Genomic DNA, 57,671 nt, shown 5'->3' with positions numbered 1-57,671 from the left:
GAAGATCGCTACAGAATAGCTTGAAAAGGCGAAGAAGGGATCAACGCTGGCATCGTTTCTGACTACGATGAACATGCCGATGATGTGTGCGGCAATCAAAAATGAGAAAAACCAAATCGCCCATTTAAACTGTTCGTAAAAGAGGTCGAAAGCAACTTTTGGATACAATTTTAATTGTTTCATCTTAATGCGCCTCCTCTGTTAAGTGGATGAACAGGTCCTGCAGCGGCACTGGGCCGATTTCAAGGCCTTGTTCCCGTGCGGCGAGTTGGTTCTGTTCAGTCAGCGTACCGTAAACCATAACTGATTTCGTGCCGCCCAGCCTTTGTTCGTTCAAAACTTTCATGCCGGCGACAAAATCATCAACCTGATCGGCTGATCCTGTAATCGAAGCACCTTGAGCAGAAAGGGTTTCATATTCCTCGTTCAGCAAGAGGTTTCCTTGATCGATGATGACGACCTTATCGAAAAGGTAATCCATTTCCGACACCAGATGAGTGGAAAGAATGAAGGTCCGCGGATATTCTGCCTGGTCCGCTAGAATTTCCTCATAGAAGATTTGGCGTGCCGGTGCATCCATTCCCAGATAGGCTTCATCGAAAATTGTCACGGGCGTGCGGCTCGCAAGTCCGATGACCACATTCAACGCTGACTGCATGCCTTTGGATAATTTATGGGCAGGCTTGTCGAGCGGCAGTTTAAAGCGCTTCAGTAAATGGTTGGCGTAATCTTTGTCGTAGTTTGGGCGATACCTTTCCGGAAATTCAAGCAAAGCAGGAATCTTTTCGTATTCGTCTGCATAGTCCTTTTCATAAATGAACGAAATCTGCTGCATCTTCTCTGGATTTTCAAAGACTGGTTCACCATCAATCTCTATTTGGCCGGTTGTCGGTTCACGGAAAGCCGCGAGCAAAGACAGAAGGGAAGTCTTGCCAGCACCGTTGCGCCCGATGAGGCCGTGGATCTTGCCAACTTCCAGCGCCAGTGAAATGTCCTTTAATGCTTCAAATTTCCCGAATTTCAACGTGACATTTTTCATCTCTATTTTGGCAGCCATCATCCTTCACTCCCTTTCGTGTTTTTGATCAGGTCAATAATTTCTTGTTGGGAAATGCCAAGCTTCTTTGCTTCCTGAATGAGACTCCTGACGTAATTGTCGACAAATGCTTCTTTGCGCTGTCCGACCAATGTCTGTTTTGCTCCTTCTGCTACAAACATCCCAATCCCTCTCTTCTTAAATAAGATTCCTTCTTCCACCAGCTGGTTGATCCCTTTTGAGACAGTCGCATGATTGATCTTATAAAAATTGACGAGCTGATTGGTCGATGGTGCCTGATCTCCTTCTTTCAGCTGATCATTGACAATTTGGTCTTCAATCAATTCACGGACCTGCAAAAAAATTGGTTTACTCGAATCAAACGCATTGCTCACTGAAAACACCTCCTGAACCCTTCTGGCTGTATGGTTATATACTTATGTGTATAACCATATATCCGCTTGACTTATTTGTCAATTATTTTGTGTCATTTTTAAAACAATAGAACGAAATAAAAAGGTGTTGCACAAGCTGCTTTTCGCAGTTCAGGCAACACCTTTTGTTTACACTATTCCTGCATCTTAAAAATAACTAGTTATTTTCAGTTCTTCACAATCTGGTCGCCAAGCTTTTCCTTGCTCATCATAAACGCGACAATGAGCGCCAGAACAGCAGGGACGATCGCCCATAGGAATGTGCTCGCAATGGAAGAAGAAAGGGCATCCGTCAATTGGGCTGACAGTTCGGCAGGAATATTGGCACGTCCTTCAGCAGACAATAGGGCACGGGAGTCTCCAGTAAAGCTGGCAGCTCCGGCTCCAAAATTTTCGGTCATATTACGCGTGAACGCATGGCTTTGGATAATCCCGAAAATGGTGATGCCGATGGTCATCCCGAATGTACGCAGGAAGCTGACGGTGGAAGTTGCGGCACCGCGTTTGCGTACTGAAAACGGATGGATGGCGGCTGATGGCAGCACGGAGAAGGATGCGCCAATGCCAAGTCCGGCAAGAATCATAAAGAAGACCACCAGGAATCGTGATGTATCAATCGATAAAGTGGCAAGCAAAATCATGCCGACTGTCAGTAGAGCGAGTGTCGGAATCAAGAATGAGCGATAAGCGAACTTGGCCATCAAGGCGCCGCCGATCGAAGCACTGACAACCGAGCCGACCATCATCGGCAACAGAACGAGTCCGGAGTTCGTCGCATTCCCTCCTTGAACCCCTTGGATATAGAACGGGATGTAAACCGAAGCCGTGATGAAAGCAGCACCGCTGAAAATCGAAATGAGGCCACTTGTCGCAAAGAGGCGTTCTTTGAACATGCTGAAATCGATGACCGGTTCATCAGCGCGACGTTCTGCAATGATGAAGATGATGGCGAGTACAGCAAAGCCGGCGAATAAACCGAAGCTTTGAGGAGATACCCACGCAAATTCCTTGCCGCCCAGTTCCACTGCAAACATCAGGCAGACAACTGCGCCGACAAGTGTAGCAGCACCGAGCCAGTCGATTTTTTGTTCGGCATGTTCGAGTGACTCTTTATAGAAGAAAGCCACCATTATGAAAGCAATTAAGCCAAGTGGAATGTTGATATAGAAAATCCATGTCCAGTTGATATATTCCGTGATATAAGCACCCAGCAAAGGACCAAAGACGCTGGAAATCCCGAATACGGCACCGAACATGCCGCTCATTTTGCCGCGTTGTTTTAACGGCACAACGTCAAACATGATCGTGAATGCAATCGGCATGAGTGCTCCGCCGCCGATTCCTTGAATCGCACGGTAGATGATCAATTCATTGATGGTATCCGCTGTACCGCAAAGCACCGAACCGATCATGAAAACCAGTAACCCGAAAATGAAAAAACGTTTGCGTCCATACATATCGGAAAGTTTACCGAAAATCGGCATTCCCGCCATCTGTGCGACCAGATAAGCGGAAGTGACCCAGACGAATTTATCGACACCGCCCAGTTCCCCAACGATTGAAGGGAGCGCCGTCGTGACAATCGTGTTGTCCATGGATGCCACTAAAATCGCCAGCAGCAATCCCCCAATAACTACTTTAATATTGCTTTGCCCTTTATTGTTCATTTTTTCGCCTTCCATTTCTTTCAATTTAATTTTGGATGTTCATATCATAATCCTATAGAATAAAGAAAACCAAATTTGAAGGCTCGAATTTGTACCAAACTCGAAAGTTTTTTTGAGTTTTTATGATTAAGGCCTGCTTTGTATAAGTCCTTGGTTCTTTTGTTCTGTCTGCTTTTTATCTTTTAGAGCCAGCATATTCTGGTGATTGCGCAATTTATTGATTGTGGACCACTTTAACTCTGTAAAACGAAGCGCCTCTATCTTAAGAGGCGTTTTTATTTTGCTTAGGTGAGTTTAAAGAATGGTAAAATTTTAGTAGTGAAAAATAAGTGAAACGTTTTGAAGTGCCGCTGTCTCTAATTAATAAAGGGAGGATGAGGTGGATGCAGCACGATGAGGACATGATTGCAGCAGCAATTCGAGGCGATCGCTTAGCGCTTCAGAAATTATTGAAATTAGAAAAAGAGAAATTATACCGCATGGCCTATACATATGTGAAAAACGAAGATGAGGCGTTGGAAATTTTTCAGCAGACTGTTCTTCAGGCCATTGAGTCAATCCATCAATTAAAGAATCCGGCTTACTTCTCGACTTGGTTAACACGCATCTGTATCAACAAAGCTCTGACAGCTTTGAAGAAAAACAAAAAGCTCGTTGTAATGGATAAAGTGGAAGAACAAGTACTGGAGATGGATTCCTCTGCAGATATAGCTCAGCAATTGGATGTGGCAAATGCCTTGGGTTTATTGTCGGAGAAATACAAGACGGCGCTGATGCTGCGGTATTACCAGGATTTTTCTGTAAAACAAATAGCGGAAGTAATGAACTGTGCGGAAGGATCGGTAAAGACGCTTATTCACCGGGGGCTGGCATTGCTGAAAAAGAATTTGAAGGGAGTGTATGCAGATGAACGGCAAAGAGATTTCAATTAAGAAAGCGATGGAACAGATCGATGTGCCGGAAGATCGTTTGGATGCAATCATTGAACAGGCATTCTTTGAAACTTCTGCTGCTAAAAAGAAGAAACAGCGTAGATGGCTGGCGCCGGCTGTCGCAGCCTCAGTCCTTTTTATCGGCAGTTCTGCTGCAGTTCTGACAGCCTCACCAGTACTTGCCAACTACATGGCGCAGATCCCAGTCATCGGCAATGTGTTCGCCATCTTTTCAGAGGAAGAGAGAGGGTTGTTGGAATATGAGCGCTTCAGTGAAGATGTGGGGTTGTCGCAAACAAGCAATGGCATTACAATTTCCATTGAACAGGCGGTGTACGATGGAACAAAAGTGACGTTCACATATACAGTTGAATCAGATCAAAAACTGGATTCTTCAGCGCATTTAACGGGATCTCCAATCTTACTTGAAGCAGAAGGGCCCACTGGCGGCATGGAATGGGAGCCGGTGGAAGGCGGAATTGCGGGTATTGCAGAAATCCTCCATCTTGATGAGGAGGCAAAACAGGTCAATGTCCAGTGGGAGCCTGTAAGCCTCTATACTGAACATGGGGAAATTGTGGGAGACTGGAAATTTGAGTTCGCGGTGGCGCAGCTGAAAAACTTAGAGCCTCTTATTTTAGATCAGAAAGTGAGCAATAACGGCGTCTCTGTGCACTTCGATAAAGTGACTTTTACAGACATCTCAGTAAATATTGCCTACCAGCAATTAGTGGAACCATCATTACTGCAGGACTGGCAGTATGTAGAAGCTGAACTGCTTGCCCAGGACGATTTGGGAAATGTTTATCCCGTTCCCTATAATGGCGGAACTACGCCAGGAGGTTCGCGAACAGCAGAAGATTTGGAATGGACAGCCACCGTTCGAGGATTGTCGCCAGAAGCGAAAACGCTGACCTTTTATCCGTTTGCGCACATCAGCAGGGTGGCTGAAGGAGGAGAACCAGATGCGAAGCGCATTGAATTTGATGCAGTAGAGATAGATTTGGTTGAAAGAACCCACTCTCTAATCGAAAATCCGGTATTCCCTGAATTGGAAGAAAAACAGGAGTGAAATCAGAACGAAACCCGCATCTGCCTGATCCGTAAGAGCGGGATTTATTTCATTGAAGCGACTGATATCGGTGAAATACAAGTGATAGGATTAATATCCACGGCAAGGGGTAAACTATCATTAAAATCTTTATTATTGGAGGAATCAGCAATGGCTAGAAAAGGCACAGCGGGGAAAACACCAGAAAAACACGTAGGCGCACCTGAATCGGGAATCGATAAAGCCATCAATAAAACAAAAGAAGTTTTTGACGGTGAAAACGAAGCCACTGATTATGAAGAAGTCAAAGGGAAAGAAGAAATGAAAGACGCGAAAGAACATTCTAAAAAAGTAGCGAATAAGAAGAATGAAGATAGCGAGAGAAATATTTAATCGAAAAGTGAAAAGGCACTGCCCCTACCCATTCAGGTTAGCGGCAGTGCCTTTTTAATTGCGCGGGTGCCTGGCACTCACACAATTAATTTTATTTTTATATAAAGTATAGAACGTTGAATAGTAGTTATTCTCAAACGGTTTTCTCACAAGGTATACACGCGATTAGCCATTCAATTTGTTAAAGGAATAAAATGAATAAAATCAAAACCTATTCATTCAACTGTTTGGCGGAAAGGTGGAGATGAGTAATTGCTCGAAAACCTGGCAGAGCAACTGCAGAAAAGGGAAATCCTTTTTAAAGTGCTTAATGGGAAGGATATGAATAAGTATGAATAATAGCTGGGGATTCCTGTTATTTCTCTGGAGGAAGGTTTTTAAGAGTGCTGCCTGAAAAAATGAATAAAAATATGAATTATAGGAATATAGATTTGGCCGATTATTAACTGCTATGGATGGAACCTGGTTCGTAGATTGGTTTCCCGGAAGAAAGTAAATCGGGCCTGACCTTTTCTATCGAAAGAAAAAGGTCTTGTTTTTCAATAGACAGGGTAGAGTCAAAGAAAGGAGTGATAGGAATGCTGACTGCAGAATTGCTGAAGCGATTAGATGCCAAAGAACAGCGCATCATTGACATACGGAGACACCTCCACGAACATCCGGAGCTGTCGTTTGAAGAAGAGAAGACAGCTGCCTATATTGAGGATTTCTATAAAGTGGTGGCGGTTGATTCGGTGGAGACGAATGTCGGCGGCCACCGGGGCATTGTGGTAACCATAAAAGGCGAAAAATCTGGCAAAACCATTGCGGTCCGTGCAGATTTCGATGCCTTGCCGATTCAAGAGGAAACGGATTTGCCCTTCGCATCCAAAACAAAAGGTGTTATGCATGCTTGCGGACACGATGGGCATACGGCTTATATGTTGGTTCTTGCCGAAACACTGGCTGAAATGAAAAAGCAATTGGCGGGGACGATTAAGGTTATTCATCAGCCGGCTGAAGAAATGCCGCCGGGCGGAGCGATCGGCATGATTAGAGCTGGCGTGCTTGACGATGTGTCGGCCGTATTCGGCATCCATGTTATGTCGACGATGGAAGCCGGAAAAATTTTTTACAGAAGCGGCAATACCCAAACCGGGCGTGCACGCTTTAAGCTGCATATCCAGGGAAAAGGCGGCCATGGTTCTTCTCCGCACATGGCGAATGATGCCATTGTGGCAGCAAGTTCTTTTGTCATGAATTGCCAGACCATCATCAGCCGACGGATGGATCCGTTTGATACGGCAGTGGTGACAATCGGCTCATTCGACGGCAAAGGGCAATTTAATGTCATCAAGGATGCTGTCGCACTGGAAGGCGATGTCCGGACGATGTCCCAGGAATCCCGTGAGCTGGTTGAAGCGCAGGTGCGCCAGTTTGCGGAAGGGCTGGAAACTTCTTTCGGCGTTCAGGCGACACTGGAATATGCGAATGATTATCCGGTCCTCTATAACGATCCTGAAATTACCGGGCAAGTTCGCCAGGCGATTGAAGAAGCGAATATCCCGGAAGTAACAGCAGTTGAAGAAGTGGCGCCACAGCCCCCTTCTGAGGATTTTGCCTATTACCTGGAGGAAAAGCCGGGCTGTTTTTTCTATGTGGGTGCAAAACCCTTAGGAAAAGAAGCATATCCACACCATCATCCCAAGTTTGAAATTGACGAGAAAAGCTTGTTGATCAGCGCGAAGGCAATGGCTGCAGTGGCAGCGGATTTTTGTCGAGAAAAGAAAGATGATTGAGTTCTCTTTTTGAATAAAGATCTGAATAATCTTGCAACTTATTTACAAACCTCTAATACTGGTTTAAAGTGACAATAAGGCGCGCGGAAGCATCAACTGTTCTTGCCGGGCACTTAGCGTATGTATACCCATGAAAAGATATTGCCAAGTCTGCAGAAATTTCACGATGAAATTTTTACGCGTAGATAGAAGCCAGTTCATCCAGACAAGCAGTCTTGCTGTTGTCTTTTTGAGCTGGCTTTTTTTGAAGAGCAAGAAAATCGGGAGGGGCGATTCATGATGGATTTTTCATTCACAGAAGAACAGGGGATGCTGCGAAGCACAACGCGCAGTTTTGTCGACAAGGAAATCATGCCGTTTATCGAAGAATGGGACCGGGCGGGCAAGTCAGACCCTGCCATTTACGGTAAGCTTGCCAACCTTGGACTGATGGGCGTTTGTATTCCGGGAAAATACGGCGGGAGCGGCATGGATTATAATTCGTTGGCGATTGTCTGCGAAGAATTGGAGCGAGGCGATACGGCATTCCGTACGGCGGTATCTGTCCATACCGGATTGAACAGCCTGACCATTCTGCAATGGGGGACGGAAGAACAAAAGCAGCAATACTTGATCCCGCAGGCGAAAGGCGAGAAAATCGGCGCTTTTGGATTGACGGAGCCGAGTGCTGGATCAGATGTGGCGGCGATGAAGACGACTGCTGTGAAGCAAGGCGACCATTACGTGTTGAATGGGCAGAAGACCTGGATTTCTCTTTGCGATGTGGCAGACCATTTTCTGGTCTTTGCCTACACAGGTGAGCAGGAACAAAAGCATGGAGCGATTTCCGCTTTCATAGTAGAACGAACCTGGCAGGGTTTTTCTTCCAAGGCCATTAAAGGAAAACATGGCATCCGGGCGGGCAATACGGGTGAATTGTTTTTTGAGGATGTGAAAGTTCCGGCAGAAAATCTGCTGGGGCAAGAAGGCGAAGGGTTTAAGATAGCTATGTCGGCCCTTGATAACGGGCGCTTTACGGTGGCCGCCGGAGCTGTTGGACAAATCATGGCGTGCCTGGAAGCGAGCGTCAGCTATTGCCATGAACGCCAAACTTTCGGCAAAGAAATCGGCAGACATCAACTGGTCCAGCAGATGATCGCAAAAATGGAAGCCGGTTTTCAAATGAGCCGGCTGCTTGTTTACCGTGCGGGCGAATTGAAAAACCAAGGAAAGCGCAACACCCGGGAAACTTCATTGGCGAAATGGCAGGCTTGTGATTTCGCCAATCAGGCAGCGGACGACGCATTCCAAATCCACGGTGCTTATGGCTACTCGGATGAATACCCGGTCAGCCGCTATTTGCGAAATTCCAAAGCGCCGGTCATCTATGAAGGGACGCGTGAAATCCACACGATCATGCAGGCGGAATATGTGCTGGGCTATAAAGAAGACAAAGCTTTGTCCAAAACATTGCCAGCCTGGGAACAGCAAGCCGATTCAACGGCAAATCGCTGATGCGGTGAAGAAGAATAGCAAGGTCAAACAGATCTTGTCGGCTGGCACACCCACAGACGGGAAATTCGGAAGAGGATAGCATGCTTAATCTCTGCGGGTATAGGGTACTCTTTCATTAGGAAGAGAGACTGCCCGGCAGTCCAATAAACCACACAAAAAGGAGAATGATCATGGAAATTCTAAAAAGGTTCAAAGACATTATGACGAGCAATATTAATGCCCTGTTGGATAAAGCAGAGGATCCGGAAAAAATGATCGATCAGTATCTGCGTGATTTGAACAGTGACTTGGGGAAAGTGAAATCGGAGACGGCAGCGATCATGGCTGCGGAAAAACGGGAGCGCCGCGAGCTCGAGGAATTTGAGAAAGAAATCGGTGACATGCAGCGTTATGCGGTAAAAGCATTGGAAGCGGGCAATGAAGACGATGCACGCAAATTCCTGCAGCGCAAAGCAGAGCTTTCCGAGAAAGTGACGGATAAACAGACAGCTGTTGAACTTGCGGCTGCTAATACACAACAGATGCGGCAAATGCACGACAAGCTGGAAGCGGATATCGGCGAACTGGAATCCCGCCGCTCAGAGCTGAAAGGCAAAGCATCTGTGGCAAAGACACAAAAACGCATGAACGATTTTGCTTCATCTGTGGATGGAGCGGGAGAACGGATTTCCGCCTTCGACAAGATGGAACAGAAAATCAATCAGGAGCTTGATGAAGCAATTGCCATGTCAGAATTGAACAAAGGCTCCAGTACAGACATCAAGGACCTGGCTTCAAAATACGACAGCGACTCATCGGTTGATGAGGAGTTGGAGTCGCTGAAAGCAGGCATCAATGTAGATGATGAATTGGAATCATTGAAAAGCCAATTGGGCAAAAATGAATGAGAGCGGCTGTGCGGACAGTTTCCTTTGACCTGAAGGGAGGCAGACACAATGGTCATTCAGTATAAATGTCCAAACTGCGGATCGGACATGGCGTTCGACAGCGAATCCGGACACCTGTCCTGTCCGAGCTGCGGGCGGCAGGATAACATCGAAACCTTTCCGGAAACCAATATCCTACGGAAATTCGACCCGGAGGAAGCGAAGGAATATCATTGTGAAAATTGTGGAGCGGTCATATTGACTGAAGCGGAAACCACTGCAACCCATTGCAGCTTCTGCGGGGCGCCGGTGCTGTTGGCAGACCGGCTGACAGGCGATCTGGCCCCTGCCAAAGTGATTCCTTTCACCATCAGCAAAGACGAGGCCGTCGCCGCTTTTCGGAAATGGACGAAAAACGGCAGGCTGACACCACCGGGTTTTGCCAGTGGCGACCGGATCAAAAAGATGACTGGCATGTATGTGCCTTTCTGGTTGTATGACATTGATGGGAAGGCTGATGTGTCAGCACTTGCAACCCGGGTGCGCAGTTATACCAGAGGGGATACGATCTACACGGAGACTAATTTCTATGATGTGCGCCGCGAAATGGACCTCAGCTATTTGAAGGTGCCAGCAGATGCTTCGGAAAAAATGGACGACGAATTGATGGACAAGTTGGAACCCTATGATTATGGGGAACTCAAGGATTTTAAAATGCCTTACCTGGCGGGTTACCTTGCTGAGAAGTACGATTATGACGATGACGCGTTGTTTTCCCGGGTCGAATCGAAAATTGTGCCTTATATCGATTCGTACATAAGCAGCACCATTTCCGGCTACTCAACCGTCAGCTATACGAATAAACAAATTCTGGCCAATAAAAAGAATGTCTACTATACATTGTTTCCCGTATGGATGGTTTATTATGATTTCGATAACAAGGAACATACCTTTGCGATGAACGGGCAAACCGGCAAAGTGGTCGGCAAGCCGCCGATCAGTGCATTCAAGGTCGCTGCTTGGTTCATCGGCATTGCCGCCTCCACTTTCGCTGTGCTGAAAGCAATTTCGTTTGCGATAGGAGGTGTGCTTTGGTGAAACAGTTTCAATTGAAAGGGCTAATGATGTTTTGCCTGCTGCTGTTTTTTATTGGCATCGGCGGAACTGCAGCTTCAGCAGCTGTGGAGCAGCGCGTATACGATAACGCCAATTTGCTGACCGGTTCAGAAATAGCCGAATTGGAAGCAGTGGCCGCAGAGCACAGCCGGAAGCACGGAACAGACTTTCTGTTTTTGACGTCTGAAGAGCAAGCACCTTTTTTCATCGTGGATTACATGGGGGATTTCTTTGATACATGGGCAGTGGAAAATGGCCAGGAAAATGCCGTCTTGCTGACGATGAACATCGCTACACGCGACGTTTACCTGGCAGGTTTTGGAACTGCAGAAACGACATTGGATAATCAGCGTGTCAATATGGTGCTCGACCGGATCATTCCGGACATGCAGCGGGGCGATTACGCAGGAGCTTTCCGTGAAACTATAACCACTTCAAGCCGCTACATGGAATTTCGTCCTGGGGTCAACCCGGAAAATATTCTCTTCAAGACCTGGTTCCAGCTCGCTGTTGCTTTGCTGCTGGGCGGAATTGTTGTCGGCTCGATGCTCTACAATTCGGGTGGACGTGTGACGACCACAGCCGGTACTTATTTTGACGGCGACAATTCACGGGTGACAGGCAAGCTTGACCAGTTCCGCAACAAGACCGTATCGCGCCGCAGGGTTCCGAAGAAAAGCAGTGGAGGCGGTGGTGGATTTGGCGGTGGCGGCGTCACGGGTGGCGGCCGCTCCTTCAGCGGAGGCGGGCGCAAATTCTAAAATCAGTTTGAATTAAAGGAGGAGACCGTGAGAATGGGGTTTTTCAGCAACCAATTTTCAGATGTAGTGGAATGGGAAGAATTCAGAGACGATATGATCTTCTGGAAATGGAACAACAATGAAGTCAAAAAAGGCAGCCGGCTGATTATCCGTCCAGGACAGGATGCTATCTTCATCAATAATGGCAAAATTGAAGGGATCTTTGAGGAAGAAGGCGAGTACGACATCGAATCGGAAATCGTGCCGTTCCTATCGACTTTGAAAGGCTTTCGCTTCGGCTTTAACAGCGGCATGCGCGTGGAAGTGCTGTTTGTAAACACCAAGGAATTCACCGTTAAATGGGGTACGCAGAACCCAATCAATATTCCGGCGCCACAGCTGCCCGGCGGCATGCCGATCCGGGCGAACGGCACCTTCCAGTTCAAAGTCAGCGATTACGTCGGCTTAATCGATAAAATTGCAGGTGTCCGCGACAGTTATCTGGTGGACGATGTGAAAATTCGCATCACGGCAATTCTGGATCAGCTTTTGATGCGATGGATCACAAAAGAAGGCAAGGACATGTTCAACTTGCAGGCCAATGCACATGAAATCGGCCAAGGAATCCAAGATGACTTGAATATGCAGCTGATGGACGACGGTATGAAAGTCACCGGGTTCCAGGTTATGAGCTTTAATTATCCGAAGGAAATCCAGGACATGATCAATAAAAGCGCATCGCATGGCATGGTCGGGGATGTCGGGAAATACCAGCAGATCTCAGTGGCCGATGCCATGGGCAAGTCATCGGGATCCAATACAGCATCCGACATGGCCGGCATGATGATGGGCATGAACATCGCCAAAGAAATGATGGATGGCCAGAAAGAATCTGATTCCGGCAAGCAGCAGAAAACAGCCGATGCAGGCTCGAATGATTCAGACACGAGCGGGCAAGCAGCACCGAAATTCTGTCCGAACTGCGGCCAAAAAAATGAAGGCTCCAAGTTCTGTCCGAATTGTGGGCAGAAGCTGAGTTAATGAATAGCAAAAACCGCCACCTGGATAAAAAATCGGGATGGCGGTTTTTGTCTTTGAGTTTCTAGATCGTTAACTTATTTTCTTCTTTCAATCGGATGGCTTGAACTGTCAGTTTCTCGAGCAAGGCTGCAAACACGCAGACCGTTGATGATGCAACAATGCAGATCAGGCTCATCGTGAATATGCCTGCAATGTCGCCGCCGATAAAGACAATCAGAAACACCAATCCTGCTATAAAGCAAAGAGCGATTGCGAAAGCACAGTATTTGATTTTCTTTAATGCGCTCACCGAATCCATTGAAAATGCCTTGTTTCGGCTGATGAAACCCAGCAGTTTAAAGGCCTGGTAAAGGGCGATAAAAAACAGGCTGAACAATATATAGGCAGACAGCATAAAAGGGTACTGCAGGTAAGCAGTCTCCGGATGGGCAGCTGCGTCTCTACTGGCCATTTCAGGAATAACGAACAGACAAAAAGCAAGAGCGGGAAGGCAAAGCAGGGCCAATACAGTTCTCAGAAAAAGCAGGGAAGCTCTCATGAAGCACACCTCTTTTATCAAGTGTTGGCTGGAGCCCGGTTATGAAGAGGAATCATCCTCTTCCGGCCGGTATTCCAGCACATCGCCCGGCTGACAATCCAAAGCTTTACAGATTGCCTCCAAGGTCGATAATCGAACGGCTTTTGCCTTGCCATTTTTCAGGATGGACAAGTTGGCCATGGTAATGCCGACTTTCTCTGAAAGCTCGGTTACGCTCATTTTTCGTTTAGCAAGCATCACGTCAATGTTGATTATAATTGCCATATCATTTCACCTCAGACCGTCAGATCATTTTCTGATTTTATTTCAATCGCATTTTCCAATAGCTTTTGAAGAACTGCCGCAAAGACGGCAATTACAAGGGCGCCAAAGGTAATGACCATCCCAAGCCCACCAAGGCCAGGAGCGTCATCCACTTGAGCCATGTACAAAATAATCGGCAAACACAACAAGTACAGGCCTGCGATGGTAAGGGCGCAGTATTTGATGTTCTTCAACGCTTTCACGGATCGTTCCGAGAAAGCGATGTTGCGGTCAATATAGCTCAAGAGCTTCATGGACTGGTATAAAGCAATAAAATAAGCAACGGCTGTGCCATACAGGGCAATCAGAAAGACATATTGCAGAAATGCCCATTCCGGCAAGAGTTCTCCGACAAACTGAGACAGCGGCGGCACCACAAAAATGCAGACAGCGATTACCGGAAGAGCCATGAGAAATAGAACGATTTTCAAAAACAGGGTTTCCCGTTTCATTTTTTAAGCACCTCGATTGTATAAGATTAGATTCAGTATAAAACAATATTTATCGAATTACAATATATAAATATTGATATACGGAATTAATAATCCAAATAACGATAGAGAGTAAAGTAGAAAATAACTGTTCTTCTATAGGCTGTTGGAATAGAATACAGTTTAAAATTCATCCCCCAAAAATATTAGATAAAGGTACCGGAATTAGAGAAATTAAAGAAAAGGCTCTGCCGCTGACCTCGATGGGTGATGGCAAAGCCCTTTGTATGGACGATAGCTTTTCAGTTCATAAAACCTAATTCAAGTAGACTGAAAAATCAAATAAATTTAATTGTTTTTTGAAAAAAGAGGAGTATGATAAAGGTAAAAGGAGGAGGAGTTAAAATGGAAGCCACCTTTGGTCTTGTGCCGATGCTGGTTTTGTCAGCCATTGTGATTCTGCTTATCGTGTTTTATTTCTTCTTCCACCACTGGGCAAAATGAATATTCAACAAGAAAGCCGCATGTCAGCATGCGGCTTTTTGTGTTGAACTGATAGGTAGTATGCAAAGCCATAGAATAGAAAAGAACCTAGATGGTCATAAAATTCAGTACCAGTCACCGCATCTGTAGTGCTTTCTTGATCAAAGAAAGCTTAAAACAAGGGCCGCGACGAGAAGAACGGCTGCCACTTTTCGGTTTGGAATTTTAAAGCGCGGCAAACTGCCGTTAACCAATGCGACAATGGCAATAATGATGACAAAAATGACCAGTAGATCGACAATGCTGCCGATGCCGCCGCCAAAGAGTCCCAGTAATACAAGCAGAGCGACCAGCAAGTAAAGTGGTGCCACAAGAACTTTCTTCCATAAAGCGTTTGAGCGAAGACCTGGGAGATCCAGGATAAAACTAGTAAAGCTGAACCTTGGTCTTCGTCTTCGAAAACGATTGGGGTCATTCATTCGGATTCCTCCTTGAGCTTTCAAATTGTAACTTAAAGATATTCTCTTATTGTGACAGAAACTCTCTAACTTAGATATGGTTTCGGCTGAACAGAAAACGCATCCAATCATGAAAGAAATCCATGTATCATCTTCTATACCTCTAAAGTTTTATCTGGCGTTTGAAGGGACGCGTTGGCAATACAAAAACGTTGAATAAAAAACGCCACTTCCAGATTCGAGATGCTGGAAGTGACGTTTTTCTTATACGAACAAATGGCCGAACAACACAAGAATCGGCAATGTGATGATGGTACGCAAGATAAAGATGACAGCCAGTTCCCAGAATTTCACCGGGATATTCGACCGCAGGATCAAAATACCGATTTCAGACATATAGATGATTTGCGTCAATGAAACACCGGCTAGCACAAAGCGTGTCAATTCGCTTTCGATTCCACTGCCAAGGACGGCTGGCAGGAACATATCCGCGAATCCGACAAGGAAGGTAGGAGCGGCTTCGGCTGCTTCCGGCAATCCAAGCAAAGTCAGAACCGGAATCAGCGGATAGGAAATGATTTTGAAAAGCGGTGTGTATTCCGCTACCATCAACGCCACTGTTCCCAAAGCCATGACCAGCGGAATCAATGCCAACCAGATATCCAGAACAGTTTCAATTCCGACTTGAGCTAATTTTTTTGGGCTTGCAGCGCCGGCTGCTTTGCGGCGGGCTTCATCGAATCCCCATTTGGCTAGGGGTACGCCTTTAGGAATATAATCGTCGATCTGTTTGCCTACCGGGGCGTAATAGTCATCCGGTTTGCGGGAAAGAGGCGGGATGCGCGGCATAATAATAGCAGCTACCAAGCAAGCAACCGAAACTGCTAAATAAAAGGGCAGGAACAGGTGCCCAATGCCGACCACATTTGCTACGACGAGACTGAAAGCGACAGAAGCAATGGAGAAGGTAGTGGCGATAACGGCTGCTTCGCGCTGCGTATAATTCCCTTCGTCGTATTGCTTCATGGTCACGAGTACGCCGACTGGCGCAGCACCCATCCAAGATGCCATCGCGTCGATGGACGAGCGGCCCGGCAAGGTGAATACTGGGCGCATGAACTTATTCAGCAGGGCACCGACAAATTCCATCAAGCCGAATTCAACGAGCAGCGGCAGGAGGATCCCGGCAAACAGAAACCATGTCAACAAGACCGGCGCCAAATCGTAGAGAACCACACCACCTGTATTGCGTGAGGAGATTGCTTCAGGACCGATTTCGTAATAAGCCATGATGCCGAATGCGAAAGCGAGCACACGGACGATCAACCCGAAAGGTCCATTGATGAAAGTAGCTCGCAAGAAAGGCGAGTTTCGGACGAAAGCAGGCTTTAAGGCAGTTGCCGTTAAGCTGGCGATTGCGGAGAAGCCAAGCAGGATGACGATGAATGGCGGAATGACCTCGCCAAATGCCGTCAGCAGGAACGACGCCAAGATGCCGACACCGATGGTCACTTCGCCGTTATAGGAAATTGGGCAAAGGAATAATAGCGCGCCGATGATGGAAGGAATCAGAAACTTCCACGTATCAGCGGGTTCAATGGTCTTTTTCTTTGTGTGAAGCATGGTCATGTAATTTTCCCCCCAAGTGATGTGCTTGTGTATTTTTTCAGTTTGCGGACGACGGAAGGCTGGCTGATGCCGAGCACATTTGCCATCTCCGTAGTAGTCCGGTATCGTTTCTGTGCGTTCAGCAAAATTTTCTTTTCTACGGATTCCAGTATATCCGGAAGCGTTTGGCCATCGAGTTCAAAGCCGATGCGCTCATCTGAATCCGGCTGATAGGCGGGGGGCAGATCGTCGAGTGTGATCAGAGCCGATTCACTTTCGATAAAGCTTCGCTCCAAAACATTGCGCAATTCCCGGAAGTTGCCTTTCCAGGGCAGCTGAAGCAAATGAAAATGGAGGTCATCAGAAACTGCTTTTTGTTGGTCGTAAGTCTGGTTCAGCAATTCAAGAAAATAGCCGATGGCCTGGTCCAGATCATCCGGCCTTTCCCGCAGCGGCTTCAGGTCAATCACAGCCAAATGCAGCAAATAAAACAGGTCTTCCCGGAAATTTCCGGCAGTGACCGCTTCTTCAATTAACGCACTGCTGATGGCGATGACACGTGCTGTGTGCGGCTGCTTTAGAATCTTGAACAACGCCGCCTGTGAAGCGGCCGAAAGCTGATCCAATTCATTTAGCGCCAATGTACCTCCGGCAGCGAGAGGGATATAGCCATCGCCATCCAATCCCGTAAAGCTGATGTCAAACACCGATTCCGGGATAGCGCTGCAATTGACCTCAATAAACGCAGCATCTCGTCTATTGCCCTGTGAGTGAATGAATTTAGCGAGCGCTGTTTTGCCGGTGCCTGGCTCTCCCTGGATCACTACTGGTACCTCCAGCTGCGCCATTTTAATTGCAGTCTGGAGTGCACGACTGGAAGAAGGGCTTTCCATAACACAGCCTTCTACTTGCAGCTGCTGGTTGCGAAGATGGGCAAGTTCTCCTTTGACTTTCGACATTTCCAGCTCCAGGTTGCCGAGGTATTCCTTCATAACCATGAGCTGTGATAGATCGTATGAATAGCTGACCACAAACTCCACATCCCCTTCGTCATTGAAAAGGGGGATGCCCGTGATCAGAACCTTTCTGCCGGAAGGCGTATCCTGCCGAAGCACGACTTTCTTCTTTTTTTCGAGAACCAGCGGTGTAATGGCGGGTGAGAAGATTCCTTCTGCTTCCAACGCATAGACGGATCTTCCGAGGAGTTCTTCAGGCGCTACTCCGTACGGTTCTCCACTGAGTGGGGAGACTTTAATGATGCGGCCTTCCCGGGTAGTGACAATAATGTCTTCATCATATGTATCAATAATTTCTTCATGGGTATTGGGAAGCAAAAACAAACTGTTCATTGGCGGCCTCCGTTATTCATTCTTGTATAGACTATACATGATTGAATAATCTATTTACAAGAAGAATTTATATTATTTCTCTATAACTTTACAAGAATACTGATTTATAGGGATTCTTTATTTTTTGATAGCAGGCTTGGTATGGAAAGGTGGAGTTTATTCTTATGAGAAGTAAAGTATTATTATGAATCCGGATGGTGGAAATAGGGGAATAAAAAGGCAAACGCCAAAATGGAGTTTGCCTGTAAACTTTTGATTGTCATTAATTTATTTCGTGTTTGTAAAACCGCCATCGATACGGATGACTTCGCCGTTGATGTAATTGGCTTTTGAAGTCAGCAGGAACGCCACTAATTCAGCTACTTCTTCCGGTGTGCCAAGCCGTTTCTGAGGAATGTCGGAAGTGGCATTTTCTTTCATTTCGGGATTGTCACGGTAAAAGGCTTCAACCATCGGCGTTTCAGTCGGACCTGGGGCAATGGAGTTGACGCGCAAGCCATCTTTGGCATATTCCGCTACCATGCTTTTCGTCATGCCGACGATGCCATGTTTCGTAGCCGAATAGGTCACGACTGAGTCCTGTCCAATTACGCCAGCGCTCGAAGCAGTATTAACAATCGAGCCGCCGCCATTTTTCAACATCACTTCAGCCACATAACGCATGCCGTACAAAGCGCCGAGCAGGTTTATGCCGACAATGCTTTCGATTTCACTGATGTCGGTATTCAGAAAGAATTTTCCGCTGCCGGAAATCCCTGCATTGTTGAAGAAATAATCGATGCTGCCGAAATGCTCCACTGTCTGGTCCACGTAATTTTTTACATCATCCGATTTGAAAACATCTGCTTTAATGAAAATAGCGTCAGGCCCCAGTTTTTTTACCATCTCGACTGTTTCATTTCCACCTCTTCACTGATGTCGACCACCGCGATATTAATGCCTTCCTGTGCCAACCGAACCGCTGTAGATTGGCCCAGGCCACTTCCACCGCCTGTGATGATTGCTGTTTTGCTCATGAAAAAATCTACCTCCAACGTATAAATGATTTTGCATCTACCTTATTAGTAATAACCGGAATTTGGGCGCTATAACCAGGTAAGAATAATGGGAACAACGTTTAAGGAAGTCCAAAAAGGGAACTATAGAAAGTAGAGACGTTTTACTTAATCTGAAATTTATAGGAGGAAAAGAATAGTATGGTAAACAATTCAACTGACAATCTGGAAGCAATCAAAACGGTAAATGAGTTGATCAAAGACATTGAAGTGGCAATGTTCACCACGATTTCTTCGGACAACAAAATCCTTTCACGCCCGATGCAGACCCAGGAAGTGGAGTTTGATGGCGAACTATGGTTCTTGACTATGAAAGACACAGATAAGTACCAGGAAATTGCCGCTAACCCACATGTAAACTTAGCTTATGCAGGGAAATCCTATGTCTCCATCAGCGGAACTGCGGAATTCATTGAAGATGAAGCGAAGAAAAAAGAATACTGGAATCCGGTGTTCGATAAAATGCTGGATACAAGCTATGACGACCCGAATGTCGTGCTCATCAAAGTGGATGCTGATTCAGCAGAGTATTGGGACTCGGGAAATACATTAAAATCCGTCAAAACGTTCGTAAAGAAATTGACGAATAATGAAACAAAGAAAGATGAAAAAGAAATAAACAATACGGTAGATTTTAAATAAAACCAGTTAATTCAAAAGCCCGCAGACAAAAACTTGTCTGCGGGCTTTTTTAAGTTGCTCAAAGAACTTCTGTTTTTAAAGCAGAATCTGTTTCTGTCGAGCTTCCTGCTTTTCTGTCTTGCGCTTCATGCAGCTTGACCATAGCGAAGCGGGCAACCGGTTGGATGACCAGGCTTTCAGCGATCAAGACGATGACAAAGTTACGTGGCCAATTTGCCAGCCAGTTGCTGAAAAGCTCCGAGTGGAAACCGTGGCCGACAATGTCGCCAATCAACGTCATCGCCGCGGACATGCCAAGGACGGTAAACAAGATCCGAAACAGGATTTTAGCGTTGAAGCTGTCTGAAGGTGTTGTCAGTTTGGCAGTCAATGCTTCTGCCAGACGCCCGAAAATAACCGGTTCGATGATCATGACGATGATCCACATGATCGGCAGCATTTTGACGATGCTCCAAGCGATGTCGGCATTGAATTCTCCTGCGAAGTAAATGACACTGAACGAAGTCATAAACAGGACAGTCATGGTAGAAATGAGGCCGCCATAAAGAAGGCCCTCTTTTCCGTTGTGTGGCAATCTTTTTTCCAGGTGCATATTCGTCTTCCTTTCAAAATACGTCTATTCGACTTGTTGTGCGTTCAATATTTGAGCTGATGGAGAGAAGGACAATCATTAAAGAGAGGACAAACTAATGGAGATATGGAGATGTTGAAGATTTCCGTATATCAGCCGACTGTTGTGAAGGTTTCTATCCCTTATTACAGAAGCGGCGATGCTCTTTTATAGATGGCCATGCCCAAAACTAAATATGGTACGTTTTGAAGTCTGTTGGTAACTATAACAAGCGGGGCATTTTTAGTGTAAGTGTCAATTCTGTGTCTTTTTTGATGGCACTTTATCCCTTCTTTAATTTAAGGGAAACTGAAAAACCGGCTGCACAATTGCAGCCGGTTCTTCATCATTTAGTTTATTCCACAGCAATCAATTCTTTTGTGACCGTGCCATCGAGTTTGACGGACTTCACTTCGCCGAAACCTTCAACCATATAGTAGGTGTGGCCTTCTTCCAGAAATTCGGGATTGGGGTCGACTGTTATTTCTATAGCATTTGTGAACGTTTGAAATTGGGTTTCCACGGTCACACCGATCCCGCTGATGATGCGCGGAGCAGCATACATCGTATCTGTGTACCAGGCTCGGCCCACTTCAGCAGGATATTCCAATTCAGAATAGGATTCCGAATACGGCAATCCGAATGTATAGCGTTCATGCGTCTCGAATTCAGTCGAATCGGTCAACAACGAGCCATCGTCTTTATAGATGCTCCAAATGAAGCCCATCGGCAAGCCATTGCGCGCCGGCACGTAATTATAGGCGTGGCGCTCAATGCCGTATTCCGTATCATAGACATAGCTTTTTGTCTTGTCTCTCAAATAGGACTGTGCAATAGTGGCATCATTTTTAAACTTCGGTTCCAGGCCACGGGCCAAAAATGCTGAAAACTGTCCGCGTGTCACAGTGGCATTCGGGCGGAACGTCTTGTCGGGATAGCCGTTGGTGATGTTCGCCGCCAGTATTTGCTGAACCGGTTCATAGACCCCCATATTCGGCGATACATCTGTAAAGCTGACATCTGCACGGAACGGGACGATAAACAACCGCGACAGGATAAATGCCATTTCAGCTCGCGTAATCGTGTTTTCTGGGCGATAAGTTCCATCAGGATATCCTTTGATCAACTGCGCTTTGGCTGCTGCAGCGATAGAGCCGCTTGCTTTATGGGAAGCAGGTACATCCGGAAAACCGGTGGCGCGCGGCGTAACGTCAAATTTTTTCAAGCGGCTGATCATAATTGCTGCTTCTGCACGCGTCACCCCTGCGTTCGGCCGCATGGTGCCATCAGGATAGCCTTTCAACACATCACGGTCAATCAAATAGGTGATTTCGTCATAAAATTCATGGGACTCAGGCAAATCGGAAGCTCCTTCAACAGGAACGGCCAAACTCAGCATCACAATCAGTATGGTCAACCATGAAAACTTCTTCAAAGTCCTCACTCCTTACCCTTGTATTTCACCGCCCTATGCACCTCGAGCCTTGTCCTCAACTTCCCGGCTGCTGCTTTTATTTTTCCATACCCCCTAAAGGCAATTTTTAACGGGAAATTGAGAATTTTGTTCTTTGATAGAAAATACTGTTTTATAGAAGAAACAGTATAAAAATAGAGAAATTAGTATGCAGAAGACAAATGAATCTCTTAAAATTCACCTATTAATTAAAAAAAACTCAATTTGTCACAAAAAACTTAAAATAGTGAGCTACTGCCAATGATAGCGTTTTCTTGTGTTTGGAAACCTCTTGCTTTAAGGCAAGATAAGCTGTTAAAGGCAAATATTAGTTTGCGTCAGCTTTAATCAGTTTGTATAATTGAACTTAAATATTAAATAGTGCGAATAATTATTCAAATATTCCGCGTTATCATAACAAGAGGGGATTGAAAACATTTGCCATATGCACAACAAGAAAATCCAATCAAACAACAATCGTCTTCTGAATATATAAAAGCCATCCATAAAAAACTTAAAGACCGTAATCCGGGTGAATCAGAATTTCTGCAGGCTACCTGGGAAGTATTCGATTCGTTGCAGCCGGTGTTTGAACAGCATCCGGAATACGTGGAACAGGGAATTCTGGAACGCATCTCCGAGCCGGAACGCTTTATTGCTTTCCGTGTAACCTGGGAAGACGATGCGGGCAATGTCCATGTCAATAGAGGCTATCGGGTACAGTTCAATAGCACACTTGGGCCCTTCAAGGGCGGCTTGCGCTTCCACCCCTCTTTAACGGCAAGTGTTGTCAAATTCCTTGGATTTGAACAAATCTTCAAGAACGCTTTAACCGGTCTGCCAATCGGCGGCGGTAAAGGCGGTTCTGATTTCGATCCAAAAGGAAAATCGGATCGTGAAATCATGCGTTTCTGCCAAAGTTTCATGACAGAACTGACGCGCCATATTGGTCCGGATATCGATGTGCCAGCAGGCGATATCGGCGTCGGAAAACGGGAAATCGGTTATATGTTCGGACAGTATAAACGTCTTCGCAATGCTTCTGAAGCCGGCGTCTTCACCGGGAAAAATCCCGACAACGGAGGAAGCCTGATCCGAAAAGAAGCAACCGGCTATGGAACTGTCTATTTTGTTGAAGAAATGCTGAAAGAGCAAGGGCATTCATTTAAAGGCAGCAAAGTCATCGTTTCAGGTTCCGGAAACGTTTCGATTTATGCGATGGAAAAAGCCATTGAATTCGGTGCTACAGTTGTAGCCTGCAGTGACTCGGAAGGCTTCATCTACGATCCTGAAGGCATTGACGTCGAAACGGTTAAGCAATTGAAAGAAGTGGACAGAAAACGGATTTACCACTACCTTGAAACTCACCCGAATGCCCAATACGGCAACGACAAATCGGATATCTGGAAAATCCAATGTGATATCGCATTGCCTTGTGCAACGCAAAACGAAATTGATAGAGAAAGCGCGCAGGCCATGGTCGAAAACCTGGTGAAAGCAGTAGGCGAAGGCGCCAATATGCCTTGTACGGAAGAAGCCGTTCGTGTCTTGACTCACAATGGCGTGCTATTCGCTCCAGCAAAAGCGGCCAATGCAGGCGGTGTTGCAGTTTCGGCGATGGAAATGTCCCAAAACAGCATGCGCTATTCATGGACAGCTGAAGAAGTGGATGAAAAACTGCTGCAGGTCATGAAGAACATTTACAAAACATGTACCGAAACGGCGTCGCAATATGGCGCACCGGGCAATTTGATTGTCGGTGCCAATATTGCCGGCTTTAAAAAAGTGGCCGATGCGATGGTCAGCCACGGCTTGAATTGATCTTTTTGAAATAAAATCCGATAAAGCAGTTGTGCAACGTTCCTGGCATTAGATGCCGGGGGCGTTTTTTATATGTGGTTTGGCGGTTTATTAATGAGGCCGAATCGCTTACAGTAAAAGGGAGAAGAAAGTGCAAAGGATGAGTTATGTGAAAGATTTCGCCACCCACGCCAAACAATTGGAGATACTCGAAGAGCGTGGCTTGAAAGTTTCCGACAAAGCGGCTGCCAGACGGATTTTGTCGCGTGAGAATTATTACGCGTTGATCGATGGCTATAAAGAGCCTTTTCTCGAACACGACATAGCGCTTAATCCGTACGGCCGGGAACAGTACCAGGAAGGCAGTGAGTTTAGCCATATTTATGCGCTGCACCGGTTCGACCGGAAACTGCGTCTGCTTTTGTTGAACGATCTATTGAAATTCGAAAAAAACATCAAATCAAAAGTGGCTTACCGCTTTTCCGAAAAGTTCAAAAGCACGGACAGCTTTTTGGATCCGAATCATTACAGTCCTGAAAGCAGGCATCATCACGAGCGTGACCGCATCATTTCCACGCTTGCGAACTTGATCAAAAGCCATAAAAAACGCGACAAAGTGAGATACCCAGCCATCCGTGAATTTTATGACAAGCATAAGAACGTCCCGCTTTGGGTGCTCGTCAACTTTCTGTCGCTTGGCCAAATCACTCATTTTTATGCAGTGATCGACGAGGATCTGCGTGAACGCATCGCTGGGGATTTTGCTGAAGAATACAGCAACGAGTATGGAAGTGTCCGTTTGAAGGCCAGTGACTTGGACGCTATCCTCCACATCGTCTTTCCGTACCGGAATAAATCCGCGCATGAGGAGGTGCTGTACCGTTTCCACCTTCCGCACCCCTTAGAACTGGGGGAACTTGAATCGGTGCTGAACAAAGACAAAGGAAGCTTGAGCGGCGCTACCGTTTTTTCTGTGATCAGTCTATTGAAAATGGTTCTGGCAAAAGAGGATTATGAGTTGTTTGCGGAAGACTTGGAGAAAATCGTCAAGGAATTGGAAGCCTCAGTACCGGTTCGGCCATTCGAAAAAATCATGAAGGATGCCGGCTTTGGCGGAGCTGAGTGGAAATAAAGCGGGATCAGTCCATTCTGTTGAATAAGGGGAGGATTTCCATGAAGTATGTGGCATTGCTGAGAGGCATCAATGTAGGCGGCAAAAACAAGGTGGACATGAAGCAGCTGAAGCAGGCATTTGAAGAGGCCGGGATGTCTTCTGTCCTTACCTACATCAATTCCGGCAACATTCTTTTTGCTGACAGCAGCCATTCAAAAGTCCAATTAGCGCCTTTATTGGAACAAGTGATTTATAGCCATTTTGACTTGCAGATCAAAGTGCTGGTTTACGATGAAAACGAGTTTAGAAAAATTGCAGAGTCAGTTCCCGAAGACTGGTCAAACGACCAGCAGAAGAAAAGCGATGTCTTGTTTTTATGGGAAGACGTCGACAAGGAAACCGTGCTTGACCAGTTGACAGTCAAACCGGAAATCGACCGGGTCCAGTATGTCCCGGGCGCCATCCTGTGGTCTGTGGACAAAGACAAAGTCACGAGAAGCGGCCTGCTGAAGATTGTGGGATCCGGGCTTTATCAGCGCGTCACAGTCCGCAATGTCAATACGGTCCGGAAAATCCTTGGCTTGCTGCAGAAAATGGAACATTAAAATGCCGTCCTCTTTTTACAGGAGGACGGCATTTTCATTAGATGTACCGGTTCAAACCACTGTAAATTTCTACAATGTCATCCAGCTTCATGCGCACCAATCCGCTGGAGGAAGGTGCCACATATTCAACAATGCCCGGAATCACCGGTTCTTTCTGGGCGCCCCAGGAAACTGTTTTCCGGTTGCTGAATTGCTGGTAGACGCCTTTGCCGACAAAACAAACGGCTTTTGGGCGCAACAGCCGGATTTTTTGCTCCAGCTGTTTGGCGCCTTCAGCATATTCCGCTTTGGAAATTTCCGCTGCTTCCCTGGTTGGACGGGCGACGATATTGGTCAGGCCGTATCCAAGTGCCAGCAAGTCGCTATTTTCGTCAGGCCGGTATTTCCGAGGGGTTAACCCCGCTTGGTGGAGGATCTTCCAAAATCGGTTATTCGGATTGGCGTAATGAAAACCAGTTTCTGAAGAGCGGATGCTCGGATTGAAGCCGACGAATAAAATTTTCAGGTTTTCCTCTAAATGATCGGGAATCGGTTCAAGCTGCAAAATCGAGTGCCTCCTTAAAGCTGTGTGGGAAATTAAGCTCTGCCATGTTTTCTCTGGAAATCCTCTTCAGATTGCAGAAGATAGAGAATGCCTTCAATGACGCCGATGACTGCGGGTATGCCTGTCCAAAAGAACAGCAGATACAAAATCCCCATGCCTGGTTTGCCGAGGTAAAATTTATGCGCGCCGAAGTCGCCAAGGAAGATGGCAAGAAGCGCGGCTGCCAGTTTGCTTTTCATGATCCCTCATCCTTTCTATTTCTATAGTAATGTATTCCCGAATTTTAAAGAACTAACAGCTAAAAGTTATTCTTTCCAAATGAAAACGATGAGGGTTAAATAAAACAGCTGCGGTAATTTAGGCCTTGGGTTTTATTACGGAAAAGACAGATTGAGGAAATGAACACCATTTATATATCAGTAAGTGTGAAGAATTAAAAATGAAAACGGTATCATTAATTTATTGTAAAAAAGTTTATGGATTCAGGTTTTTTTATTTGTACAGGGGTTATACAGAAAGATATTAAAAAGGAAGAAGGTGGCTGCTCCAGCTAGTGTCCATAAAAAGTTCAAGAAGATGCCTTGGTAATTATTTGCGGTTTCTGCTACACTATCAACTTGTAAATAGTTTTTCTAGAAAAATGTTGCTGGATAATGGAAAAGAACAAAAGTTGAAATAGGCGTTCGGACATCTTCAAAAAAGATCAGGGGTTACGGCCGATTGATTGATAGGGAGACTGGCCAAGGTCTTTGTGAGGGATCAGTTATGAACAAAAAATGGTGGAAAGAAGCAGTCGCGTATCAGGTATATCCGAGAAGTTTTAAGGATTCGAACGGTGACGGCGTTGGCGACATCAACGGCCTGACCAGCAAGCTGGATTATTTAAAAGACCTTGGGATTGATGTTATCTGGATTTGTCCGATGTATAAATCACCCAATGATGACAACGGTTACGACATAAGCGACTATCAGGAAATTATGGAAGAGTTCGGAACGATGGCGGATTTTGACCGCCTGCTTGAAGAAGTGCACGCGCGGGATATGAAGTTGATCATCGACTTGGTGATCAACCATACAAGCGACGAGCATCCGTGGTTCATGGAATCACGTGCTTCACGCGATAACGACAAACGCGATTGGTATATCTGGAGCGATGAACCGACCAACTGGGAAAGTATTTTTGGCGGTTCTGCCTGGGAATACGATCAGCAAACCAAACAGTATTATTTGCATCTATTCTCCAAAAAACAGCCGGATTTGAACTGGGAGAACCCGGAAGTGCGGCAGTCTTTATACGATATGGTCAATTGGTGGCTGGACAAAGGGATCGATGGATTCCGAGTGGACGCTATCAGCCATATCAAAAAAGAAATGAGCGATATCGAAGACCCGGAACAGAATTTGTATGTGCCGGCTTGGGAAAAAATGATGAACGTCAAAGGCATCCAGCCGCTGCTTGCGGAATTGCGCGACGAGACGTTTGCGAAATACGACATCATGACGGTCGGTGAAGCGAATGGTGTGAAAGCTGACAACATTAAAGAATGGATTTCCGAAGACGATGGAAAATTCGATATGGTGTTCCAGTTTGAAAGTATGGGACTTTGGGATACTGACTCCACAACGGGAATTGATGTGCCGAAGCTGAAAGAAGTGCTTACGAAATGGCAGAAAGCGGTGGAAGGCCATGGCTGGAACGCGCTGTTCGTGGAAAACCACGACAAGCCGCGCATCGTATCCTCGTGGGGCAACGATCAGCAATACTGGCGGGAAAGTGCGACAGCCATCGCCTGTATGTATTTCTTCATGCAAGGGACACCGTTCATCTATCAGGGGCAGGAAATCGGCATGACCAATGCGCCGTTTGAAGAATTGGCGCATTACAACGATATCCAAACCCACAACCTGTACCATTTCAACCGTTCGGAAGGCATGGAACATGACGCCGTGATGACGATCATCAAAGCGCAAAGCCGCGACCATTCCCGCACGCCGATGCAATGGGATGCCAGCCCGAACGCAGGATTCTCAAATGCTGAGCCCTGGCTGCGGGTCAATCCGAATTACGAGGAAATCAATGTGGCGGCACAGTTGCGCGATCCGCATTCGATTCTTTGGTTCTACCGGAAGATGATCTGGCTGCGCAAGCAGCAAGACGTCCTCGTCTACGGAAACTACGAGCTGCAGGATGTCGGGCACGAATCGATTTATGCCTATACACGCACAGATGAAGAAAAGACCTTATTGGTCATCACCAATTTGACGGAGTACGCCTGCTACTGGGACGAACCGGAAGCAGCGCGCTGCCTGCTTGGAAATTATCAACAGCAGGATCCGAAACAATTGCTGCCTTTTGAAGCACGCGTTTACGAATTGTGAATTTAAAAGCCCCCGTCCTTAAGCAATTTGCTTGAAGACGGGGCTTTCTTCTTTAGGAGAGAGGCGGATGTTTTATTTTCGGCTAAAATAAGCCATTGCGCAAACAAAGTAGGGGATTCTGCAACCAAGCCTCAATATTCCGCAGATAAAGTCAATTATTTTGCAAACAACCACGCCTATTCCGCAAACAAATCAAGAATTCCGCAAACAACCACACTTCAAGTGCTATAACTATAAAAGCAACGTGAAAACAGTGTTTATTCCATTTCACGCCCTATAAATGCGGCTTTCCAATTAAATGACTAAATTTTCGTCTCTATTTGTCACTGAAACAGAAAAAAACACCTTGCCCGAGGGCAAGATGTTTTCGATAGTTTGCGGCGTATCAAGCCACGCTCCACAACGTGTTTCCAAAAAGGAGTGCTTGTCCGTCTTACGCAAACGAGCTCATCGCGTAGTTAACAATAGAGGATATTGATGAGTCTGTCAATGTTTTTGCAGGTAAAGCGCAATCGCCGCAGTATCTTTTGCATATATTTATCACTATCGAGACGGATCTTGGCACGGGTCTAGTTCGTCAACCTATACACACTGGCCGCAATGGATTTTTAGAAATAAGGAGAGATGTTATGGATCAATCATGGCAAGAGATAGCGAAATTGCTTTCAGCGATTAATGTAGTGGCGCATCCGAATAATGAACCGGTAACGATAGAAGGCATTGCGGAAGGTTTTCGGTGTATTGGAGTAGGGACCGATGCAGCAGTGTTTCAATTTTTAGAAGCTCCGGAGTATGCCTTCAAGTTATATGCGGAAGGAAAAGAAGGGAAACTTGACGCAGAAGCGAAAGTGTATGATGAAATCGGCTCTTCGTTCTACTTTTCCACCTGTTATGGCGCAACTGACCGCATGTTAGCCATTAAGTATGAACAAGGCATAACCTTGTTCGATTGTCTATTGCAGGGAATCCACGTACCGGAACAGGTAATTGCAGATGTAGAAGAGGCACGGGACTACATCCGGAAAATCGGATTAAATCCACGGGATATCCACTTGAAGAACATATTATTGCAGAACGGCCGGGCAAAGTTGCTTGATGTTTCCGAGTATATTAAGCAGGGCAATGATTTTAGATGGGAGCATTTGAAAAAAGCATACGAAGAGTATTATCCAATTATCGACAGCAAGCCGATGCCGTTCTGGCTGTTGGATACCATCAGGAAATGGTACCATCACTGGAACCGCTACTCTTCTTCCTTTGATGAATTCATGAAGATTGTTTCGAAACAGATAAGCTATTGGAATTAAGGGCACTGCCTTAAAATTATCTCCCTGACCCAAAAAAGGCATGAACACGAGTAAAGCGACCATATCCGTACAGGAAAAATCGGATGCGCCGGTTTTATTCCTCTTAAAATAGAAAAGGAAGGAGGGGTGTGCATGGACATGCTGAAAGATATGAATGAAGCGCTCCGCTATATCGAGGAACACTTGGACAGCGATATTGATTTCGGCAAAGTGGCGAAGATTGCCGGCGTGTCGGAATTTCATTTCCGTAAATTGTTTTCGTATTTATCGGGGATGGGGTTGAGCAGTTATATCCGCAGCCGGCGCTTGTCACAGGCAGCCAGCGATTTGCAGCGGGGGAAGGAACGGGTTCTGGATGTGGCCATCAAGTACGGCTACGACTCGGCAGACGGCTTTAGCCGGGCGTTTCGTGAATGGTCGGGGATGAACCCATCTGAAGTGAAGAACAGCGATCAGTTTAAAGCATTTCCCCGCCTTACTTTCCAATTGACGATTCGAGGAGGAATGGATATGGAATACCGCATTGCAGAAAAAGACGCCTTTAAACTGGTGGGCATTAAAGAACGGGTGCCCATCCTTTTTGAAGGACAGAATCCTGAAATTATGAAAATGGTGCAGGCTATTACAGGGGACCAGCGTGAGCAGCTGCAAAAATGGCGCAATACAGAAGTTCAAACGGTAGTCAATGCCTCCTTTCATTTTGATGAGGGCCGCTTAGAAGAAAAAGGCCAGCTGGATCATTTGATTGGATCGATTACGACTTTAGAAGGTGATTTCGATGATTTTGATGTTGTGGAGGTGCCAGCGGGAAGCTGGGCCGTATTCAGTCTGGAAGGTCCGTTTCCTCAAAAGCTGCAGGATACTTGGAGCAAAATTTTTTCCGACTGGCTTCCCTCGTCGAATTACGAATTGATCGAAGGTCCGGAAATTTCCTTCAACGGCGATATGGCGGATCTGCAGAACGTCTATAGTGAAATTTGGATTCCAGTAACAGAACGGAATGAATAAAACATGCTCTCTGCGCATTCTGGGTTTAAAAACCATTGAAGGCTGCAGAGAGTTTTCTTGTTCAAAAAATAAAGTATGTCTTTTCTCTTATTAACGCTTATATTTCCAAATGGTAGAATAAGACTATTCAAGTTATTTTTCCAATAACAGGTGAAAATGAAACTTCTCTACAGACAGAACCGTAAACTTATGAAAGAAAAACGAATGGAGTGAATTCCCAGTATGAAGAAATTCAATAAACTGATGCTGTTCGGGGCATTAACCGCTGGAATCCTTACCGGTTGCTCGGATAATCAAGATGCAGGTGCAGCAGAAGAACCAGCTGTAAAGGAAGAGCAACCTTCTGAAGAAGAAGCAGTTGAAGAACAACAGGCGGAAGAACCGGCCGCAGCAGAAGCGGCTGTACATAATGTGGAAGAGATCGTAAAGGAAAAAGGCAAATACGTCCTCCAAGAAACGGATCAGCAAAAGGAACAATTGCAGGCAGAGCTGGAAGCGGCGCCTGAAGGGATGACAGGAGAGGAGGCGTATTCCTTCGCAGTATCATTAGTGGCAGCGGATGTTGAAGAAGCTGCAGAAAAGTTTGAAGCCATTGATCCAGTAATCACCATCGATTCCGCTACGCCGGAAGACAGCATCACCTTGCCTGAAGAAGAGACAATCAATGTGGCCATTTTGTTGGATGCCAGCGGAAGCATGGCTGGCCATGTATCGGGCGGCGAAAAGATGAAGCTGGCCAAAGAAGCGGTGCAGACCTATGCAGGAGATTTGCCGGAAGGATCAAACGTCATGCTGCGTGTCTATGGGCATGAAGGAAGCGGTACGAACGCGGATCGGGAAATGTCCTGCAGCAGCAACGAAGTAGTGTATGAACTAGGGGCTTACGATGAGCAGCATTTCAGCGAATCCCTGGATCAGTTTGCACCGGCTGGCTGGACGCCTTTAGCGGGTGCCATCCAAGCTGCTGAAGAAGACTTGAAAGAACAAAAAGGCGAACATGTACGCAATGTGGTGTATGTGGTCAGCGATGGAATTGAAACCTGTGATGGAGATCCGGTGGCAGCTGCGGCTTCATTAAACGCATCCGATATCCAAGCGGAAGTGAACATCATCGGTTTTGATGTCGACAACGAAGGCCAGGCACAACTCGAAGCTGTAGCCAAAGCAGGGAATGGACAATATAAGTCCGTTTACTCGGAAAGCGATTTGAATGATTACCTGGAGCAGGAGCACAGCCGGCTTTACTGGGAATGGCTGGCTTGGAGCAATGACCGTTATTTGGAGATCCTTCAGCAAAGCAATGACATTGTAGGAGATCTATTGAAGTACAATAACGAAATTTACGGCAAATCCCTTGCGGAAAACAATAGAATGCACAGCCTGCAATACAAGCTGACAGAGCTTGAAAAGTTTAAAGACAATGAAGCCGCTGATAAGTTTAACGAATTGGCAAACATTAGGCACAAAACCCTTACTCAATATTTCAGACAGGAAAAAGATCGGAAAGATACGATCCGCAAAGAGATGCATGAACAACTGGAGAAGAAAGTGAAAGAGACAAGTGAGGAAAAAGAAGGAGATTATGCTTCTTGACGAAGGAAACCACTCTATAAAACCTATTTTAGCGAACGTTAAACCATTACTTACGGTTTAATGTTCGCTTTTTAGGTTGACCCTTTGTTTTGCCTTTGCTATAGTTGCCAAGTGACAGACAAACAACATAATCGCTCGTATAAATTCGGTAATACGGTCCGAATGTTTCTACCAGGTTCCCTTTAAAGAATCGGACTACGAGTCGAAGTATGCGGTCAGCCGGCTTTTCAGCTGGCGGCTGTTTGATTAGTGTGCCTCATCTTGATGCATTCAAACGTGCTTCGGCTTTCTGGATTCCACAGGCAGAAATAAATGACTGTTTTAGGCGCTATTTTTTGGTTCCAATACCGGCAGAGCAGACATCAAGGGGGAAGTTCGCATGAAAAAGATGCAAATGAAGACAAAATTCAGCAATCCAGTTTTATTAACCATCATGGCTGTGATCTTATTGGCAGTACTGGCGGGATGCAGTTCAGCGGGAGAAGCTGAAGCAACTGAAGATAAAGAACCGGCTGAAGAAACCAAACGCCCGATCCTGATTCAGGGACCGATGCCGATTGAAGCGGAAACCTTCGCGGAGCGCCTGGAGAATGTAACAATAGAAGAATCAGGTTCGACCTATGAATTTTACATCGGCACAGTAGACGGCTACCCGGTCATCGTTTCAAAAACCGGTAAAGGCATGGAAAATGCTGCAGCTTCTACAGCGATCGCTATTGAAAAATACAATCCGGTTGCCATCATCAACCAAGGCACGTCTGGCGGGCACGATCCGGAATTGAATGTATTTGATATCGTTCTCGGTGAACGTACCGTCAACATCGGTTCGATGAAAACTGGAGACCGTGCAGCAGGTGAAGGCATTGAAGCGACTGAATGGAAGCCGATGGACGTTATGGCATCTGAAGGCAGTGCTGGGGAAGATCCGAATGCAGAAAAAGCCCGTTATTACGAAGGGGACGCTGACTTGTTGGCTGCAGCAAAAGCAGTGAAAGACAGCTACACCAAAGGCAAGATCGTTGAAGGCACGATTGGTTCGGCTGATCTTTGGAATAACGAAGTGGATCGCATCAAGTGGTTCCATGAAAACTACGGCACATCTGTCGAAGAGATGGAATCGGCATCTGTTGCCATGATTTCAAAAGCATACGATGTACCATTCCTGGCAATTCGCGTTCTGTCGAACAATAAAACCAACGACGGTGCCTATAATGCAGATACAGCCATAGCGAACCAGGAATATGTTTACGAAGTTGTGAAAGAGTATATTTCCTTTTTGGAAAGCAACTAACAAAAGGCATCCTGTCTCTCTGAAAAGGAGGTGACAGGATGCTTTTTTTATTCAAAGGAAATATAAAAACAATAATTTAATGTCTAAAAGCAATATTTATTTATTGTAATACAATAAATAATAAGCTATTATAAAGGCAATGCCAAATAAGTGAGGTGCTTTTCATGAGCCGAGGATCTACTCTATTTTTAAAAACAGTTATTATTCTTATGGGATTGCCGGTACTGGCCGGCTGCATATACGGCTTATCAAGGTTTGATCCAAATTCCCCTTATTGGGCTTCTCCTGAACTGGAAAAACTGCAATATCCATTATTGATCGGCATGTACTTGGCGATGATTCCATTTTTCGTTGCCTTGTATCAGACATTGAAGCTTCTCAGCTATATTGACAGGAACGAGGCATTTTCAAAGCTGTCAGTCAAAGCGTTGAAGACCATCAAGTATTGTGCAGTCGCCATCATCATTGTGTTTGCGCTGGAAATGCCATTTTTCTATCTATTGACAAAAGCTGACGATGCTCCAGGCATTTTGATTGGCCTAGTAATCATATTTGCTTCGCTTGTCATTGCTGTATTTGCGGCTGTGCTTCAACGGCTCCTGCAGGACGCCATCGATATAAAAGAAGAAAACGATTTAATCGTCTGAGCTGAGGTGAGTTCCATGGCAATAATCATCCCTATCGATGTGATGTTGGCTAAGCGGAAAATGAGCGTTACAGAACTTTCGGAAAGAGTCGGCATCACTATGGCTAACCTTTCGATCCTGAAGAACGGCAGAGCAAAAGCCATTCGCTTGTCCACTTTGGAAGCTGTCTGCAAGGCGTTGGACTGCCAACCGGGGGACGCGCTGGGGTACCGGCCAGAAGAATGAAATAACAGGCAATCAAAAAGACCACCCAGGGTGGTCTTTTTGATTGCCTATTTTATTCCACGACATGTTCGGTGGTGACTTCATACGTTTCGCCTTGTCGGGGTGTCAGCCAGGCCGTCAGTTCATAGGTTCCGGGTTCAAGGTCGAGCTGCGGAATTTCGAATTCGTAACTCAACTTGTCGCCCTGGTCGACAGATTCTTCACCTAAAGCCTGCAGATAAGTGCTGACGGATGAAAAGAGGAAAACTTCTTCGCCGCTTTCATTAGCTAGGGAAAAATCATAGCGTTGGCTGCTGGTAAATTCAAAGGTATGCGGTTCGCCGCTTTCGTTAATCACAGTATAGCGATAAACATCGCCATCGACGTGTTCGATTTCAGGTTTCATTTCCCCATCTGTACTGCCTCCTGTGGTTTCATCGTTCGTTCCGGATTCTTCAGTGTTCGGATCTTCAGGAGAGGTTTCTGTTTCGTCTCCTTGCCCGGTGCCGCACGCTGCGAGAATCAAAGCGGCCATCAAGATCAAAAAGGCTCCCAGCCAAAATTTATTTTTCATGGATATTCCTCCTCGTGGATAGAGAGATAAGTGAATCACTTACACATAAGAACGTTAAAGCGCCTGAAAAGTTACAATGTCCATTAGGACAGTCTAAATATCGGGTGGATTTCACTGACAGCCTACACATTAAGAGAACTACCCTGTAGAATGAAGAATAAGAGATTTCACATAATTCCATCAGCTAGATGAAAGGGGCACAACCTACTTGAAAACAACATTCCATTTTTCAAAAGATATTGAAATGGCTTTTAAAAACGATCCACCCGGGCAATGGCTTTCCACCTTGCCGCCAGGCTGTCTTCGTCTCAGCTCAGGTTATCCTGAACCGGCATTGGTTCCTTCTGAAGAAATCAAACTGGCAGTGGCACGTTTGCTGGATGAGGAACGTGATTTACCGCTTCATTATTTGGGCAGCCCAAGGATTCCGCAGCTGAAGGAATTTCTTCGCAAACGAATGGCGACGTGCGGTGTAGAAGCTGCAGAGGACGAATTGCTGGTGACTTCAGGAGCCTGCCAGGCTATTGATCTGATTGCCCGTGTCCTTTTAGACGACGAAGCTCTAGTGGCTGTTGAAGCACCGACCTATATGGAGGCTTTGGAGATTTTCCAGAACTACACTGAGCACTATCTGACGATCCCGATAGATGAAAAAGGGCTGCAGACAGAATTGTTGGCGGATTTGTTGGCGGACCGGAAAGTACACGGACAGCCGCTGCCGCGATTGCTTTATACGATTCCGACCTATCAAAATCCGACAGGCACTACGCTGTCTCCTGAACGCCGGAAGCATTTGCTTGAACTGGCCGAACAATACGACTTCCTGATACTGGAGGATGATGCATACGGAGAACTGGGCTTTCAGGATCGCCCACAACTTCTAAAAGCAATGGATACCAACAACCGTGTCCTGTATGTCGGTTCTTTATCAAAAGTCGTGGCTCCCGGCATGCGGATTGGCTGGGTGGCAGCGGACCAACGCATCATCGACCCGTTGAATTGGTTCAAGAAAGACCTGAACCATCCATTTGATCAGGCAACGATGGCGTCATTCCTTGAAGCCATCAACTTTGATGAACATCTGAATGGATTGGCGTCCGTCTATGGAGCCAAATGTGCCACGATGTTGTCGGCGTTGGAAGAATTTCTGCCTCCTGCGGTTTCATGGTTCACGCCAAAAGGAGGATATTTCGTGTGGGTTAAAATTCCGGGCGTCGATACCTCAGAACTGCTTCCGAAGGCATTGGCTGCAGGCGTTTCTTTCGTGCCGGGCAAATACTTTTTCCTGAACCAGCAGGAGGGGCTGCCATATCTGCGTTTGTCGTTCAGCTATGCCAGCGAAGAAGAAATTGTCAAAGGCGTGGAATTACTGGCACAAGTCATCGGCATAAGTATTCCGCAGCCGGAACAAGAGACGGACCGGCAGTAAAGAGAATATCTATTTTAAACGCGTTCGATTGCATCTGCAGCCGGGCGCGTTTATTAATCTTCTCAGCTTTTCGAGAAAACCATATTATAAATCTTTAATTGACTATATTTTCTGAATACGGTACAGTTAAATATACTAATTAAGGAAATATGGAAATTTCTAACGTCTTTCAAAGCATTAGAGATTTCAAAGGCAGGAGGGTTGATTATCGGGACAGTCGATTACTAAAAAGAGGGGGAATCCAAATGAACATTACGACAACACTTGCACAGAATGCGAAGCGTTTTCCAGATAAAATGGCCATCGCTTTCGAAGGACAACGTTATTCCTACCAGGAGCTGAACGAAGAAGCAAATCGGCTGGCAAATGGTTTACTCGAAACAGGGATGCAAAAAGGGGATAAGGTTTCGCTGTTCCTGAAAAATTCCGATCATTATGTACTGGCTTTTTTTGCTGTGCTAAAGGCTGGGGGTGTGGCAGTGCCGGTCAATTACCAGCTAAGTGCAGATGAAAGCGGCTATATTTTCGGACAATCTGAAAGCGTATTCGTCATATGCGACCACGAATTTGAAAAGACCGTAACTGAAGCGAAAAAGCAGGCAGCTCAGCTTCGACAAGTTATCGTCCACCCGGCACCTGATAATAATGATTATCTGAGTTGGGAAAGTGTATTGAGTGATAATGCGCTGGAGCCTTCTGTTGAAGTATTGAGCAGTGATGATGCGGAAATCCTTTATACTTCCGGTACAACCGGAAAACCAAAAGGGGCATTATTTGATCATCAGCGGCTGACCGCTGCCAGTTCGTCATTCGTGTTTGGCGTGGAACTTGGGGCAAAGGACCGCATTCTTCATGCAGTGCCTTTATTTCATTCGGTTCAATTGAATCTGTTTTTGGTAACCGGCATCATGTTGGGTACATCCAACATCATTCTGCGTGATTTCAATCCGGAAAAAGTGGCTGAGGCCATCACCGAATTCCAGATTTCCATATTCTTCGGCTTGCCGGAAACGTACACCAGGTTGTTGCAGTTGCCGAATATCGAAGAGGCAGATCTGTCTTCGGTTAAAAAATGCATGTACGGGGCAGATCCAATTGATCCGGAACTTGTCAAGCGGGCAATGGAGGTTTTCGGCCATCAGCAGTTCTATAACCTATGCCTGTTGACGGAAGGCGGGCCGGGAGGTGTTTTCTTATTGCCCGAGCAGCATGAACACAAGGTGGGATCAGGCGGAAAACCGATGTACTTCACAGAAGTGCGGGTAGTGAACGATGAATTTTTGGATGTCCAGACGGGAACCATCGGTGAATTTGTCATCAAAGGCGATACGGTCATGAAGGAATACTTCAATAAACCTGAAGAAACCGCAGAGGCTTTCCGAAACGGCTGGCTGTTGACGGGCGATTTGGCCACAATTGATGAGGATGGGTATATCTCTCTCGTAGACCGAAAAGCGGATCGCATCATTTCAGCCGGAGAAAATATCTATTCCATTGAAGTGGAACAGGTCATCAACAGCCATCCTCAAGTGGAAGAAGCTGCGACAGTCGGCTTGCCGGAAGAGGAATGGGGAGAAATTGTCGGTGTGATCATTGTTCCGAAAGAAAGTGAGACCATCGACGAAGACCAATTGATGGACTATCTCCTGGAAAAACTTCCAGGCTACAAGATTCCGCGCAAGTACTTGGTCACCGATTCCTTGCCGCGGAACTCCTCGGGGAAAATCATGAAATACCAATTGCGTGAACTTCACATCAGTGAATTCGAATGGTTCCGGAAAACTCCGGCCAGCCGTTACTGATTCTCAAAACAAAAATGCCCTGCAGCGTTAATCGCCGCAGGGCATTTTCGTGGATTCATGTAATGGAAGCTTCGTAAATGCCTTTGATGGAGTTTTCCAGCATGGCATTGAACTCTTCATCGGATTGGCTGGCGCTGACGCCTTCGGACAAGGCGCGAGAGAAGCTGGCGATCAGCCCTTCGTTGGCAGCCAATTTCTGATTGGCATCATCTCGTTTATAGCCGCCGGACAAAGCCACTACGCGGAGTACACGCGGGTGGTCAATCAATTCCTTGAAGAAGTTATCGACTGTTGGAATGGTGATTTTGATCATGACGTTCTGATCTTCACTCAATTGGTCTAAGTGCTTCAACATTTCCTCTTTCAGGATTTGTTCGATTTGTTCTTTGTCCGTGCTGTTGATATCGACTTCCGGTTCAAGGATCGGCACTAACCCGGCTGCCAGAATCTGCTTTCCGACTTCGAATTGCTGCTCGACCACTTTCTTGATGCCCTCTGGATTGGCTTCCTTGATGACCGAACGCATTTTGGTGCCGAAGACGTTTCGTTCGTTGGCGCGTTTCAGCACATCATCCAAATCGGGGATCAGCTTCATGACCTGGACGCCGTTTTCTTCTTCTGCCAGCCCTTTGTCGACTTTCAGAAAAGGCACAACACCTTTTTGCTGCCATAAATAATCAGCTGTGTATTGGCCCTCGACTTTACGGTCCATTGTCTGTTCAAAAAGGATTGCGCCGATAATCGAATCGGAATTGAAGGAAGGAGCCGTCATGACGCGTGTCCGCATTTCGTGGATCAGGTCGTACATCTCCTCTTCTGTTGAATATTGGTCTTCTGACACCCCGTAAAGTGCGAGTGCTTTTGGTGTGCTACCACCACTTTGGTCAAGCGCAGCAATAAAACCTTTCCCATTTTTCACGAATTCCAATTGTTCTTGATTCATCGTCCCAGCTCCTTAGATAAATTTTAAAAAAAGTTAACCGCTTCGTCAGAAAAAATTTACTGCAAAGAACCTCTTTCACTGAATATTGTAACAATATAAAGAGGAAACTACAAAAAGAAATTTTTTACTGATTAAGCTGTACTTAGGATGTTCCCTTATTGAAGTTCTACAAACGTTAGCCGGTCAGATGAAAGAGAAGAAATTATGGATCTGCTGCCCCTTAAACCCTAGAGAATAGAGAGCTTGTTGAATCATCATTACGTTCCGCAGAAAGTCTGATACGGCCCGTTTGTCGGCTCCGGCGGTTCCGTATAGGCTTCCTGTTCGGCAGAATGGGCATAAGGGTCAGCCAGGACTGTAAGCAGCCGGTGAAGGACGCTGTAATCTCCCTGGAATTCTGCTGCGGCCAGGGCTTCTTCCACCCGGTGATTGCGGGGGATGATGGCCGGATTGTTGTTGCGCATCAATTGCTGGCTCTCTTCCTGCGACTCCTCCTGGCGCTCCAGACGTGCCTGCCAAGAACTGTGCCATTCCTTGAACTCTGGCGTTTCAAACAATTCACTTCCCTGGAGTTTCGTGAAAGTCAGCGCACGGAACAGATTGGTGTAATCGGCATCGTGTTGGTGCATCAGATTCAGCAATGCTTCCACCAATGTGGAATCTTCAGCTTCTTCATTGAATATCCCGAGTTTTTTGCGCATGCCCGAAAGCCAGTGGTTCTGGAACTGTTCAACATAGCTGGTGAGTTCTTCCTGTGCCATATTGACCGCTTCCTCCGGAGTATCATGCAGCAAAGGCAACAGGCTCTCCGCAAAACGTGCCAAGTTCCATCCGGCAATCATCGGCTGATTGCCGTAAGCATAGCGGCCTTGAACATCGATGGAGCTGAAAACCGTCTTCGGATCATAGCCATCCATGAATGCGCAAGGTCCATAATCGATGGTTTCTCCACTAATCGCCATGTTGTCAGTATTCATGACTCCGTGAATAAAACCGACGAGCTGCCACTTGGCAAGCAAAGCTGCTTGCTGTTTGATGACTTCCTGGAATAAGGCAAGATACGGGTGCGAAGCGTCTTGGACATGTGGAAAGTGACGCTCCAGCGCATAGTCAGCCAGTACTTTCAAGTCTTCCTTCGTTCCAAATCGCGCGGCGTATTGGAATGTGCCGACACGCAGATGGCTGTCGGCGATCCGTGTCATGACCGCTCCAGGCAATGCTGTTTCCCGGCGGACCATTTCGCCGGTTTCGACAACGGACAAGCTGCGGGTCGTCGGAATGCCCAGCCCGTGCATCGCTTCACTGATGAGGTACTCGCGAAGCATAGGCCTTAACGCAGCACGACCGTCGCCGCCGCGGGAATAAGGCGTTCTTCCGGAGCCTTTCAACTGGATATCCAATCGTTTGCCGGATGGTGTGAGCTGTTCGCCAATCAATAAAGCCCGGCCATCGCCAAGCATTGTGAAATTGCCGAATTGATGTCCCGCATAAGCCTGGGCAATCGGTGTGCTGCCTTCGGGAATCTGGTTTCCGGCCAGGATGGCTACGCCGTCTTCAGCTGTTAACTCTGCGGAATCCAGACCCAGTTTTTCTGCCAATGCCTCATTAAAGATGACCAATTTGGGCGACTTCACCGGATGGACCGTGATTTTTCTATAAAAAACTTCAGGCAACCGCGAGTAGCTATTTTCCAGCTGCCAGCCGGTATGGGTTAGTTCCTTTTTATTCATAATGGACCTCCTTATTTTGTTGAAGTGTTACTTACATTATACCCGCTCTGTCCGCCGATCATGTCTTTGCTGTTTGAGGGATTCTTTGCCTGTGCTATAATCTCTTTAATAATAAATCGAATATTCAATCGAAAAGGAGGCAAGAAAATGAGCGATCAAAAAGTTTTGTTTGTGCTGCTGGACGAGTATGCCGACTGGGAAGCAGCTTCATTGGCTGCGGCGCTTAACGAAGAGCCGGAAGGGCAAGGGCAAAAATTCGATGTCAAGACGGTGTCGCTGACAAAGGAACCGATCCGCTCAATCGGCGGCTTTACGGTGCTCCCGGATTACGGACTGGATGATGCCCCGGAAGAGTTTGCGGGACTGATTCTGATCGGCGGCAATTCTTGGCGAAAAGAAGGCAGTGAGCGGGTCATGGAGCTGGTCGACAAAGCCGTTGAAAAAAAAGCGGTACTTGGTGCAATTTGCGACGCGACGGTGTTCTTAGGCAGAAATGGCTTGTTTAATAAGATTCCGCATACCAGCAATTACCTGGAAGACTTAAAGGAAACAGCAGCGGACAGCTATACGAATGAAGCAGGCTACCTTCAGCAGCAGGCGGTTCGGAGCGGAAACGTCATCACTGCAAACGGCTCGGCATTTTTGGAGTTTGGCAAAGAAGTGATGGAAGCCCTTCAATCGGCTCCACAGGAAGAAATCGATGAGTGGTACGACTTTTTTAAACAAGGCTATCACGAATACATGAAAACCAAACAATAATGCCAGCTGAATGGCCACCTTCGATTGTGAATCTGCACACAATCGAAGGTGGCCTATTTTTTGTGGTGGATTGATAGAATCAGGCGTCCGGGCAGATATTCAGTTGCCGGGCGGCTTTTGCATGTCAGCCAAAAGGCTGAACTTTTCTGTTGCCGAGCAGATGCGCTTTCATCTGGCTGCTTATCGGGTACGATGTAAATAAAGGTGCCAGGCTTGTTGGCACCAGTGTAAGGGTAAAGAGATAGTCAAGGAGGAATTTAAATGGCCATTACCACACAAAATATATTTGAACCGTTTACGTTTACATCCGGTCTGTCTGTCAAAAACCGCATTCTGATGGCACCGATGACCACATCCTCTTCAGATCCGAATGGCGATGTGACAGAAGACGAACTAACGTATTACAAACGGCGTGCTGAAAGCGGACTGGGAGCTGTCATTACGGCTTGTGCACATGTCGAGCCGCTCGGTGTCGGATTTCCCGATCCATTAGGAGCAGACAGCGATGAGCGGATTGCCAGTCTGACAAGTTTGGCTAGTTCCATTCAAGACGGCGGCGCTAAAGCAATCCTGCAGCTTTATCATGCCGGACGCATGTCGAATGAAGACTTGCTGAAAGGTGAACAGCCGGTTGGACCAAGCGCTGTGCCAGCGCCGCGCCCCAATGCGGCGGTTCCGCGTGAAATGACCGAAGAAGAAATTGAAGCAACAATTGCGGCATTCGGAGAAGCCGCCAGACGGGCCATCCAAGCAGGTTTTGATGGAGTCGAAATACACGGCGCCAATACGTATTTGATCCAGCAATTCTTTTCTCCGCATTCCAATGTCCGCACCGACAAATGGGGAGGCGATGTGACTGCGCGCATGGCGTTTCCGATAGCCGTCATCAGATCGATCCAGCAAGCTGTTGCTGAATATGCAGAAAAGCCTTTTGTCGTGGGTTACCGGATCAGTCCGGAAGAACGTGAAGAACCGGGCATCACAATGGATGATACATTGAAGTTCTTGGAGGCCATTGCGGACGAAGGCATCGACTACATCCATGCGTCAGTCGGCAGATTTTTCGGCGGATCGATCCGTGAGGAGGACAACCGATCGCGTGTGGAAATGATCCAACAGCATATCGGCGACCGTGTACCGGTGATCGGGGTAGGAGGCTTACAGACCCTCAAGCAAGTGAAAGAAGCATTGGAAGTCACGCCGTTGGTGTCGCTTGGCCATGCATTGATCATGGACCCGGACTGGTTGGCGAAAGTGAAAAAGAGCCGGGACGAAGAGATTTTCCAGGCAATCCACTTGAGCAAAAAAGAACAGCTGGATATTCCAGAGAATCTGTGGAATATGGTGACCAAGGCACCGGGCTGGTTCCGGATTGAAGAGTAAGAAAACAAGGGACTAAAGGAAGCCGGGAAACTCCGCACTTTAGGGCTGATCTAATAAAAAACGCTGTCTGGATTGATTCCAAGCAGCGTTTTTTTGAGTTTCTATAACGAGTTTTCCGCAGTTTTACCGGAAAGAACGTGGCGTTTTCTGCCCATTAGATTGACGATCATGACACCGCCGATTGCGATGACGCCACCGATAAGCGACAAAGCAGTCGGCAGTTCGTGGAGCCACATCCAGGCAACAACAATTGCCACTGCCGGTTCCAGGTAAATCAGGCTTGAAACAGAGCTGGCATTAGCCAGTGACAAAGCGGTTGCCCAGGTGACATAGGCGATTGCCGCAGGGAATATGCCCACATAAAGAATCGCTAAATGGGCTTCCAGTGTGGCACCCTGCATGGCAGCGAAGAGCCCGGGCGAAAAAATGAGAAATGGCAAAGTGCCGGCCCATGTAAAGTAAGCAGTCAATTCAATCGCCGAGTAGCGTGTCAGAAGCGGCTTCTGGAACACGAAGAAAATCGCTGATGCAAACGCAGCGACCAACACCAGCAATGCCCCATTGGTCAAGGTGAGGGATGCACCTGCAGATCCGAAAGCGATAAACAGAATGCCGATAAAGCCGATGCCAAGACCCATCCAGCCCAAGCCAGTCAGTCTTTCCTTTAGGACAAAAGCCGCAATCAGTGCTGTAAAGATCGGTCCGGAACCGACCAGCATGCCCGCGGTGCCGGCAGAAATCGTTTCCATGCCGAATGTGACGAAGATATGGTAGACGCTGATGCCAATCCAACCGAGAATAAGGATCCGAACGCTATCTCCTTTTTCGGGCAGCCGGAATTTTGTTCCTGGCCACAACGCATAAATCAGAAACAATGCCGAAGCAATCAGGAAACGGACCAGTACATTCTGTCCTGCGTCATAGCCGCCCTGCAGTCCGACACGGATGGCTGCGAAGGAAGAGCCCCATATTAAAACAGAAAATAAGGCCAATGAAAAAGCTTTTGCGTTCAAGTGATCTCCTCCATGAACCATTGAGCGATCCAATGGCTATCCTGTCTGCAGAAATAAAACAGACAAGGATTATTATATTCTTTTCGGGAGGAAATGTCTTCAAGAAGCAATGGCCGTCTTGGAACCCGAATCTTTCAGACGATTTTCCGTCCGCTTCGGCCAAGCGCATAGTAGATGCCATGTTGGAGGCTTTGCAGGGATTCAAAAGTCTTCAGGCTGTTTTTGGATTGTGCAATGATCAGGGCGAGTTCCGGAGAGATGCCGACCAGAATGACTTCGGTTCCCAACAGCCTCGCGGAAGCGCCAAGTTTATCAATCAACGATGCAGTATGTTCTGTAATGTGCTGGTTCAGTCCGGTCAAATCCACCAACAAGTAATTGGCTTTATGCTTCGGCAGCTCGCTCAACGTTTTAAAAATCAAATCTTCTGTCCGCTGTTCATCGTAGCTGCCGATCATCGGTACCACAATGATGCCTTCAAGTACAGGGATGATGGGGGAGGATAGTTCCTTCACCAGGTTCTGAAGGGACTGTGTATGCTCATTGACTTTGGCTTCCAGCTTTCGGATTTGGTCCGCTTCCTGTTTGCGGGACAGCTCATGAATGTTTTGCTGGACCGTCACCGTGGAAGGGAAATACTCAACAATACTGTATGGTTTACTATCACTTTGATGCTGAATGGTCTTATACCAGAAATTGATGCCGAATAAACCGGTCAGGACACCAGCGTAATGAGAAGGGACAAAAATGCCTTCTGCATTTTTATTTTTCAGCAGGTTCATCTTATATTCCCAATCGTTCTGGATATGCATAGTAAATGTATTTTCTTTGCTATCCATTTCAACGATTTCAACTTTGCCCCAACCGGCAGGAGCGTATGTATTGGAGATCCATTCGACAACATTTGAAGTATCAATTTGCTTCATGTCTTTGAACCCTTCACCGACAATGACGCCTTGGCGGAATCCCGTGGTTTCCAATACCAATTGTGTGGCTTCGATCCCTGAAATGTCTTTAATCGTGTCGAAGAAAGTTTCCATTGCTGTGGTCCAAAAGAGGACGACATCTCCTCCTTCAAACAGAACTTCGCCAGTTTCCAAATCCCATTCCAATTCGATGCCGCCTACCGTGATGCTTTTTTTGCTCATGCTCTATATTCCTCCATGTAATAAAAAGTTAGTGTAGAGTAAAATCCAAACTTGTCTTTTCTGTATTCCCCTAGTCATAAACAATATGTCTGGACATGAAAATTCTTTAGTCTAACTGAGTACTTTTCTATGGAAAACGGTAAGCCGCACTTTCTCCTTTAATAGGAAGAGTTGAAAGGATAGGTGACAGCCGTCAATTTTTCCGATACGTCCCACAGCCTTCGGGAGATTTCCTGATCGGTTGCATTGGCATGGGGAGTGCCAAGAGCAGGGTAGCCTTTCCGTTGGAACTGACCGAGAGGGCCGATGTATTCGCCGCCTGTCAGGTTCGGTTCTGTCGCCGCGTAGATTGTCGATAAAGCGCCCATGCCGGGAGGCTGGAGGAACAGATTGGCGATGCGTTTAAAAGCCGGTGGGATTTCCCGCGTGCCAAGCTTCAGGATATTGGTGGCAGAGACGCCCGGATGGCACGCAATGCTGATGGTTTGGAAGCCATGCTCTTTCAAGCGTTTATCCAGTTCCAAAGCGAAGTACAAATTGGCCAGCTTGCTCCGGTTATAGAATTTCTTTGCATGGTATCCTTTTGCTCCGTCGAGGTTGTCAAAGTCGATTGAACCCCGGCTGTGTGCTTGGCTGCTGATAGTGACAATGCGGGAGCCAGGGGTGTTGGCCAACAGCGGCAAAAGCAGCCCGGTTAATGCAAAGTGCCCCAGGTGGTTGCTGCCGAACTGCATTTCAAAGCCGTCTTTTGTTTTGGCATAAGGCGGTGCCATGATGCCGGCGTTATTAATCAACATGTCGAGCTGGTCAAAAGAACTTTGGAACTTGTCGGCAAAGGTTCTGACACTTTGCAGGTCCGCTAAATCGAGGTGCATCACGTCGATTTGAGCCATAGGGTGGTGTTCAGCCAATCGTTCTCTTGCGGCATTTCCTTTTTCCGTATTGCGCACAGCCAAAATGATTCTTGCGCCCATCGCCAGCAGCCCTTTTGCCGTTTCCAAACCGATGCCGCTGTTGCCGCCGGTGATGATGGCTATTTTTCCTGTAAGCAAACGATCACTTCCTTTTTTCAGCCCATTCAATTGGGTTTAGTCTTTAAAGGTTATTTTATCGGTTGTGCGGATTTTTTGGAAATCCCAGGGGAAAGATGTGAGTATCACTTTATTATTTATTCAGGAGACTTAGCGGTAGAATGGAGAAAAGGAGGCGGTAGCCGGTTTATGGAGATTAAAATTAAGGAATTGACCAAAACGTTCAAAGATCGAGTTGCCGTTGACCAGCTTTCCCTGACAATTGGGAAAGGGGAGTTTTTTGCCCTGTTAGGTGAAAATGGAGCGGGGAAGACCACCACCATCAAAATGCTGAGTTGCCTCATGGAACCGACAAGTGGGGACGTCATCATGCTGGGCGACAGCATTGTGGGGAATCCGCAAGCGGTTAAGAAAAAGCTGAACATTTCACCTCAGGAAACGGCAGTGGCGCGAAACTTGTCTGTACAGGAAAACCTGGAGTTCATTGCCAGGATTTATGGCAGCACGAAACAGGATGCAGAGCAAAAAGCGATTCGGCTGATGGAGATGTTCGGCTTGGCGGACCGGGCCAAAAGCAAAGGAAGAAATCTGTCAGGAGGAATGGAGCGCCGCTTGAGCATCGCAATGGCGATGATTTCAGAACCGGAAATCATTTTTTTGGATGAGCCGACCGTTGGGCTGGATGTCCGGGCGCGTTTGGATCTGTGGAAGATTCTGCTGGATCTGAAAGGGCAGATCACTATTATTTTGACGACGCATTATTTAGAAGAAGTGGAAGCGCTGGCGGATCGCATTGGCATTATGCATAAAGGCAGGCTGCAGGCGCTGGGGACATTGGAGGAATTGAAAAACCAGACCGGGCAAACCAAGCTGCAGGATGTATTTCTCCAGCTGACAGCTGAGGAGGAAAATCCATGAAGGCTCTGACATTCGCACAGCGCAATCGAAAGGAAATTTTGCGTGATCCCATGACGCTGCTTTTTGGAATGGTTTTGCCGGTCTTGATGTTATGGCTGTTTTCGATGATGGCTGAAAATATGCCTTTTGATCTCTTTACGCTGGAAAAGCTGGCTCCTGCCATCATCGTCTTCAGTTTTTCGTTCATCACCTTATTTACCGGCATGCTCATTGGGCGCGACAAAAGCAGCTCTTTTTTAATGAGGATTTTCGCGTCGCCGATGGCTGCAACCCATTACCTGATCGGCTATGCATTGCCGTTATTGCCGGTAGCGCTTATCCAGATGTCTGCTTGTTACGGAGCAGCGCTGCTGCTGGGGATGCCGTTTACATATGACGCCATTCCAGCGTTTGGACTGCTGGTCATCATTTCATTTCTTTATATCGCATTCGGCCTGTTCTTCGGAACTTTTTTCACGGATCGGCAAGTCGGGGCGATTTTTGCAATCTTCGTCAATGTCACGACTTGGTTTAGCGGAACCTGGTTTGGGCTCGATATGATCGGCGGTACTTTCGAGACGGTTGCTTACCTGCTGCCATTCGCCCATGCGGTAGATGCTGTGAGGGCTGCGTTTGCTGGCAATTACAGCGAGGTCTTCATACCGATGCTGTGGGTTATTGCGTATACGGTGGTGATCTTCGGCGTTGCGGTATGGGGATTCAGGAAAAGGATGCGCGGATAACTCGGTTTTTGGATGGAACTATTTAAAGTAAAAGACAAGGAGTTTTGAAAATGGGTTATGTAGAAGAACTTCGTGCAGTCGTCGGTCACCGGCCGCTCATCTTCGTGGGCGCAGTCGTGGTGATTGTGGATGAGGAAGGGCGCTTGCTTTTGGAGGAGCGGAAATTTCCGAAAGATTTATGGGGGCTGCCAGGCGGATTGATGGAACTGGGAGAGTCGACGGAAGACACCGCAAAGCGGGAAGTCATGGAAGAAACCGGCTTGACGGTCGATGAGCTGAATTTGATCAATGTCTATTCAGGGCCACAGCATTTTGTGGTAGCTGAAAACGGAGACGAGTTCTACGTCGTAACGCTTGCCTATTATTCGAATAAATACAAGGGTGAATTAATTGTTGACCAAAAAGAATCCTTGAGTTTCAAATTCTTTTCGCCAACTGAGCTTCCGGATAAGATGGTCGGCAGCCACCGCGTTGTGATTAAGGAATTTCTCTACAAGCATTATTCATCTGTATTTGCAGAGTGACAAGACAATAGTGAACAGAAAAAGCCACTTTCATGAATGAACATGAAAGTGGCTTCAGCTTGTAGACAAAAGAATATTTATGTCGTTCAAAAGTTGAATATGCAATTTATTGTCTTTCTATTGGATCCTGCACTCCAGGCGGACGCTTTCCTGCGGGCTTGCGCCGAACTAACTCGGACTAGCGCCCGAGTGGATTTCGGCACTTCGCTATCCCGCTGGAGTCGCCGCCTTGCGCTTCGGATCTGTGTATGAAGGAGTTACCAAGTTTATTGGGACGATGGTTTCCGGATCCTGACTAGCAGGCCATTTCCTTTGATTGAAGCTACACGCCCCCGATCGGGTCGGCCACGGAGACTCCTTTGCGACGAAGCTAGCGCAGCGATGCAGGAGCACGGGTTTTTCCAGTGACGAGGAGGCTGAAGCTGAGTCCACGGAACGCGAAGTGGCCGGACCGGTTGGGGTATGCACCGCTATTCTTTTTGGAAAGACTGTGCAGAGGCATTACTGAAATCAAACGTTACGCCGGTCAGTTTTTCTGAGACTTCCCAAAGTTTCAGGGAAACGGCTTCATCGCCGGCGGATGTATGGGGCGTATCCAGCGCAGGATAACCTTTGCGCTGGCCTTTGCCGTCAGGGCCGATATATTCGCCGCCTTTCAAATTCGGATCTGTAGCCGCATAAATGGTCGGCAAAGCCCCCATGTCAGGCGGCTGCAGAAAGTTATGCATTAAGGTTTTCAAGAATTTGGGCGCATCCCGCTTGCCGAACTTAAATAGGTTGGTTGCGGAAATGCCGGGATGGCAGGCCAGACTCATCGATTGCAGCCCATACTGCTTAAAGCGCTTATCCAGTTCCTGTGCAAACAACAGATTGGCCAATTTGCTTTGGCTGTAGAACTTCATTGGCTTATAGCCTTTTGTGCCGTCGAGATTTTCGAAATCGATACTCGCTCCTTTGTGGGCCAGGCTGCTAAGAGAGACGACGCGTGAACCAGGCGTATTCTTTAGCAAGGGCAGCAGCAGTCCGGTTAATGCGAAATGGCCAAGGTGGTTGCTGCCGAACTGCAATTCAAATCCATCTTTCGTTTTGGAGTAAGGAGGAGTCATGACGCCGGCGTTATTGATCAGCAGGTCGAGTGAATTATGTTGGCGCTTAAAACTGTCCGCAAACCCATTGACGCTCGCCAGGTCCGATAAATCCAATTTCATTACAGATATCGATGCTTCTTTATTGTCGTTAAGGATTAACTGGCGCGCAGCTTCACCTTTCTCCGTATCGCGCACGGCCATGACGATGGTTGCACCGCGTTCTGCCAATATTTTAGCGGCTTCCAATCCAATTCCACTGTTCGCACCAGTGATGATGGCGGTCTTTCCGGTTAACTGTTCCAAACAATCAGCTCCTGAGTAATTTACTTATTCTGCTGATAAAAATACCATGGAGTCCTTCCCACAACAAATTATTGGATCCATAAAATTGATTTTTTTACATATTCGGCTGAAGAGAAGGGTAAAGAGAAAGTATCTGCAAGAAATGGGAGCGATAAGATGGAGAAAAATGAGAAGTTGGCGGGCTTGGCTTTTTTGTTGCTGCTGGGCGGACTTGGTCTGGCTGCCTTGTTTATTGTGTTGTTTGCAGAACTTGCTGAAGAAGTGATGGAAAAGGAACTTGGCCAATTTGACAGTTCGATCATTGACAGCTTTGGGGCCATAGCGGGCGGAACAATGGATAATGTGATGTTCATAATCACAGAAACGGGATCGGCTTGGTTTTTGACTATGTTGTCCATACTTGTCCTGATCGTACTAGGAGTTAAAATGAAAGACAAATGGGGCATGTTGTTTTTTGCTATTGCAGTAGGAGGCGGTTCGCTCTTAACGCTGTTGCTGAAAAATGTATATGACAGACAGCGTCCGAGCATCAATGCTGAAATTGATGCTGTCGGATACAGCTTTCCAAGCGGACATTCGATGGGTTCACTGATTTTTTATGGTTTTGTGATTTACCTGGTTGTCCGGACGCACCAACGGCGGTGGATCCAATGGCTGACTGTCACTTTGTTGGGGATGCTCGTCTTGTTGATCGGCAGCAGTAGAATCTACCTCGGTGCCCATTTTCCCAGTGACGTACTCGCCGGCTATGCAGCAGGTCTTATCTGGTTGATTTTAAGCTTGATCGCTTTAGAGTGGATTCAATGGCATAGCAGAAGTCCAGTACCGCCAGTTCAGGCATTGCGAAAATTATTAGGTCCTCTCTACAGAACAGTGCGGACAAAAATACCTTTTTTCAGGTAAAGAAGAAGTAGTTGGGTGAATCGATAAGGAGGAAAAGAGAATGGATTACAAAAAGATTACAGTGGCAGGAAGCGGCGTGTTGGGAAGCCAAATCGCCTATCAAACAGCGTTTAAAGGATTCGATGTGGTGATCTATGACATCAATGAAGAAGCGATCGAGAAGTCGAAACAACGATTGGCCAAGCTGATGAAAAACTACCGCAAAGATTTTGGCTCAAGTGAAGCGGAAGTGGAGGCTGCATATGGCCGATTGTCTTTCAAAACCAATTTGGCTGAAGCAGTATCCGATGCGGATTTGGTGATCGAGGCAATTCCTGAAGTGACAGACATTAAGACGGCTTTCTATAAGGAGCTTGGCAAAGTGGCTCCTGAAAAGACCGTGTTTGCCACCAATTCTTCGACCTTACTGCCCAGCCAATTCGCAAACGCGACAGGACGGCCGGAAAAGTTCCTGGCTTTGCATTTCGCCAATACGATCCGCATCAACAACACTGCTGAAATCATGAAGCACCCCGGAACAGCTGACGATGTGTTTAACGATATGATCAAATTTGCTGAAGCGATTGGCATGGTGCCACTGCCTTTACATAAAGAACAGCCGGGCTATATTTTGAATTCCCTATTGGTTCCGTTCCTGGAAGCAGCGGAACTGCTGCTGGTCAAAGAAGTTGCAGATATTGAGACGGTAGATAAAACCTGGATGATCGCAACGGGTGCGCCGCTTGGGCCATTTGCCATATTGGATGTGGTGGGCATCAATACAGCCCATAATATTGTTCAGGCGAAAGCTGCCGCTACCGGCAAAGAGGAATTCGTAAAACTAGCCGATATGCTGAAGACCGAATACCTCGATAAAGGCAAACTTGGAAGAGAAACTGGTGAAGGGTTTTACAGCTATCCGAATCCGGCTTTCATGAAAGCAGATTTCTTGAAAAACTGACGAATGACCACGTTTGGCCAGCTGCGGCCAAACGTGGTTTTTTAGGTTAGGAAATTCAGAAAACTGGGTATCCATTATTATCAAAATGAAAAGAAGGGATTTTATGAATCGGATATTCGGAATTTTGGTGGCAGTAGGAGTGCCTTTAACGGTAATCGGCTCATTTCTGGATTGGCCGAGCATTGCCATGTTTTTCATTTGTTCGGTCAGTGTCGTGGCACTCTCCAGCTTCATGGGGAGAGCAACAGAAAGTCTGGCGATTGTCAGCGGGCCGCGTATCGGTGGTTTGCTGAATGCGACGTTCGGAAATGCCGTGGAATTGATCATCTCTATTTTTGCATTGCAGGCAGGGCTGATCGGCGTAGTATTGGCTTCCCTGACAGGTTCCGTATTAGGGAATCTTCTGTTGGTTGGGGGATTGTCATTTTTTCTTGGCGGCATCAAATTCAAGCGGCAGATGTTCAATGTCCACGACGCCACCCATAATTCCGGATTGCTGATCTTTGCTGTGGTCGTGGCATTCGTCATTCCGGAAATCTTTTCGATGACCATGAATGAAACCGAAACCATTCAATTGAGTGTCGGCATTTCGATTATCATGATCTTATTGTATTTGGCAGGGCTCTTTTTCAAGCTGGTTACGCATCGCGGCGTATACAGCCATGCAGACGCCGCACAGGATACCGAACATGAGGAGCCCGAATGGCCGAAGAAGAAAGCACTTATCATCCTGCTTGTCGCCACTTTGATTGTTGCCTATGTATCGGAGAACCTGGTCCACACTTTTGAAGAAGTGGGCGAGCAATTCGGCTGGTCTGAGTTGTTTATCGGCGTCATCATCGTGGCCATTGTCGGAAATGCCGCTGAACATGCTTCCGCCCTCATTATGGCAATGAAAAATAAAATGGATGTTGCAGTGGAAATAGCGATTGGTTCCACTTTGCAGATTGCCATGTTCGTTGCACCAATCTTGGTGCTGATTTCACTTTTCATGCCGCAGCAGATGCCGTTGGTGTTTACAATTTCAGAGCTGGTCGCCATGATCACAGCGGTATTTCTTGCCATCAATGTTATGAACGACGGGGAGTCGAATTGGTTTGAAGGCCTGACATTACTAGCTGCTTATCTCATCATGGGCATCGGGTTTTATTTATTGTAAGAAAGCGGAATCCTGTTTTTTTCTGGGACGGGTAAACAGATACAGCAGGACATTCATCACCCCCATAAAAGCGATAGCAATAAACAGGTAAAGAGAAATAGCGTCTCCGCCTAAACCAATTTCGTCTACAATAATCGCGTGGTAATAAACGACTTGCACAGCCACAGCGATGGTCACAAGTGATAAGCTAATCACTGCAAATCCGTTGAGCAGGTGGGTGCGGATTTTTGGAATGAGCTGCGCAATACACAAAATCAGGGCCACGCCTAACAATAGAAAGAGGATAGGCCTGAGCAATGTGAATGTGCCAAAGCTTTCAAATGAGCTGTAGGTATACATGATGGGAACCTCCTTACTAAAACTGACTTCTGTTAAGCTAGAACGATAACCAGCCGGAATAGGTTTCCAGAAAAAAACAAGCGGTACACGAAAGAAATTCATCGTGTACCGCTTGTTTTGTATTACTGGATCGATTGGAAGCTTTCTTTAATTTCAGCATTGCCGACATGGCCGGTCAAGCTTTTGACGAGTGTACCGTCTGAGCCGATATAGACAGATGTCGGGTAGCCGATGACGCCGTATTCATCGAAAAAGGTTCCGCCTTCGTCCAATAACACGGTAACATTTTCAGCATTCGGGAGCCCTTCAAACCATTTGGCGAAGGACTCGGCGCTTTTTTCTGCATTGGAGCTGGGGGACACAATCGTCAACACAGCAAAATCATTTTCTTCAGCAGCTAAGGTATTCAGTTCTTCCATGCCTCCCAGACAAATTGAACACCAGGATGCCCAAAATTTCACGTAGACTTTTTGGCCGGCATAATCGGCAAGGTTATGCTGGTTGCCATCCAAATCGATCAGTTCAAAGGAAGGGGCAGGATTGCCATCGTTCAATGCTCCAGCACCTTGGGAACTGCTGCAGGCGCTCAATACGACAAGAAGAACGAGCAGCAAGATGGATTTTATCGATGCGTTCATTGCAATCATCCTTTACTGTGGAATTGCGGCTCATCTCTTTATACCCCCATCATATAGTGGAACTCCGATAAAAGAAATTAGAGCGCCTCAGGAAGTTTAGAAAACCCCTCTTCTTCTTTATGCGAAGAGGGGGGTGGTCAGTCTCCATCGGTATTCAATTGGTCAAGGGCATTTTTCTGGATAATTAAATCCGAAATCCGAAGCTGTTCTGCTGCTGTTTTGACATGAGGTTCACATTCTGCAAATTCAACTTTCTCGCCGGATGACGTGTCGTAACATGTGCCGCTTCCGCTTGGAGAAGTCAGGTCAGGCTTGAAATAAAATTCCTCGACGCGGAACGAACCATCACGGAAAACGGTCAAATTATTGTCTTCGTCGAGCAGAGATTGTCCAAGCATATAAGGAGGGTCGATGTTTACGATATCCAAAATGGTTGGGGCAATATCAATTTGGCCGCCGCTGTTTTCAATGACGCGACCTTCTTCCATGCGAGGTTCTTTAATGAAGAGAGGGACCTGTTGATCCAGTTCGAATAACTCGACTTCGGTTTCAGCCCCCAGTTCTTGGGCCATTTCACTATCGGCTTGTGTTAATCCACTGTCATGGTCACCATAAAACAAGATAAGAGAATCATCCCACATATCCTTTTCTTTCAGCTCTTCAATCATCACTCCAACAGCTCCATCCACGTAATGGATGGTTTCGTAATAACCTCTCAGCAACGGATCTTCATAACCGGTCAAATCCAATTGTTTCAAATCCTCTGGAATCTCATAAGGGGTATGGCTCGACAATGCAACTAAGAAAGCGAAATAAGGTTCTTTCAACTGTGCTGCATGGTCGATGGAAGTTGTGAAGAAGTCCTCGTCATTCACAGCCATGCCGATCTTCTGGGTGTCCGGGAAATCCGGTTGGCTGAAGAATTGATTAAAGCCAATGTTTTGATAGAAATCATCACGATTCCAGAAATCCTTCTCGAAGGCATGCATGGCTGCCGTATCATACCCGGCGTTTCTCAACAGCTCCGGCAATCCATCAAATTCATTTTCGGCGTATTGTGTGTAAACGGATCCTGATTTCAAAGGCTGCAACGAAGCCAGTGTAATGAATTCAGCATCCGACGTTCGGCCTTCGTGCGTCTGATGATAAAACGATGGGAAGAACAAAGTTTCTTCTTTTAAGGCATTTAAATGGGGAGTCAGTTCCTGCCCATTCACTTGTTGTCCAATCACTGAAGTCTGGAAAGATTCCAGTTGCACAAGGATGATGTTGGGTTTTTCAGAGTCGGATACAGCTGAAGGCGTCTCGGGATCCAGGTCTTTGATCCGTGAGGCTTCCTGTGCTGTGATGCTGTCATTAGTGAACAGCCCACTGACACCTTTTGCAAAATCCAATCCATGGTAACCCCAAAATCCAAGCTGGTAATACTCACGCATATTTGAAATCGGTTCATCGACCAGCCACTTTTCTTCATTGATGTAGCTATTAGCCAACGGAATGGCAAACAAGAGAAAACCAATGGCAAAGCCGGCTCCCGCAAACAGTCTTTTTGTCTTCCGGGTTGCGGTTTCCTGATTTTTACGGCCAGCAAAAAGGACCAGTGAAAAGAGGAGCAAATCAGCAAAAAAGAATAAATCCTTTGCTTGGATCAAGGTCATAAAGCCGCCGCCGACATCACTCATCTGTGTAACATCAGAAAGCAGGCTGATGGACAACAAATCATCAAAATAACGGTAGTACCAAAGGTCGGAAACAAGCAGTGTACTGTGTAAAAACAGTAAAAGCATTAAAATCCATCGACGTTTCCGATAGCTTAATAAAAGCGTCCAGCTGGATAAAACGACGATGGAAGCAAGGTTGAGGATAAAGAAACTGAATTGGAACTCGGTTCCGGAATAAACACTAAAGAGGAAAATTTTTGATATGGACAATACCAGGTAAATCCAGTATTCAAGGAATTTCATGGGGCACCTCCGAACAAGTTAAGCCGCTTTGCCTATGTAAATGAAGCACTTGCCAGTGAACCATTTTTCTTCCTGCAAAACGAGTCTGTTCTTTTTCATTACCACTTAGCGGGCAAGCAGAAACCTGTAGAGATGTCTGTATTGTGTCAACTAAAACGAATTCTTTTCGAGTTTGAATGTCCAGTGGTTTCGGGTATTCGATAAGAAAGGATAATCTCGGATATAAAGGGATGTTCAGCCAATGGGGTTTATCAACTATCAATAGTTGAATTACAACGGATATGATGAAGGAGTGTTGAATATGGATTTATATAAGAAGATGCAAAATCACCCGCCGCCAGCCCGCGCAGAATGCCAGTATCCCGTGTTGCCTGTCGGACAGAACTTTGTAGTGGACTTTGGCAGACAAAAAGCGCTTCATGGCAAATGGCAAATCGTGGTTAACGACGAAGCGCCCTTTTACTTGTGCCAGCGTGTTTTTGAAAATGGTACATTGTCAAGGCGGAAATCAGCAGACCATCGACGCAAATTTTTCGAAAGGGAAATTTATCTGGCATTGGAAAAGGAAGAATGAGGAAGAAGAACAGACCGATGAAACCGTCCTGTAACCAGTGGACGGTTTTTTGTGAGGTTTGATTTCCGACAGCTGCAGGGATTTACATCAAGGGCTGAAGGAACTCTTCAAAATATAGATAGATTATTTCAAATTTTGCTGTAATATAAAATCATACATCAAACAGTAAGGGGAATACATAAAATGAAGAAAAAACACCAAGAGATCGAAACACCTTTTTTATTGGCACTTATTCCATTGGTGTCCATGATTGCATTGATGGCCATCACTATTATCGTATTCGAAGGCAGTCCGCATATTCCGTTGGCTGTCGGCACGGTGATTGCGGGAGTCATCGCCTGGCGTCTAGGCTATAAATGGGAAACTATTGAAGAGGGCGCGTATAAAGGGATCCGCCTTGCTTTGCCTGCAGTTCTCATCATCATTGTGGTCGGAATGATCATTGCCTCTTGGATAGGCGGTGGGATTATCGCTACCATGATTTATTATGGTCTGCAGATCATCACACCTTCTTTATTCTTGCTGACGATTTGCATCATTTGCGCTATCGTGGCACTCGCAATCGGGAGTTCATGGTCTACAATGGGAACTATCGGTGTTGCCGGCATGGGGATTGGCGCAAGTATGGGGATTCCGGTTGCTATGGTGGCAGGAGCCGTGATATCCGGTTCTTACTTTGGAGACAAAATGTCACCTTTATCGGATACCACAAATCTGGCGGCGGGCATTACCGACACCAATTTATTCGAACACATCAAACATATGATGTATACGACAATTCCAGGATTGGTTATTGCATTGGTGGTGTACTTTTTCCTTGGCCGCCAATTTGCAGGAGCAGCTATTGACGAAGGGAATATACAGAACATCTTGTCAGCATTGAACAGTAACTTTGTGATATCTCCTTGGCTCTTGCTGGTGCCTGCATCGATTGTTGTATTGGTGGCGTTGAAAGTACCGGCTTTGCCAGCATTGGTGGTCGGGGTATTCCTAGGTTTCATTTGCCAGATTTTTGTGCAAGGCGGAAATATCGGAGAGGCTGTCAATACACTTCACGACGGTTTTGCCATTGCTTCGGGCAATGAAATGGTTGACGAGTTGTTTAACCGTGGCGGCATCGCTTCTATGATGTTCACGGTTTCGCTGACGATTTTTGCCATGGTCTTTGGCGGTGTGCTGGAACATACCGGCATGCTGAAAGCCATCGTTAAACAAATTCTGAAAGTGGCCAAGTCAGCCGGCAGTCTGATTGCAGCGACAATCGTTTCCGCATTCTTCACAAATGCTACTGCTTCCGAGCAGTACATTTCGATTCTCTTGCCGGGAAGAATGTATGCGACAGCTTTCCAGGACAAAGGCCTGCATTCGAAAAACCTTTCACGGGCCCTTGAAGATGGAGGAACATTGACTTCACCATTTATCCCCTGGAATACGTGCGGGGTCTTCATACTTGCCACTTTATCGGTCAGTCCATTTGCGTATGCTCCGTATGCGGTACTGAATTATGCAGTACCGATCATCGGCATCGTCATGGCTATGATCGGTTATAAAGTTCAATTTTTAACAGAAGATGAAATGCACCAGTTGAAAATAAAACAGCAACGAATCGATCGCGAAAACGAATTGACAGAAGGCGTTTAGTTTTTTCTTTCCTGCTCTTATGCAAATAAAGCGAGCCACCCTCTTTTGACATTGAAGAGGATGTGGCTCGCTTTTATTTTATTCTATCCTCGAGCAGGCTCCAAGCCTACAGCCGATTGCTGCGGTTGGTTCCATACAACAGCCAGGGAGATGGGAGGTCAAAGGGGTGGCATGCC

57 protein-coding genes, 1 pseudogene and 1 riboswitch (2 of these 59 cut by a window edge) are annotated in these 57,671 nt (G+C 46.5%); of the genes and pseudogenes, 32 read left to right on the top strand and 26 right to left on the bottom strand.

Annotation, left to right across the window (positions count from 1 at the left end; translation table 11 throughout):
* The 4 genes from IRE19_RS13955 to IRE19_RS13940 all read right to left on the bottom strand — a co-directional run.
* On the bottom strand, positions 1–183 hold the start of the coding sequence (locus tag IRE19_RS13955) for a hypothetical protein (RefSeq protein WP_203340878.1). It extends 537 nt beyond the left edge of the window; the window shows 183 of its 720 coding nt (coding positions 1–183); its start codon is at positions 181–183; its stop codon lies off the left edge, out of view.
* 1 nt (position 184) lies between these two features.
* Complete coding sequence (locus IRE19_RS13950) at positions 185–1,039, bottom strand: ATP-binding cassette domain-containing protein (RefSeq protein WP_432419933.1); 855 nt, start codon at positions 1,037–1,039, stop codon at positions 185–187.
* Positions 1,040–1,056: 17 nt separating this feature from the next.
* Complete coding sequence (locus IRE19_RS13945) at positions 1,057–1,431, bottom strand: GntR family transcriptional regulator (protein ID WP_191716217.1); 375 nt, start codon at positions 1,429–1,431, stop codon at positions 1,057–1,059.
* A gap of 206 nt (positions 1,432–1,637) precedes the next feature.
* On the bottom strand, positions 1,638–3,137 hold the full coding sequence (locus tag IRE19_RS13940; protein WP_203340877.1) for an MDR family MFS transporter: 1,500 nt from the start codon (positions 3,135–3,137) through the stop codon (positions 1,638–1,640).
* A 383-nt stretch (positions 3,138–3,520) separates the two neighbouring features.
* On the opposite strand from IRE19_RS13940, the gene IRE19_RS13935 reads away from it, so the two are divergent.
* The 9 genes from IRE19_RS13935 (at position 3,521) to IRE19_RS13895 (ending at position 12,548) form a co-directional block, all read left to right on the top strand.
* Positions 3,521–4,069 (top strand): sigma-70 family RNA polymerase sigma factor, encoded by a 549-nt coding sequence (locus tag IRE19_RS13935; RefSeq protein WP_203340876.1) that lies wholly within the window; start codon positions 3,521–3,523, stop codon positions 4,067–4,069.
* The gene (locus tag IRE19_RS13930; protein WP_203340875.1) at positions 4,044–5,141 is read left to right on the top strand and encodes a DUF4179 domain-containing protein; all 1,098 of its coding nucleotides are present in this window, start codon (positions 4,044–4,046) and stop codon (positions 5,139–5,141) included. The genes IRE19_RS13935 and IRE19_RS13930 overlap by 26 nt, the downstream gene beginning before the upstream one ends.
* 150 nt (positions 5,142–5,291) lie before the next feature.
* A complete protein-coding gene (locus IRE19_RS13925; RefSeq protein ID WP_191716213.1) occupies positions 5,292–5,513 on the top strand; it encodes a hypothetical protein in 222 nt (73 codons plus the stop codon).
* Between the two features lie 578 nt (positions 5,514–6,091).
* On the top strand, positions 6,092–7,291 hold the full coding sequence (locus IRE19_RS13920) for an amidohydrolase (protein ID WP_203340874.1): 1,200 nt from the start codon (positions 6,092–6,094) through the stop codon (positions 7,289–7,291).
* A gap of 279 nt (positions 7,292–7,570) precedes the next feature.
* Positions 7,571–8,785, top strand: a complete 1,215-nt coding sequence (locus IRE19_RS13915; protein WP_203340925.1) for an acyl-CoA dehydrogenase family protein — start codon at positions 7,571–7,573, stop codon at positions 8,783–8,785.
* A 170-nt stretch (positions 8,786–8,955) separates the two neighbouring features.
* Positions 8,956–9,672, top strand: coding sequence for a PspA/IM30 family protein (locus tag IRE19_RS13910; protein WP_203340873.1), 717 nt, complete (start codon positions 8,956–8,958; stop codon positions 9,670–9,672).
* Positions 9,673–9,720: 48 nt separating this feature from the next.
* Positions 9,721–10,749: a TFIIB-type zinc ribbon-containing protein gene (locus IRE19_RS13905; protein ID WP_203340872.1), complete on the top strand. Its 1,029-nt coding sequence runs from the start codon at positions 9,721–9,723 to the stop codon at positions 10,747–10,749.
* Positions 10,746–11,528, top strand: a complete 783-nt coding sequence (locus IRE19_RS13900) for a TPM domain-containing protein (RefSeq protein WP_203340871.1) — start codon at positions 10,746–10,748, stop codon at positions 11,526–11,528. The genes IRE19_RS13905 and IRE19_RS13900 overlap by 4 nt, the downstream gene beginning before the upstream one ends.
* 33 nt (positions 11,529–11,561) lie before the next feature.
* Positions 11,562–12,548 carry an SPFH domain-containing protein gene (locus IRE19_RS13895; protein WP_203340870.1) on the top strand — a complete coding sequence of 329 codons (987 nt, stop codon included), beginning with the start codon at positions 11,562–11,564 and terminating at the stop codon, positions 12,546–12,548.
* 61 nt (positions 12,549–12,609) lie between these two features.
* Here IRE19_RS13895 and IRE19_RS13890 read toward each other — a convergent pair whose 3' ends face one another.
* From IRE19_RS13890 to IRE19_RS13860, 7 genes and pseudogenes are all read right to left on the bottom strand, one after another.
* Complete coding sequence (locus IRE19_RS13890) at positions 12,610–13,086, bottom strand: DUF2975 domain-containing protein (RefSeq protein ID WP_203340869.1); 477 nt, start codon at positions 13,084–13,086, stop codon at positions 12,610–12,612.
* 39 nt (positions 13,087–13,125) lie between these two features.
* On the bottom strand, positions 13,126–13,350 hold the full coding sequence (locus IRE19_RS13885; RefSeq protein ID WP_191716206.1) for a helix-turn-helix domain-containing protein: 225 nt from the start codon (positions 13,348–13,350) through the stop codon (positions 13,126–13,128).
* Positions 13,351–13,361: 11 nt separating this feature from the next.
* Positions 13,362–13,841 (bottom strand): DUF2975 domain-containing protein, encoded by a 480-nt coding sequence (locus tag IRE19_RS13880; protein ID WP_203340868.1) that lies wholly within the window; start codon positions 13,839–13,841, stop codon positions 13,362–13,364.
* Between the two features lie 623 nt (positions 13,842–14,464).
* Complete coding sequence (locus IRE19_RS13875) at positions 14,465–14,782, bottom strand: hypothetical protein (protein WP_203340867.1); 318 nt, start codon at positions 14,780–14,782, stop codon at positions 14,465–14,467.
* Positions 14,783–15,025: 243 nt separating this feature from the next.
* On the bottom strand, positions 15,026–16,390 hold the full coding sequence (locus IRE19_RS13870; protein ID WP_191716203.1) for a YjiH family protein: 1,365 nt from the start codon (positions 16,388–16,390) through the stop codon (positions 15,026–15,028).
* Positions 16,387–17,718 (bottom strand): sigma 54-interacting transcriptional regulator, encoded by a 1,332-nt coding sequence (locus IRE19_RS13865; RefSeq protein WP_191716202.1) that lies wholly within the window; start codon positions 17,716–17,718, stop codon positions 16,387–16,389. Before IRE19_RS13865 ends, IRE19_RS13870 begins: the two co-directional genes overlap by 4 nt.
* A gap of 267 nt (positions 17,719–17,985) precedes the next feature.
* Positions 17,986–18,734 (bottom strand): annotated as a pseudogene (locus tag IRE19_RS13860) (SDR family NAD(P)-dependent oxidoreductase).
* Positions 18,735–18,914: 180 nt separating this feature from the next.
* On the opposite strand from IRE19_RS13860, the gene IRE19_RS13855 reads away from it, so the two are divergent.
* Complete coding sequence (locus IRE19_RS13855; protein ID WP_203340866.1) at positions 18,915–19,415, top strand: pyridoxamine 5'-phosphate oxidase family protein; 501 nt, start codon at positions 18,915–18,917, stop codon at positions 19,413–19,415.
* Positions 19,416–19,473: 58 nt separating this feature from the next.
* On the opposite strand, the gene IRE19_RS13850 is transcribed toward IRE19_RS13855, so the two are convergent.
* Entirely contained in the window at positions 19,474–20,007 is a 534-nt protein-coding gene (locus tag IRE19_RS13850; protein ID WP_191716199.1) for a DUF2798 domain-containing protein, read from the bottom strand.
* Between the two features lie 373 nt (positions 20,008–20,380).
* Positions 20,381–21,460, bottom strand: a complete 1,080-nt coding sequence (locus tag IRE19_RS13845; RefSeq protein WP_203340865.1) for an S-layer homology domain-containing protein — start codon at positions 21,458–21,460, stop codon at positions 20,381–20,383.
* Positions 21,461–21,943: 483 nt separating this feature from the next.
* Here IRE19_RS13845 and gdhA point away from each other — a divergent pair, with 483 nt between their 5' ends.
* The 3 genes from gdhA to IRE19_RS13830 all read left to right on the top strand — a co-directional run bounded on the left by gdhA (position 21,944) and on the right by IRE19_RS13830 (position 24,997).
* The gene (gdhA, locus tag IRE19_RS13840) at positions 21,944–23,299 is read left to right on the top strand and encodes an NADP-specific glutamate dehydrogenase (RefSeq protein WP_404825536.1); all 1,356 of its coding nucleotides are present in this window, start codon (positions 21,944–21,946) and stop codon (positions 23,297–23,299) included.
* A 139-nt stretch (positions 23,300–23,438) separates the two neighbouring features.
* Positions 23,439–24,410, top strand: coding sequence for an Abi family protein (locus IRE19_RS13835; protein WP_203340864.1), 972 nt, complete (start codon positions 23,439–23,441; stop codon positions 24,408–24,410).
* A gap of 41 nt (positions 24,411–24,451) precedes the next feature.
* Positions 24,452–24,997: a DUF1697 domain-containing protein gene (locus tag IRE19_RS13830; RefSeq protein ID WP_203340863.1), complete on the top strand. Its 546-nt coding sequence runs from the start codon at positions 24,452–24,454 to the stop codon at positions 24,995–24,997.
* 37 nt (positions 24,998–25,034) lie between these two features.
* On the opposite strand, the gene mug is transcribed toward IRE19_RS13830, so the two are convergent.
* Entirely contained in the window at positions 25,035–25,544 is a 510-nt protein-coding gene (mug, locus tag IRE19_RS13825) for a G/U mismatch-specific DNA glycosylase (protein ID WP_203340924.1), read from the bottom strand.
* Positions 25,545–25,573: 29 nt separating this feature from the next.
* Positions 25,574–25,780 (bottom strand): TM2 domain-containing protein, encoded by a 207-nt coding sequence (locus tag IRE19_RS13820; RefSeq protein WP_191716194.1) that lies wholly within the window; start codon positions 25,778–25,780, stop codon positions 25,574–25,576.
* A gap of 526 nt (positions 25,781–26,306) precedes the next feature.
* Here IRE19_RS13820 and IRE19_RS13815 point away from each other — a divergent pair.
* The 7 genes from IRE19_RS13815 to IRE19_RS13785 all read left to right on the top strand — a co-directional run bounded on the left by IRE19_RS13815 (position 26,307) and on the right by IRE19_RS13785 (position 33,991).
* A complete protein-coding gene (locus tag IRE19_RS13815) occupies positions 26,307–27,920 on the top strand; it encodes a glycoside hydrolase family 13 protein (protein WP_191716193.1) in 1,614 nt (537 codons plus the stop codon).
* A 629-nt stretch (positions 27,921–28,549) separates the two neighbouring features.
* Positions 28,550–29,227: a serine/threonine protein kinase gene (locus tag IRE19_RS13810; RefSeq protein WP_203340862.1), complete on the top strand. Its 678-nt coding sequence runs from the start codon at positions 28,550–28,552 to the stop codon at positions 29,225–29,227.
* 132 nt (positions 29,228–29,359) lie between these two features.
* On the top strand, positions 29,360–30,235 hold the full coding sequence (locus tag IRE19_RS13805) for an AraC family transcriptional regulator (RefSeq protein WP_203340861.1): 876 nt from the start codon (positions 29,360–29,362) through the stop codon (positions 30,233–30,235).
* Between the two features lie 222 nt (positions 30,236–30,457).
* On the top strand, positions 30,458–31,828 hold the full coding sequence (locus tag IRE19_RS13800; protein WP_203340860.1) for a vWA domain-containing protein: 1,371 nt from the start codon (positions 30,458–30,460) through the stop codon (positions 31,826–31,828).
* A gap of 115 nt (positions 31,829–31,943) precedes the next feature.
* Positions 31,944–32,046: riboswitch (purine riboswitch) on the top strand.
* 161 nt (positions 32,047–32,207) lie between these two features.
* A complete protein-coding gene (locus IRE19_RS13795) occupies positions 32,208–33,119 on the top strand; it encodes a 5'-methylthioadenosine/S-adenosylhomocysteine nucleosidase (RefSeq protein WP_203340859.1) in 912 nt (303 codons plus the stop codon).
* A gap of 164 nt (positions 33,120–33,283) precedes the next feature.
* Positions 33,284–33,766, top strand: a complete 483-nt coding sequence (locus IRE19_RS13790) for a DUF2975 domain-containing protein (protein WP_191716188.1) — start codon at positions 33,284–33,286, stop codon at positions 33,764–33,766.
* A gap of 15 nt (positions 33,767–33,781) precedes the next feature.
* Positions 33,782–33,991 carry a helix-turn-helix domain-containing protein gene (locus IRE19_RS13785; RefSeq protein WP_203340858.1) on the top strand — a complete coding sequence of 70 codons (210 nt, stop codon included), beginning with the start codon at positions 33,782–33,784 and terminating at the stop codon, positions 33,989–33,991.
* 52 nt (positions 33,992–34,043) lie between these two features.
* On the opposite strand, the gene IRE19_RS13780 is transcribed toward IRE19_RS13785, so the two are convergent.
* Entirely contained in the window at positions 34,044–34,544 is a 501-nt protein-coding gene (locus tag IRE19_RS13780) for a BsuPI-related putative proteinase inhibitor (RefSeq protein WP_191716186.1), read from the bottom strand.
* Between the two features lie 208 nt (positions 34,545–34,752).
* Between IRE19_RS13780 and IRE19_RS13775 the strand changes: the two genes are divergently transcribed.
* Positions 34,753–35,973: an aminotransferase-like domain-containing protein gene (locus IRE19_RS13775; protein WP_238943234.1), complete on the top strand. Its 1,221-nt coding sequence runs from the start codon at positions 34,753–34,755 to the stop codon at positions 35,971–35,973.
* 245 nt (positions 35,974–36,218) lie between these two features.
* Positions 36,219–37,775, top strand: a complete 1,557-nt coding sequence (locus tag IRE19_RS13770) for a class I adenylate-forming enzyme family protein (RefSeq protein WP_203340857.1) — start codon at positions 36,219–36,221, stop codon at positions 37,773–37,775.
* 55 nt (positions 37,776–37,830) lie between these two features.
* Here the strand turns inward: IRE19_RS13770 and IRE19_RS13765 are convergent, their stop codons facing one another.
* Together IRE19_RS13765 and IRE19_RS13760 are read right to left on the bottom strand one after the other, a co-directional pair.
* Positions 37,831–38,718: a fructose bisphosphate aldolase gene (locus IRE19_RS13765; RefSeq protein ID WP_203340856.1), complete on the bottom strand. Its 888-nt coding sequence runs from the start codon at positions 38,716–38,718 to the stop codon at positions 37,831–37,833.
* Between the two features lie 257 nt (positions 38,719–38,975).
* On the bottom strand, positions 38,976–40,448 hold the full coding sequence (locus IRE19_RS13760; RefSeq protein ID WP_203340855.1) for a protein adenylyltransferase SelO: 1,473 nt from the start codon (positions 40,446–40,448) through the stop codon (positions 38,976–38,978).
* Positions 40,449–40,595: 147 nt separating this feature from the next.
* Between IRE19_RS13760 and IRE19_RS13755 the strand changes: the two genes are divergently transcribed.
* Both IRE19_RS13755 and IRE19_RS13750 read left to right on the top strand, forming a co-directional pair.
* The gene (locus IRE19_RS13755) at positions 40,596–41,207 is read left to right on the top strand and encodes a type 1 glutamine amidotransferase family protein (RefSeq protein WP_203340854.1); all 612 of its coding nucleotides are present in this window, start codon (positions 40,596–40,598) and stop codon (positions 41,205–41,207) included.
* Positions 41,208–41,468: 261 nt separating this feature from the next.
* Positions 41,469–42,590: an NADH-dependent flavin oxidoreductase gene (locus IRE19_RS13750; RefSeq protein WP_203340853.1), complete on the top strand. Its 1,122-nt coding sequence runs from the start codon at positions 41,469–41,471 to the stop codon at positions 42,588–42,590.
* 101 nt (positions 42,591–42,691) lie between these two features.
* Here the strand turns inward: IRE19_RS13750 and IRE19_RS13745 are convergent, their stop codons facing one another.
* The 3 genes from IRE19_RS13745 to IRE19_RS13735 form a co-directional block, all read right to left on the bottom strand.
* Positions 42,692–43,603, bottom strand: coding sequence for a DMT family transporter (locus tag IRE19_RS13745; RefSeq protein ID WP_203340852.1), 912 nt, complete (start codon positions 43,601–43,603; stop codon positions 42,692–42,694).
* Positions 43,604–43,737: 134 nt separating this feature from the next.
* Positions 43,738–44,751 carry an STAS domain-containing protein gene (locus IRE19_RS13740; RefSeq protein ID WP_203340851.1) on the bottom strand — a complete coding sequence of 338 codons (1,014 nt, stop codon included), beginning with the start codon at positions 44,749–44,751 and terminating at the stop codon, positions 43,738–43,740.
* Between the two features lie 158 nt (positions 44,752–44,909).
* Entirely contained in the window at positions 44,910–45,803 is an 894-nt protein-coding gene (locus IRE19_RS13735; protein WP_203340850.1) for an oxidoreductase, read from the bottom strand.
* Positions 45,804–45,971: 168 nt separating this feature from the next.
* Between IRE19_RS13735 and IRE19_RS13730 the strand changes: the two genes are divergently transcribed.
* Genes IRE19_RS13730 through IRE19_RS13720 form a run of 3 tightly spaced genes read left to right on the top strand, consistent with a single transcriptional unit; the run spans position 45,972 to position 47,946 of the window.
* Positions 45,972–46,700, top strand: a complete 729-nt coding sequence (locus IRE19_RS13730) for an ABC transporter ATP-binding protein (RefSeq protein ID WP_203340849.1) — start codon at positions 45,972–45,974, stop codon at positions 46,698–46,700.
* Entirely contained in the window at positions 46,697–47,422 is a 726-nt protein-coding gene (locus IRE19_RS13725) for an ABC transporter permease (RefSeq protein ID WP_203340848.1), read from the top strand. The genes IRE19_RS13730 and IRE19_RS13725 overlap by 4 nt, the downstream gene beginning before the upstream one ends.
* Before the next feature lie 50 nt (positions 47,423–47,472).
* Positions 47,473–47,946 carry an NUDIX hydrolase gene (locus IRE19_RS13720; RefSeq protein WP_203340847.1) on the top strand — a complete coding sequence of 158 codons (474 nt, stop codon included), beginning with the start codon at positions 47,473–47,475 and terminating at the stop codon, positions 47,944–47,946.
* A gap of 470 nt (positions 47,947–48,416) precedes the next feature.
* On the opposite strand, the gene IRE19_RS13715 is transcribed toward IRE19_RS13720, so the two are convergent.
* Positions 48,417–49,337, bottom strand: coding sequence for an oxidoreductase (locus tag IRE19_RS13715; RefSeq protein WP_203340846.1), 921 nt, complete (start codon positions 49,335–49,337; stop codon positions 48,417–48,419).
* A gap of 156 nt (positions 49,338–49,493) precedes the next feature.
* On the opposite strand from IRE19_RS13715, the gene IRE19_RS13710 reads away from it, so the two are divergent.
* The 3 genes from IRE19_RS13710 to cax all read left to right on the top strand — a co-directional run bounded on the left by IRE19_RS13710 (position 49,494) and on the right by cax (position 52,339).
* On the top strand, positions 49,494–50,240 hold the full coding sequence (locus IRE19_RS13710; RefSeq protein WP_191716173.1) for a phosphatase PAP2 family protein: 747 nt from the start codon (positions 49,494–49,496) through the stop codon (positions 50,238–50,240).
* Between the two features lie 40 nt (positions 50,241–50,280).
* Positions 50,281–51,180: a 3-hydroxyacyl-CoA dehydrogenase gene (locus IRE19_RS13705; protein ID WP_203340845.1), complete on the top strand. Its 900-nt coding sequence runs from the start codon at positions 50,281–50,283 to the stop codon at positions 51,178–51,180.
* 103 nt (positions 51,181–51,283) lie between these two features.
* Entirely contained in the window at positions 51,284–52,339 is a 1,056-nt protein-coding gene (gene cax, locus IRE19_RS13700; protein WP_203340844.1) for a calcium/proton exchanger, read from the top strand.
* On the opposite strand, the gene IRE19_RS13695 is transcribed toward cax, so the two are convergent.
* The 3 genes from IRE19_RS13695 to IRE19_RS13685 all read right to left on the bottom strand — a co-directional run bounded on the left by IRE19_RS13695 (position 52,331) and on the right by IRE19_RS13685 (position 55,280).
* A complete protein-coding gene (locus tag IRE19_RS13695) occupies positions 52,331–52,678 on the bottom strand; it encodes a hypothetical protein (protein WP_203340843.1) in 348 nt (115 codons plus the stop codon). The two genes, cax and IRE19_RS13695, sit on opposite strands and share 9 nt — an antisense overlap.
* 122 nt (positions 52,679–52,800) lie before the next feature.
* Positions 52,801–53,316: a TlpA family protein disulfide reductase gene (locus tag IRE19_RS13690; RefSeq protein ID WP_203340842.1), complete on the bottom strand. Its 516-nt coding sequence runs from the start codon at positions 53,314–53,316 to the stop codon at positions 52,801–52,803.
* Between the two features lie 137 nt (positions 53,317–53,453).
* Positions 53,454–55,280: an LTA synthase family protein gene (locus IRE19_RS13685; protein ID WP_203340841.1), complete on the bottom strand. Its 1,827-nt coding sequence runs from the start codon at positions 55,278–55,280 to the stop codon at positions 53,454–53,456.
* A gap of 301 nt (positions 55,281–55,581) precedes the next feature.
* Between IRE19_RS13685 and IRE19_RS13680 the strand changes: the two genes are divergently transcribed.
* Entirely contained in the window at positions 55,582–55,854 is a 273-nt protein-coding gene (locus IRE19_RS13680) for a hypothetical protein (protein ID WP_203340840.1), read from the top strand.
* A gap of 183 nt (positions 55,855–56,037) precedes the next feature.
* Positions 56,038–57,495, top strand: coding sequence for a Na+/H+ antiporter NhaC (gene nhaC, locus IRE19_RS13675; RefSeq protein WP_203340839.1), 1,458 nt, complete (start codon positions 56,038–56,040; stop codon positions 57,493–57,495).
* Positions 57,496–57,601: 106 nt separating this feature from the next.
* On the opposite strand, the gene IRE19_RS13670 is transcribed toward nhaC, so the two are convergent.
* A protein-coding gene (locus IRE19_RS13670; RefSeq protein ID WP_203340838.1) for a GNAT family N-acetyltransferase crosses the window boundary here: on the bottom strand, positions 57,602–57,671 show its final stretch. Its footprint extends 797 nt past the window's final position; only the last 70 of its 867 coding nucleotides appear in the window; its start codon lies beyond the right edge, outside the window; its stop codon occupies positions 57,602–57,604.

This window comes from Planococcus beijingensis (genome assembly GCF_016820615.1).
In the GTDB taxonomy this organism is placed as follows: Bacteria; Bacillota; Bacilli; order Bacillales_A; family Planococcaceae; genus Planococcus; species Planococcus notacanthi.
The sequence above is the reverse complement of the archived record's forward strand: the minus strand, read 5'-3'. Positions and strand labels throughout refer to the sequence as shown.

Excerpts from the sequence above, each read along its gene's own strand:
- IRE19_RS13950 (WP_432419933.1), bottom strand. The coding sequence starts at position 1,039 with ATGAAAAATGTCACGTTGAAATTCGGGAAATTTGAAGCATTAAAGGAC.
- IRE19_RS13940 (WP_203340877.1), bottom strand. The coding sequence starts at position 3,137 with ATGAACAATAAAGGGCAAAGCAATATTAAAGTAGTTATTGGGGGATTG.
- IRE19_RS13935 (WP_203340876.1), top strand. The coding sequence starts at position 3,521 with ATGCAGCACGATGAGGACATGATTGCAGCAGCAATTCGAGGCGATCGC.
- IRE19_RS13930 (WP_203340875.1), top strand. The coding sequence starts at position 4,044 with ATGAACGGCAAAGAGATTTCAATTAAGAAAGCGATGGAACAGATCGAT.
- IRE19_RS13925 (WP_191716213.1), top strand. The coding sequence starts at position 5,292 with ATGGCTAGAAAAGGCACAGCGGGGAAAACACCAGAAAAACACGTAGGC.
- IRE19_RS13920 (WP_203340874.1), top strand. The coding sequence starts at position 6,092 with ATGCTGACTGCAGAATTGCTGAAGCGATTAGATGCCAAAGAACAGCGC.
- IRE19_RS13915 (WP_203340925.1), top strand. The coding sequence starts at position 7,571 with ATGGATTTTTCATTCACAGAAGAACAGGGGATGCTGCGAAGCACAACG.
- IRE19_RS13910 (WP_203340873.1), top strand. The coding sequence starts at position 8,956 with ATGGAAATTCTAAAAAGGTTCAAAGACATTATGACGAGCAATATTAAT.
- IRE19_RS13905 (WP_203340872.1), top strand. The coding sequence starts at position 9,721 with ATGGTCATTCAGTATAAATGTCCAAACTGCGGATCGGACATGGCGTTC.
- IRE19_RS13895 (WP_203340870.1), top strand. The coding sequence starts at position 11,562 with ATGGGGTTTTTCAGCAACCAATTTTCAGATGTAGTGGAATGGGAAGAA.
- IRE19_RS13890 (WP_203340869.1), bottom strand. The coding sequence starts at position 13,086 with ATGAGAGCTTCCCTGCTTTTTCTGAGAACTGTATTGGCCCTGCTTTGC.
- IRE19_RS13885 (WP_191716206.1), bottom strand. The coding sequence starts at position 13,350 with ATGGCAATTATAATCAACATTGACGTGATGCTTGCTAAACGAAAAATG.
- IRE19_RS13880 (WP_203340868.1), bottom strand. The coding sequence starts at position 13,841 with ATGAAACGGGAAACCCTGTTTTTGAAAATCGTTCTATTTCTCATGGCT.
- IRE19_RS13875 (WP_203340867.1), bottom strand. The coding sequence starts at position 14,782 with ATGAATGACCCCAATCGTTTTCGAAGACGAAGACCAAGGTTCAGCTTT.
- IRE19_RS13870 (WP_191716203.1), bottom strand. The coding sequence starts at position 16,390 with ATGACCATGCTTCACACAAAGAAAAAGACCATTGAACCCGCTGATACG.
- IRE19_RS13865 (WP_191716202.1), bottom strand. The coding sequence starts at position 17,718 with ATGAACAGTTTGTTTTTGCTTCCCAATACCCATGAAGAAATTATTGAT.
- IRE19_RS13855 (WP_203340866.1), top strand. The coding sequence starts at position 18,915 with ATGGTAAACAATTCAACTGACAATCTGGAAGCAATCAAAACGGTAAAT.
- IRE19_RS13850 (WP_191716199.1), bottom strand. The coding sequence starts at position 20,007 with ATGCACCTGGAAAAAAGATTGCCACACAACGGAAAAGAGGGCCTTCTT.
- IRE19_RS13835 (WP_203340864.1), top strand. The coding sequence starts at position 23,439 with ATGAGTTATGTGAAAGATTTCGCCACCCACGCCAAACAATTGGAGATA.
- IRE19_RS13830 (WP_203340863.1), top strand. The coding sequence starts at position 24,452 with ATGAAGTATGTGGCATTGCTGAGAGGCATCAATGTAGGCGGCAAAAAC.
- IRE19_RS13820 (WP_191716194.1), bottom strand. The coding sequence starts at position 25,780 with ATGAAAAGCAAACTGGCAGCCGCGCTTCTTGCCATCTTCCTTGGCGAC.
- IRE19_RS13815 (WP_191716193.1), top strand. The coding sequence starts at position 26,307 with ATGAACAAAAAATGGTGGAAAGAAGCAGTCGCGTATCAGGTATATCCG.
- IRE19_RS13810 (WP_203340862.1), top strand. The coding sequence starts at position 28,550 with ATGGATCAATCATGGCAAGAGATAGCGAAATTGCTTTCAGCGATTAAT.
- IRE19_RS13805 (WP_203340861.1), top strand. The coding sequence starts at position 29,360 with ATGGACATGCTGAAAGATATGAATGAAGCGCTCCGCTATATCGAGGAA.
- IRE19_RS13800 (WP_203340860.1), top strand. The coding sequence starts at position 30,458 with ATGAAGAAATTCAATAAACTGATGCTGTTCGGGGCATTAACCGCTGGA.
- IRE19_RS13795 (WP_203340859.1), top strand. The coding sequence starts at position 32,208 with ATGAAAAAGATGCAAATGAAGACAAAATTCAGCAATCCAGTTTTATTA.
- IRE19_RS13790 (WP_191716188.1), top strand. The coding sequence starts at position 33,284 with ATGAGCCGAGGATCTACTCTATTTTTAAAAACAGTTATTATTCTTATG.
- IRE19_RS13785 (WP_203340858.1), top strand. The coding sequence starts at position 33,782 with ATGGCAATAATCATCCCTATCGATGTGATGTTGGCTAAGCGGAAAATG.
- IRE19_RS13780 (WP_191716186.1), bottom strand. The coding sequence starts at position 34,544 with ATGAAAAATAAATTTTGGCTGGGAGCCTTTTTGATCTTGATGGCCGCT.
- IRE19_RS13770 (WP_203340857.1), top strand. The coding sequence starts at position 36,219 with ATGAACATTACGACAACACTTGCACAGAATGCGAAGCGTTTTCCAGAT.
- IRE19_RS13765 (WP_203340856.1), bottom strand. The coding sequence starts at position 38,718 with ATGAATCAAGAACAATTGGAATTCGTGAAAAATGGGAAAGGTTTTATT.
- IRE19_RS13760 (WP_203340855.1), bottom strand. The coding sequence starts at position 40,448 with ATGAATAAAAAGGAACTAACCCATACCGGCTGGCAGCTGGAAAATAGC.
- IRE19_RS13755 (WP_203340854.1), top strand. The coding sequence starts at position 40,596 with ATGAGCGATCAAAAAGTTTTGTTTGTGCTGCTGGACGAGTATGCCGAC.
- IRE19_RS13750 (WP_203340853.1), top strand. The coding sequence starts at position 41,469 with ATGGCCATTACCACACAAAATATATTTGAACCGTTTACGTTTACATCC.
- IRE19_RS13740 (WP_203340851.1), bottom strand. The coding sequence starts at position 44,751 with ATGAGCAAAAAAAGCATCACGGTAGGCGGCATCGAATTGGAATGGGAT.
- IRE19_RS13730 (WP_203340849.1), top strand. The coding sequence starts at position 45,972 with ATGGAGATTAAAATTAAGGAATTGACCAAAACGTTCAAAGATCGAGTT.
- IRE19_RS13725 (WP_203340848.1), top strand. The coding sequence starts at position 46,697 with ATGAAGGCTCTGACATTCGCACAGCGCAATCGAAAGGAAATTTTGCGT.
- IRE19_RS13720 (WP_203340847.1), top strand. The coding sequence starts at position 47,473 with ATGGGTTATGTAGAAGAACTTCGTGCAGTCGTCGGTCACCGGCCGCTC.
- IRE19_RS13710 (WP_191716173.1), top strand. The coding sequence starts at position 49,494 with ATGGAGAAAAATGAGAAGTTGGCGGGCTTGGCTTTTTTGTTGCTGCTG.
- IRE19_RS13705 (WP_203340845.1), top strand. The coding sequence starts at position 50,281 with ATGGATTACAAAAAGATTACAGTGGCAGGAAGCGGCGTGTTGGGAAGC.
- cax (WP_203340844.1), top strand. The coding sequence starts at position 51,284 with ATGAATCGGATATTCGGAATTTTGGTGGCAGTAGGAGTGCCTTTAACG.
- IRE19_RS13695 (WP_203340843.1), bottom strand. The coding sequence starts at position 52,678 with ATGTATACCTACAGCTCATTTGAAAGCTTTGGCACATTCACATTGCTC.
- IRE19_RS13690 (WP_203340842.1), bottom strand. The coding sequence starts at position 53,316 with ATGAACGCATCGATAAAATCCATCTTGCTGCTCGTTCTTCTTGTCGTA.
- IRE19_RS13685 (WP_203340841.1), bottom strand. The coding sequence starts at position 55,280 with ATGAAATTCCTTGAATACTGGATTTACCTGGTATTGTCCATATCAAAA.
- IRE19_RS13680 (WP_203340840.1), top strand. The coding sequence starts at position 55,582 with ATGGATTTATATAAGAAGATGCAAAATCACCCGCCGCCAGCCCGCGCA.
- nhaC (WP_203340839.1), top strand. The coding sequence starts at position 56,038 with ATGAAGAAAAAACACCAAGAGATCGAAACACCTTTTTTATTGGCACTT.